The 48,110-nt window shown below is 68.6% G+C and carries 50 protein-coding genes and 1 tRNA gene; 12 read left to right on the top strand and 39 right to left on the bottom strand.

The window, feature by feature from the left end; all coding sequences use genetic code 11:
• Positions 1–52 precede the first annotated feature (52 nt).
• The 3 genes from AB0B40_RS32520 to AB0B40_RS32510 form a co-directional block, all read right to left on the bottom strand.
• The gene (locus AB0B40_RS32520) at positions 53–565 is read right to left on the bottom strand and encodes a hypothetical protein (protein WP_362267105.1); all 513 of its coding nucleotides are present in this window, start codon (positions 563–565) and stop codon (positions 53–55) included.
• A 66-nt stretch (positions 566–631) separates the two neighbouring features.
• Entirely contained in the window at positions 632–838 is a 207-nt protein-coding gene (locus tag AB0B40_RS32515) for a helix-turn-helix domain-containing protein (RefSeq protein WP_154821627.1), read from the bottom strand.
• Between the two features lie 218 nt (positions 839–1,056).
• Positions 1,057–1,674, bottom strand: a complete 618-nt coding sequence (locus AB0B40_RS32510; RefSeq protein ID WP_362267103.1) for a tyrosine-type recombinase/integrase — start codon at positions 1,672–1,674, stop codon at positions 1,057–1,059.
• Positions 1,675–1,939: 265 nt separating this feature from the next.
• On the opposite strand from AB0B40_RS32510, the gene AB0B40_RS32505 reads away from it, so the two are divergent.
• Positions 1,940–2,024: transfer RNA gene (locus tag AB0B40_RS32505), tRNA-Arg, on the top strand.
• 178 nt (positions 2,025–2,202) lie between these two features.
• On the opposite strand, the gene AB0B40_RS32500 is transcribed toward AB0B40_RS32505, so the two are convergent.
• From AB0B40_RS32500 to AB0B40_RS32445, 12 genes are all read right to left on the bottom strand, one after another.
• Positions 2,203–3,603, bottom strand: coding sequence for a site-specific integrase (locus AB0B40_RS32500; RefSeq protein WP_362267102.1), 1,401 nt, complete (start codon positions 3,601–3,603; stop codon positions 2,203–2,205).
• Complete coding sequence (locus AB0B40_RS32495; protein WP_362267099.1) at positions 3,603–3,803, bottom strand: helix-turn-helix domain-containing protein; 201 nt, start codon at positions 3,801–3,803, stop codon at positions 3,603–3,605. The genes AB0B40_RS32500 and AB0B40_RS32495 overlap by 1 nt, the downstream gene beginning before the upstream one ends.
• Entirely contained in the window at positions 3,800–5,167 is a 1,368-nt protein-coding gene (gene repSA / locus AB0B40_RS32490) for a replication initiator protein RepSA (RefSeq protein ID WP_362267098.1), read from the bottom strand. The genes AB0B40_RS32495 and repSA overlap by 4 nt, the downstream gene beginning before the upstream one ends.
• 127 nt (positions 5,168–5,294) lie before the next feature.
• Complete coding sequence (locus AB0B40_RS32485) at positions 5,295–5,612, bottom strand: SpdD-like protein (RefSeq protein WP_362267096.1); 318 nt, start codon at positions 5,610–5,612, stop codon at positions 5,295–5,297.
• A gap of 23 nt (positions 5,613–5,635) precedes the next feature.
• Positions 5,636–5,791: a hypothetical protein gene (locus AB0B40_RS32480; protein ID WP_107069211.1), complete on the bottom strand. Its 156-nt coding sequence runs from the start codon at positions 5,789–5,791 to the stop codon at positions 5,636–5,638.
• A 13-nt stretch (positions 5,792–5,804) separates the two neighbouring features.
• On the bottom strand, positions 5,805–5,996 hold the full coding sequence (locus AB0B40_RS32475; RefSeq protein WP_362267094.1) for a mobile element transfer protein: 192 nt from the start codon (positions 5,994–5,996) through the stop codon (positions 5,805–5,807).
• Position 5,997: 1 nt separating this feature from the next.
• The gene (locus tag AB0B40_RS32470) at positions 5,998–6,192 is read right to left on the bottom strand and encodes a hypothetical protein (protein ID WP_362267092.1); all 195 of its coding nucleotides are present in this window, start codon (positions 6,190–6,192) and stop codon (positions 5,998–6,000) included.
• A gap of 20 nt (positions 6,193–6,212) precedes the next feature.
• Positions 6,213–6,881, bottom strand: coding sequence for a DUF2637 domain-containing protein (locus tag AB0B40_RS32465; RefSeq protein ID WP_362267091.1), 669 nt, complete (start codon positions 6,879–6,881; stop codon positions 6,213–6,215).
• Complete coding sequence (locus AB0B40_RS32460) at positions 6,881–7,084, bottom strand: hypothetical protein (RefSeq protein WP_362267089.1); 204 nt, start codon at positions 7,082–7,084, stop codon at positions 6,881–6,883. Before AB0B40_RS32460 ends, AB0B40_RS32465 begins: the two co-directional genes overlap by 1 nt.
• Before the next feature lie 86 nt (positions 7,085–7,170).
• Positions 7,171–8,526, bottom strand: a complete 1,356-nt coding sequence (locus AB0B40_RS32455; protein WP_362267088.1) for an FtsK/SpoIIIE domain-containing protein — start codon at positions 8,524–8,526, stop codon at positions 7,171–7,173.
• A 2-nt stretch (positions 8,527–8,528) separates the two neighbouring features.
• Positions 8,529–8,885, bottom strand: coding sequence for a hypothetical protein (locus AB0B40_RS32450; RefSeq protein ID WP_361783559.1), 357 nt, complete (start codon positions 8,883–8,885; stop codon positions 8,529–8,531).
• 138 nt (positions 8,886–9,023) lie between these two features.
• On the bottom strand, positions 9,024–9,803 hold the full coding sequence (locus tag AB0B40_RS32445) for a GntR family transcriptional regulator (protein WP_362267085.1): 780 nt from the start codon (positions 9,801–9,803) through the stop codon (positions 9,024–9,026).
• 18 nt (positions 9,804–9,821) lie between these two features.
• On the opposite strand from AB0B40_RS32445, the gene AB0B40_RS32440 reads away from it, so the two are divergent.
• The 3 genes from AB0B40_RS32440 to AB0B40_RS32430 all read left to right on the top strand — a co-directional run bounded on the left by AB0B40_RS32440 (position 9,822) and on the right by AB0B40_RS32430 (position 13,622).
• The gene (locus AB0B40_RS32440) at positions 9,822–10,286 is read left to right on the top strand and encodes an NUDIX domain-containing protein (RefSeq protein ID WP_362267084.1); all 465 of its coding nucleotides are present in this window, start codon (positions 9,822–9,824) and stop codon (positions 10,284–10,286) included.
• Between the two features lie 441 nt (positions 10,287–10,727).
• Positions 10,728–11,843, top strand: a complete 1,116-nt coding sequence (locus AB0B40_RS32435) for a hypothetical protein (protein ID WP_362267082.1) — start codon at positions 10,728–10,730, stop codon at positions 11,841–11,843.
• Positions 11,844–12,359: 516 nt separating this feature from the next.
• Positions 12,360–13,622: a hypothetical protein gene (locus AB0B40_RS32430; RefSeq protein WP_362267080.1), complete on the top strand. Its 1,263-nt coding sequence runs from the start codon at positions 12,360–12,362 to the stop codon at positions 13,620–13,622.
• 240 nt (positions 13,623–13,862) lie between these two features.
• On the opposite strand, the gene AB0B40_RS32425 is transcribed toward AB0B40_RS32430, so the two are convergent.
• The 5 genes from AB0B40_RS32425 to AB0B40_RS32405 all read right to left on the bottom strand — a co-directional run bounded on the left by AB0B40_RS32425 (position 13,863) and on the right by AB0B40_RS32405 (position 17,225).
• Positions 13,863–14,447, bottom strand: a complete 585-nt coding sequence (locus AB0B40_RS32425; RefSeq protein ID WP_362267078.1) for a hypothetical protein — start codon at positions 14,445–14,447, stop codon at positions 13,863–13,865.
• Between the two features lie 715 nt (positions 14,448–15,162).
• Entirely contained in the window at positions 15,163–15,465 is a 303-nt protein-coding gene (locus AB0B40_RS32420) for a hypothetical protein (RefSeq protein ID WP_362267076.1), read from the bottom strand.
• Entirely contained in the window at positions 15,462–16,202 is a 741-nt protein-coding gene (locus tag AB0B40_RS32415; RefSeq protein ID WP_362267074.1) for a GntR family transcriptional regulator, read from the bottom strand. The genes AB0B40_RS32420 and AB0B40_RS32415 overlap by 4 nt, the downstream gene beginning before the upstream one ends.
• Positions 16,199–16,423, bottom strand: coding sequence for a hypothetical protein (locus AB0B40_RS32410; RefSeq protein ID WP_362267072.1), 225 nt, complete (start codon positions 16,421–16,423; stop codon positions 16,199–16,201). Before AB0B40_RS32410 ends, AB0B40_RS32415 begins: the two co-directional genes overlap by 4 nt.
• A gap of 523 nt (positions 16,424–16,946) precedes the next feature.
• A complete protein-coding gene (locus AB0B40_RS32405; RefSeq protein ID WP_362267071.1) occupies positions 16,947–17,225 on the bottom strand; it encodes a hypothetical protein in 279 nt (92 codons plus the stop codon).
• Positions 17,226–17,304: 79 nt separating this feature from the next.
• On the opposite strand from AB0B40_RS32405, the gene AB0B40_RS32400 reads away from it, so the two are divergent.
• On the top strand, positions 17,305–18,063 hold the full coding sequence (locus tag AB0B40_RS32400) for a GntR family transcriptional regulator (RefSeq protein ID WP_362267069.1): 759 nt from the start codon (positions 17,305–17,307) through the stop codon (positions 18,061–18,063).
• Positions 18,064–18,520: 457 nt separating this feature from the next.
• On the opposite strand, the gene AB0B40_RS32395 is transcribed toward AB0B40_RS32400, so the two are convergent.
• The 5 genes from AB0B40_RS32395 to AB0B40_RS32375 all read right to left on the bottom strand — a co-directional run bounded on the left by AB0B40_RS32395 (position 18,521) and on the right by AB0B40_RS32375 (position 27,442).
• Positions 18,521–20,158, bottom strand: a complete 1,638-nt coding sequence (locus AB0B40_RS32395; protein WP_362267067.1) for an ATP-dependent helicase — start codon at positions 20,156–20,158, stop codon at positions 18,521–18,523.
• Entirely contained in the window at positions 20,146–22,149 is a 2,004-nt protein-coding gene (locus AB0B40_RS32390; protein ID WP_362267066.1) for an ATP-dependent endonuclease, read from the bottom strand. Before AB0B40_RS32390 ends, AB0B40_RS32395 begins: the two co-directional genes overlap by 13 nt.
• Positions 22,150–22,866: 717 nt before the next feature.
• Entirely contained in the window at positions 22,867–23,124 is a 258-nt protein-coding gene (locus AB0B40_RS32385; RefSeq protein ID WP_362267064.1) for a hypothetical protein, read from the bottom strand.
• A gap of 823 nt (positions 23,125–23,947) precedes the next feature.
• Positions 23,948–25,276 carry a class I SAM-dependent RNA methyltransferase gene (locus AB0B40_RS32380; protein WP_362267062.1) on the bottom strand — a complete coding sequence of 443 codons (1,329 nt, stop codon included), beginning with the start codon at positions 25,274–25,276 and terminating at the stop codon, positions 23,948–23,950.
• 117 nt (positions 25,277–25,393) lie between these two features.
• Positions 25,394–27,442, bottom strand: a complete 2,049-nt coding sequence (locus tag AB0B40_RS32375; protein ID WP_345052103.1) for an APC family permease — start codon at positions 27,440–27,442, stop codon at positions 25,394–25,396.
• Positions 27,443–27,816: 374 nt separating this feature from the next.
• On the opposite strand from AB0B40_RS32375, the gene AB0B40_RS32370 reads away from it, so the two are divergent.
• Complete coding sequence (locus tag AB0B40_RS32370; protein WP_189305041.1) at positions 27,817–28,488, top strand: TrkA family potassium uptake protein; 672 nt, start codon at positions 27,817–27,819, stop codon at positions 28,486–28,488.
• Positions 28,488–29,159 carry a TrkA family potassium uptake protein gene (locus AB0B40_RS32365; protein ID WP_345052108.1) on the top strand — a complete coding sequence of 224 codons (672 nt, stop codon included), beginning with the start codon at positions 28,488–28,490 and terminating at the stop codon, positions 29,157–29,159. The genes AB0B40_RS32370 and AB0B40_RS32365 overlap by 1 nt, the downstream gene beginning before the upstream one ends.
• A gap of 180 nt (positions 29,160–29,339) precedes the next feature.
• Here the strand turns inward: AB0B40_RS32365 and AB0B40_RS32360 are convergent, their stop codons facing one another.
• The 7 genes from AB0B40_RS32360 to AB0B40_RS32330 form a co-directional block, all read right to left on the bottom strand.
• Positions 29,340–30,107, bottom strand: a complete 768-nt coding sequence (locus AB0B40_RS32360; RefSeq protein ID WP_345052111.1) for a DUF3159 domain-containing protein — start codon at positions 30,105–30,107, stop codon at positions 29,340–29,342.
• Positions 30,108–30,110: 3 nt separating this feature from the next.
• Entirely contained in the window at positions 30,111–30,509 is a 399-nt protein-coding gene (locus AB0B40_RS32355) for an OB-fold nucleic acid binding domain-containing protein (protein ID WP_345052114.1), read from the bottom strand.
• 43 nt (positions 30,510–30,552) lie between these two features.
• Positions 30,553–31,239, bottom strand: coding sequence for a response regulator (locus tag AB0B40_RS32350; RefSeq protein ID WP_345052116.1), 687 nt, complete (start codon positions 31,237–31,239; stop codon positions 30,553–30,555).
• Positions 31,236–33,845 carry a sensor histidine kinase KdpD gene (locus AB0B40_RS32345; protein WP_362267059.1) on the bottom strand — a complete coding sequence of 870 codons (2,610 nt, stop codon included), beginning with the start codon at positions 33,843–33,845 and terminating at the stop codon, positions 31,236–31,238. Before AB0B40_RS32345 ends, AB0B40_RS32350 begins: the two co-directional genes overlap by 4 nt.
• A 587-nt stretch (positions 33,846–34,432) precedes the next feature.
• On the bottom strand, positions 34,433–35,200 hold the full coding sequence (locus AB0B40_RS32340; RefSeq protein WP_345052122.1) for a DUF3710 domain-containing protein: 768 nt from the start codon (positions 35,198–35,200) through the stop codon (positions 34,433–34,435).
• Position 35,201: 1 nt separating this feature from the next.
• Positions 35,202–35,771, bottom strand: coding sequence for a dUTP diphosphatase (dut, locus tag AB0B40_RS32335; protein WP_362267056.1), 570 nt, complete (start codon positions 35,769–35,771; stop codon positions 35,202–35,204).
• Complete coding sequence (locus tag AB0B40_RS32330) at positions 35,768–36,352, bottom strand: PaaI family thioesterase (protein ID WP_345052127.1); 585 nt, start codon at positions 36,350–36,352, stop codon at positions 35,768–35,770. Before AB0B40_RS32330 ends, dut begins: the two co-directional genes overlap by 4 nt.
• A gap of 91 nt (positions 36,353–36,443) precedes the next feature.
• Between AB0B40_RS32330 and AB0B40_RS32325 the strand changes: the two genes are divergently transcribed.
• On the top strand, positions 36,444–36,908 hold the full coding sequence (locus AB0B40_RS32325; protein WP_345052130.1) for a DUF3093 domain-containing protein: 465 nt from the start codon (positions 36,444–36,446) through the stop codon (positions 36,906–36,908).
• Between the two features lie 5 nt (positions 36,909–36,913).
• On the opposite strand, the gene AB0B40_RS32320 is transcribed toward AB0B40_RS32325, so the two are convergent.
• The 4 genes from AB0B40_RS32320 to AB0B40_RS32305 all read right to left on the bottom strand — a co-directional run bounded on the left by AB0B40_RS32320 (position 36,914) and on the right by AB0B40_RS32305 (position 40,438).
• Entirely contained in the window at positions 36,914–37,828 is a 915-nt protein-coding gene (locus AB0B40_RS32320; protein WP_362267054.1) for a hypothetical protein, read from the bottom strand.
• 13 nt (positions 37,829–37,841) lie between these two features.
• Positions 37,842–38,138 (bottom strand): DUF4193 domain-containing protein, encoded by a 297-nt coding sequence (locus AB0B40_RS32315; RefSeq protein WP_005481602.1) that lies wholly within the window; start codon positions 38,136–38,138, stop codon positions 37,842–37,844.
• Positions 38,139–38,530: 392 nt separating this feature from the next.
• The gene (locus AB0B40_RS32310; protein ID WP_345052135.1) at positions 38,531–39,778 is read right to left on the bottom strand and encodes a HAMP domain-containing sensor histidine kinase; all 1,248 of its coding nucleotides are present in this window, start codon (positions 39,776–39,778) and stop codon (positions 38,531–38,533) included.
• A gap of 6 nt (positions 39,779–39,784) precedes the next feature.
• Positions 39,785–40,438 carry a response regulator transcription factor gene (locus AB0B40_RS32305; protein ID WP_003993508.1) on the bottom strand — a complete coding sequence of 218 codons (654 nt, stop codon included), beginning with the start codon at positions 40,436–40,438 and terminating at the stop codon, positions 39,785–39,787.
• A 412-nt stretch (positions 40,439–40,850) separates the two neighbouring features.
• Between AB0B40_RS32305 and AB0B40_RS32300 the strand changes: the two genes are divergently transcribed.
• Complete coding sequence (locus tag AB0B40_RS32300; RefSeq protein WP_173456694.1) at positions 40,851–41,024, top strand: hypothetical protein; 174 nt, start codon at positions 40,851–40,853, stop codon at positions 41,022–41,024.
• 104 nt (positions 41,025–41,128) lie between these two features.
• Here the strand turns inward: AB0B40_RS32300 and AB0B40_RS32295 are convergent, their stop codons facing one another.
• Together AB0B40_RS32295 and AB0B40_RS32290 are read right to left on the bottom strand one after the other, a co-directional pair.
• Complete coding sequence (locus AB0B40_RS32295; RefSeq protein WP_362267052.1) at positions 41,129–41,944, bottom strand: inositol monophosphatase family protein; 816 nt, start codon at positions 41,942–41,944, stop codon at positions 41,129–41,131.
• 8 nt (positions 41,945–41,952) lie between these two features.
• The gene (locus AB0B40_RS32290; protein ID WP_345052143.1) at positions 41,953–43,080 is read right to left on the bottom strand and encodes a ferrochelatase; all 1,128 of its coding nucleotides are present in this window, start codon (positions 43,078–43,080) and stop codon (positions 41,953–41,955) included.
• A gap of 183 nt (positions 43,081–43,263) precedes the next feature.
• Here AB0B40_RS32290 and AB0B40_RS32285 point away from each other — a divergent pair, with 183 nt between their 5' ends.
• Both AB0B40_RS32285 and AB0B40_RS32280 read left to right on the top strand, forming a co-directional pair.
• Positions 43,264–44,502, top strand: coding sequence for an MFS transporter (locus AB0B40_RS32285; protein ID WP_362267051.1), 1,239 nt, complete (start codon positions 43,264–43,266; stop codon positions 44,500–44,502).
• Entirely contained in the window at positions 44,462–45,781 is a 1,320-nt protein-coding gene (locus tag AB0B40_RS32280) for a D-arabinono-1,4-lactone oxidase (RefSeq protein ID WP_345052149.1), read from the top strand. Before AB0B40_RS32285 ends, AB0B40_RS32280 begins: the two co-directional genes overlap by 41 nt.
• Here the strand turns inward: AB0B40_RS32280 and AB0B40_RS32275 are convergent.
• A complete protein-coding gene (locus tag AB0B40_RS32275; RefSeq protein WP_345052152.1) occupies positions 45,705–46,463 on the bottom strand; it encodes a hypothetical protein in 759 nt (252 codons plus the stop codon). The two genes, AB0B40_RS32280 and AB0B40_RS32275, sit on opposite strands and share 77 nt — an antisense overlap.
• A gap of 479 nt (positions 46,464–46,942) precedes the next feature.
• On the opposite strand from AB0B40_RS32275, the gene sepH reads away from it, so the two are divergent.
• Positions 46,943–47,983, top strand: coding sequence for a septation protein SepH (gene sepH, locus AB0B40_RS32270; RefSeq protein ID WP_362267049.1), 1,041 nt, complete (start codon positions 46,943–46,945; stop codon positions 47,981–47,983).
• Positions 47,984–48,110 lie beyond the last annotated feature (127 nt).

Here is a 48,110-nt window from a genome sequence, read left to right as displayed (position 1 = left end):
GAAACCCCAGGTCACACCCAACAACTGAGATCTCTACCGAACCCGGAACGGTTCATAGTCCGTCGAGGATGCTCTGCGCCTGGTCGGGCGTGAACCACTGCGGCGGTTTGACCGCGATAGGCGGCAGGTCGATGCTGCGGCACGGACTCACCGCGATCACATCGTCATCGACCGCCGCACGCATGATGGACGACGTCAGGTTGTAGGCCCGCTTGATCGCGGCAGGGCCTGCGCCCTTCTCGACCAGGGAGCGTATCCAGCTCTGGACGTCCATGCGGGTGATGGCCCGCATCTCCCAGTCAGCCCAGTACGGCATGACGTGGTTCTTGATGCTGGACGCGTCGCCCCGAAGGGTGTGGGGTTCGACGATGCGGGCGTTCCACCACCGGTCGTGCCACTCCCGGAACGCGATCTCGCCGGCCCGCGGGTCGCGCATGCCTCCGCGGGCGAACTGGGTCTCCAGCTCGATGCCCCAGGCCCGCGCCTGGGCCTTGAGGGGGAAGGACTCGCTGAACCGGTCTCCGGCCCGGTTGCGTACGGTCGCCTGCCACTTGCCGGACTTCAATTTGCGCAGGTACGCGGTACTACTCCTTTGTTCGGAAGCGGTGAGGTCTGGGCTGGGGGCGAGAGTTCACCGACGGGGGCGCGGGGAACCAACCAATCTCCTGGCGATGAACTCCTCAAGCCCGGCAGCAGGGACACGGACGCGAGATCGTTCCGTCCCGGTGCGCAGGTCGACGACGGGGAGGTCGCCGGCGGCGATGAAGCGGTAGACGGTGCGGCGGTCGACGTCCAGGGCGGCGGCGACAGCGGGAATGGACAGCAAACGGGCAGGCATGCGCGAGTCCTCGGAAACAGAGGGGGAAAGGCCAAGCAGGTGAATTGATTCAGCCGGGCTGCCGGCAGTCCACGGCGCAGGTCAACCGGCCCTGTAGGGCGGTGGGAGCCAGATCGCTGGGGGTCGAGCCATGTGACACGGCCGCATGCGGCGTGGACCGCCGACGTTCGAAATGTGCTCGGCGGGTGGTCTTCGCGCTCGGAGCGCGAGAGGGGAGACTACCGCTCGGGAATGTCCGGAAGGCGCAGGATCTCTTCCAGGTACTCCCAGTCGATCTCGATGTCTTCCAGCCGGAAGCGGTGCGGGTACCGCAGCGCAATCCAGCTCGCACTCACGCCAGCCCACTCGGCGACACCCCACGCAGGAACGCCCGCCTCGAGCCAGCGGTCCAGACAGGAGTCACGCAGGCTGGAGACCTGCTCCCCCAAGCCCGCCTGTACCTCGTCCGGGCTCAACACCGCTTGGCGAGCGTGCCTCCACGCCCTCTTGTATTCGGAGGACGCCAACGGCCCACCCCGCTCGGCGGGGAACAGCAGATCTTCAGCTTCCAAACCCGCCTCGTCGATCCAGCGCCTCAGCACACCCACGACGTCCGGGGAGACAGGAACCTTCCGGCGCTCGCCGGCACGGACCAACACCTCCCCGAACTCCCCGTCCGGGAGCGTCACGTCCTGCACCCGGACCGAGGCTGCTTCACCCGGCGAAAGGGCGGTGCCCGCCATAGAGGCGAGGAAAGGAAAAACGGCTCCCGAAGATTCCTCCTGGATCCACTCCAGAAGGGCGCGAACATGGTCCGCAGAGAGCAAGGACGATTCACCTATTGCCAGCTTCGACAAGCTACATGACTCCTCACACGGGACATCGGGACGCGTCGGCATCCCCTGGTCATTCAATGGTCTGCAGAAGCGCCGGTTTGGCCAACCGGCGATCGTCGGCTATGTTGCGCCCGCGATGCACCTCTCGCGGTCCCGACTGATGCGCAGAGAGCAGGTTCTGTTTCTCAAGACCGCTCTAGGTTTGCTTCCTTCGCCGAGTTAATCCAGTCCGTATGGGACTCAATACGTCTGCTGTCGGCGAATCTGCCCGAACCCACCCACACCTGCCCCTCGATGGCCAGGAAAGGCGAGGATAGAGCAGGCGCCTTCTAAGCGCTTGGCCGCAGGTTCGAGTCCTGCCGGGGGCGCCATCCCTCAGCCCTCCTCTCGGGAGGGCTTTTTGCTGGTCAGGGGCGGTTTCACTCGACACGGGTCAGCCCCGGCCACCCCCTTGGTGATCAAGGGCGCGGTCCGGGGCTGTCCGGCTGTCACCGGGTTTTCGCGGGTGGCCGTGTCGAATACGTGTCGAAGTTCTCGACCCGAAGAGGATCAGCCAGCGCCCGGCACCTCCGCCTCCGGGAGGTCGCCTGCGGCCTCCAGCCGCCGTTTGAGGTCCGGCAGCTGCCCGTCGACGCACCGGGCGTAGGTCGCCAGGAGCACGGCGACGCTGTTCCCGGCCCACTCGGCCACCTGGGCGGGCGGGATGCCGTCGTTGAGCCACTTGGTCAGGCGGGTGTTCCGGTTGTCGTACACGCGGCGCCCGGTGGGCGAGTCGAAGACGTGTGGGGGCAGTACGGCCTTACGCGCGCTGCGCCACGCCCGCCGGATGACGGAGCCGACGAGGATGCCACCGTTCTCCCCCTGGAAGAGGAGATCACCCGGCTGGAGCTGTTCGTCCTCGATGTGTTGGCGCAGGATGCGCGTGAGGGCCGGATGTCCCGGCACCGTGCGTGTCTCGCCCTCAGCACGGCCCTTCAGGTCGCGTTGTTCGTGGATCTCCCCCGTGTCGGTCCACTGCTTTCCGATCTCCGGGGTCGCCGTATGGATCAGCAGCTCGCACCACTGGTCGTCGGCGTCGGGCGCGGGCAGGGTCACGTCGTCCACGCGCATGGCGACGGCTTCCTCGGGTCGAGGGCCGCAGTAGTACAGCGTGGCGAAGAAGGCGTGGAGCCGCTTGCCGCCGCGCGGCCGGCGCCGGATCCAGTCGAGGATCGCCGCGGCCTGCTCGGGGTTCAGCAAGGATCGCTTGTCCACGGCGTTCGTGGTCTTCGTGGCCGCCGTCGAGTCCTTGCCCTTGGGCAGGGGGTTGGTCCGCAGGATGCGCCGCCGGATCGCGTACTTCATGGCGACGTTGAGGATCCGGCGGTTGCGCTTCCGGGACCAGGCCGCCGCCTGCTTGCCGTCGAGGCGGGTGTCGATGGCCTGCAGGACCTGGTCGACCTTCTCGGGGTCCTCCCAGACCGAGACGGGCAGGGAGTTCCGCTCGACCCATTTGAGGATGGCCACCACGTCTCGGGGTGCGTCCGGGCGTCGGTTGGTGTTGAACGCCCATTCGCGGAGGGCCGTCCGCACGGCCGCAGGTGCGAACTGGGTGGGCTTGGCCCGCAGCAGCGCGATGGTGGTCGCGGTCATGGTCTTGGCGATGTTCTTGCGGCTGTTGCCGCCGAGTTGAGACCAACGGGCATCCACGTACTCGACGGCGAACTTGTACCAGCTCATGGCAGCCGACTTGGAGCGATGGGACACCGGGAGGCCCGTGGCGACGACGAAGGCCTCGCCCTTGCCCGTGGCCCGGATGAGTTCGGAACGGAAGCCCTCGGCGAGCGCGACGGTGTTGAAGGGCTCGCGCCAGCGTTTGTCAGCGACCGTCCAGCGCACGGTGTACGTGGTCTTCCGGGCGCCCTTGTAGGTGAGGATCTTGTAGATCTTCACGTCGTACGTCGTCTCCATCAGGCCACGTCCTCGCAGTCGTCGAGCCAGTGATCGAGGTCGCTCCGACGGATCCGGAGGTCGCCGTTCGGGAGCTTGATGCAGCGCGGCGCACGGCGCTTGGCCCGCCAGTCGTAGAAGGTCGAGCGGGAGATGGCCAGTTCCTCGCAGACCTCCGCGAGGGTGAGCATGGTGCGTCGTGACCGGATGGCCGTGGTCATTCCGTGCTCCCTTCGTTCAGGAGGGCGTCTCGGGCGGTCTCGCGGTTGGTCTGGAGGTCGCGGGCGATGGTCGCGGCGAGAGCGGCCTCACCCGGCGTGTGGCCGTGGCCGGCGTACTGCCAGTCCGCCAGGACGAGGACGGTGTCCGGCTCTCGGTCGTCGAGACCGAGGACGGATGCCTCTTGGGCGGCGCGGTAGTCAGCGCGTTCCTGGCGGAGGGCGCCGAGGGTGGTGGAGTAGGTGCGCGACTTGGACGAGAAGTGCCCGCGGAAGCCGAGCATGTGGGCCCAAGCCCAGAGGCGCCGGTCCGGGTAGAGGCTGTCCAGGTCGCGACACGCGGTGATGAGCCGTCGGGTGTGGTCCGGGATCTGGTGGCGATCGAGTTCGGCGAGTTCGCCGATGCGGCGGTCCAGGGTGCCGGTGTTCTCGGCGGCCTTGGTGGCGTACTTGGCCACGTAGGAGGCGACGGCCTGCTCGGTGATGTCGGAGCCGTCGCCGAAGGCCTTGACCGGGCGGACGTCGAGCTGTCGGCCCCAGCGGAAGGTACGGGCGGGCTCGTCACCGGCGGCCGGGACCGAGACGGACGTGTACGAGTGCGCTGCGGCGGCATGTACGGCGTCCGTGAGGAGGTCGACCGTGGCCCAGGCGGGCGGTGGCGTTCCCGGTCCCTCCGGGCCGTCGAGGCGTACGACGGCATGGAAGTGCAGAGCCCCGCGCTTCTGGAACTCGGCGACCTTGCCGTACGAGACCCGAAGGTGTTCGGCGAGTTCCCTGCGAGGCAGGCCAGCGCGGGCGGCGAGTTCGCGGCGGAGTCGCGTGGTGAAGCGCTGCCAGAGCTGACCGGCGTGGTTGTTGAACAGCACGGCGCCCGCGTAGTCGTAGCTGTCCGGGTCGAGGGCGTTGCCCAGCTCCTGAGCGTCGGGCGCGTGCGGGGTGCCGCAGCGGCAGGCGCCGCGATCGGGACGGTTGTGGACCGGGCCGAACGAGGGCGCCGTGAGGGTGGCGAAGACGCGCGGGTGATCGCGGACAGTAGCGGGGACGTCGCGGCGGTCGTCCCCGGCCAGTCCAGCGCGGATCAGGTGGTAGGTGTCGCCCGCGTAGGTCCAGGCGCAGGACGGGCAGCGGGAGGCGCGACGGTTGCCGCAGGCAAGGCGGAGGCGTCCGCCAGGCTCCATCTCGGTGGAGTAGTGGTGCAGGGTCTCGCCGCTGGTCTTGTCCTTGTGGAGTACCCAGCCGGTGAGGTGGATCGGGTCGGAGCAGCCGCCGGTGCGCCGGATCTGGTCCTCCCAGCGTGCGTAGTCGGAGGCCGAGGCCACCCGGAGCACGTCCCCGAGGGTGATCGGGTCGAGCAATGTGTCGGGCATGGGCGCACTCGGTGTCGCGGGTGAGGCGCGGTGGGCCATGCTTGGGGTTCCTTCCGGTTGCGAGATCGGACAGGGACGGCGCCCGGGCGGCGGATGCTTGGCGGTATCGAGGCCGCCCGGGTGCCGGTCAGCGACGCTTGGCGTCGGAGACGAGCAGGGAGCGCAGGACGACGGCGCAGACGGCGACCGAGGCGCCGGTGATGGCGACCGCCAGGAGCAGGGAGACCAGGACGGCGCCGAGGACCAGGACGACGGCCGTGCCGCCGCCGACGAGGGCGAGCGCAGTGCCGGGGGTGAGCTGGACCGTGGGCCGGGACGGCGCCTGAGTAGGCGTGGTGGCCGGCGGGGTGTCTGCGTGCCGGGTGACGGTGGTCGGCTCGATGACGGCGGGTGGGGTGGTGAGGCCCGTCGGCATCGGCATGGTGGGGATCTTCGGGCGGAACATGGTGGTCTCCTCTCGCGAGCGGGCTACTTGACGAGGGCGTTGATGGCCGGGGCGAGGACGCTGTCGGCGAGGAGGAAGCCGCCGAGCAGGAGTACGGCGATGAGCCAGGCGGGCGGGCGGATGAGCTTGACGCCGAGGTAGCCGACGACGAGCAGGGCGAACCAGAGCGGGACCTGCATGGCGGTGGGTCTCCTAGCGGACGCGGCAGCGGTGGGTGCGGGCGGCGAGCTGGGCCGCGGACTGGCTGGAGTAGTCGGAGGACCAGCCGCAGCTGTCGGAGCTGCACACGGCGGCGTGCTTGGTCTGGCCGTTGCGGTCGCGGTGCGTGCCGATCTGCACCGGGCCGATGCGCATCACGGAGTGGAAGTGGTCGCGGGCAGCCATGTCAGTCGGTCTCCTCTCGGGTCGTGGCCGGGGCGGGGTAGCTGGCGCGGATGCCGGCCGCGGTGGCCGGGTCGGCGGTGAGGCGGGCGGCTTCCTCGGCGAGCAGGTGGGCGAGGAAAGGCCGGTTGGCGGCGGCCATCTCGCGGGCGCCGTCGAGGTAGTCGGAGGCGGTCAGTTCGGCCGGGTCGCGGGTCACTGGTCTTCCTCTCTTGCTGATCAGGTGAGGTGGGCGGCGATGGCGTCGGCGAGGTGGGGCGGGACGCCGAGGCGGGAGCGCAGGGTGTCTGTGTCGATCGGGGCGCCGGTACGGGCGCGGTACTCGTCGGCGACCTTCCGGGCGTGGTCGACCAGGACGGCGGGGACCGGAGGAGCGGGAGCCGGGGCCGGAGATGCGGGGGCCGCGTCAGGCTCGGGCACCGGCTCAGTTGCCGATACGCGTTCGGCGTCCGGGACCGGCTGCTCGACCGGAGACACGACGTCCTCCACGTCCGCGACAGATGCCGGCGGCACCGGCTCCGCAGCCGACGAGTGCGCGAGGAGCGTTCCGCCGAGGAATGCGAGCGCGGGCCATCCGGCGATGCCGAGGCGGAGCAGGGCGGGCGGGTCGGCCAGGTCCAGGAACCCGGCCGTGGCGACGTTGGCGCCGAGCGAGGCGAACAGCGCGACGACGAACCAGCACCAGGCCAGCCGCGACGGGCCCTCACTGCGCAGGCGCCGCCAGGCGGCGACCAAGAGCAGGTCGACACTGACCGGGTAGGCCCAGGCCTTCCAGCCGTTCTGTCCGGCAGCGGAGGCCAGATCGTGCAGGTGGGCGAAGGACAGGGCTCCGGCGATGACGGCCTGAACGAGGACCGCGTCGACACGGAGCCCGTGACGGGCAGCCATCAGGAGTCACCGGGGTAGGCAGGGCCGCCGTCGGTGTCGTAGCCGTCCGGGAACGTGCCGGGCGGCGGCTCGGGCAGCGAGACGGCAAGGGACGCGCTGACGGCTTCCACGAAGTCGAGGTCGGCGCCAACCGTGTCGGCGTACAAGGCGAGTTGGCCGAGCAGGAGCACGGTCCGGGCGAAGTCCTCGCAGTTCGGGCACACGGCGGGGTCTCCCTTCTTTGGGCATGGCGGGGGTAGGGACTTGGCGCGAAGGCGGTCGCGCCGACCGGTTGGGGATCCGCGGGAGTTCAGACGGCGGCTGAGGAAGCCTTGGCCAGCGACACGGGAGCGGCAGCCGTGGCGGAGAGGACCGGTCGGAACGGGGCCAGCTCGGGCAGGTCCGGCGTACGGTCGGCGTGCCGGTTGCAGATGTTCACGGCCTGGCGGAGCGTGGTGTGCGGGGCGCGGATGCGGTGCCATCCTCCGGAGGAGTCGCCCGAGATGGCGAGTCCCCGCATTTCGGCCGGGATCTGGATGGCGGCGAGCACGGCGTCCGGGGCGATGTCGCCGAAGGCCATGTTGGCGGATGTCTCGTCGTTGACGCGGTGGGCGGTGCGGCCGGTGAGTTGGGCGCGGAGCATGGTGATGCCCTTGCCGAGTTCGGAGCCGAAGCGCTGGCCGCAGATTTCGAGGTAGATGCCGGCCGCGCGGCCGAGCTGGGCGAGGCGGACCAGGGCGGTGATGATGCGGTCCCGGCGCTTTTCCTCCTCCTTGTTGGCGTACAGGGCGAGTTCGGCGACCTCGTCGACCAGGACCACGACCGGGACCGGGCGCAGGTGATCGGGCAGGTCCCAGATGTCGGCGGCGATCTCCGCGTCCGGCACGTCGGCGGCGATGCGCTGCTGAGCCCGGATGGCCTGATAGGTGCGCTCCATCCGGACCACGAGCGCGTCAAGCACTTCGGCGGCGGTGTCGGGATCGTCGGCCAGCGCGGAGAACCGGCGGGCCAGCGGGAACAGTTCAACCCCTTGCTTGCAGTCGATGCCGACGAGGGCGACGTCCATCGGCGCGAGTCCGGCGACCAGGTTTCGCTGGTAGACGGACTTGCCGGACTCGGTGGCGCCGAGGGTGAGAGCGTGGGGTATCGCCCGGTAGTCGCGGTAGTGGACCGAGCCGTCCTGCCGCAGGGCGACCGGTACCCGCATCGGTCGGGTGTCGGTCTTGGCCGGCATCTGCACCCGCTTGAGCACGTCGTAGCCGGTCATCCGCACCTCTACAACGCCGGAGCGCAGCTCTCGCGAGGTCACGCCGTGCATCGAGAACGAGTGCCGGAGCCGGTCCGAGGCGGCGGCGATGTCGAAGGCGTCCTGTCCGGGACGGAGCTTGAGCCGCAGGATCAAGCCGGTGCGAGTGGGCCGCAGCCGCAGGATGCGCGGGGCACGGGGCGCCGGTATCGGCCGGTTGGTGGCACGGGCGAGAGCGAGCCGCCACCGCGCGGGCGGCACGGTTAACCCGCACGCGTCCATGACGGAGCCGTATCGGACCAGGACCCGCACCACGGCCAGCGTGACCCCGAAGGTCAACCAGTACCAGGCGGGGCGCCGCCACCGCAGAAGACCTACGGCAGCGGCGACCAGCACCAGGGTGACCGTGAAGCCGGTCATGATCAGGCCGCCTTGGGCCTTGCGGCGGCGTCGGCGAGCGAGGTGACCGCGACCGCGCGGAATGCGATGCCGTGCCGCTTCTGGCCGTTGAAGTCGTTCTCCCAGGGCCGGGCGATCAGGCCGGTGAGCGCGACCGGCGTGCCCATGGCCAGTTCGCCGGTGATGCCGGGCTCCGGGACGGTGATGGAGAGGATCTCCACCTCCTCGTTCGCCGCGAACATCACATCGACCGTCATCAGCTTGGCACCGGTCTCGGCGTCGGTGGCGATCTCACCGGTACGGCGGTCACGGACCTTGACCTGCGGGGACTTGGCGACCATCACGACGGCGCCGTTGGTGTCGACGGGAATCTGACGCACAGAGATCACTCCTTTATAGGTGCTGCACTCCGCCACTCATGTACATGAGTGACATGAAGAAGAGTGCCCGACTCCTGTACATGAGTCAACCCGCCACGAAGAAGAACTCGCGACGGGTTGCTTAGAGTTGAGTGCGCGTCAGTCGACGGCAGGAATCCTGTACTCGAAAACGAACTGGTCAGCGGCCATGAGGGTGTCGCACACCTCGACCACGAGACCCGCCGTTGTACGAGCCTCACGGATCAGATGAACCACGGGCGCACCCGGACTCAGCGCCAGCTCCGAGGCTTCCGCCTTGGAGGCCGGCCGCGCTTGCAACGTCTCGACGAACTCCGCGAATTCGTGTCCGTGGTCTTCGAGTCGGGCGTAGATGCCACCGCCGCCGGGGTTCTCGGCGAACAGCTCCGGGATGTCCTTCACGACGTCCCAGGGCAGGTACGACGTCGCGGTCTCGACCGGAATGCCGTTACGGAAGTACAGGCGCCGGCGAGCCAGCACCTGCGTACCGACCGGGACGCCTAGGCGCTGGGCGGCATCCTCGGGCGCCTCCATGGGCCCGATGTAGAGGACGCTGACCTTGGCGGTAGCGCCGGACTGGGCGGACTCCGCGAGGTAGGCCGCCTGCCCGCCCTGCCGGAGCGAGCGCCGGAAGCGATCGGAGGAGCGGTGCCGCACCGGAGGCCGGTTCTTCACGATCGAGCCCTTGCCGTGTCGGGTCTCGACCAGTCCACTCGCCCGCACCTCGACCATGGCCTTACGGATGGTCCCGCCGGAGACGCCGTAGCGATCCACCAGCTCAGACTCACTCGGCACCATGTCGCCAGGCTTGAGAACTCCAGCCCGGATCTGCTGCACGATCTCGTCCGCGATCTGCACGTACCGAGGTCCGGACCCGACCCCTCCAGCCGCAGTTCCCATAGTCCTTCTCTGCCTCCTATGCTCCTCTACATGAGTCAAGCACAGGAAGCGACGCCGTCTCCCCTGCACTCCGTATCCGTGGCCGGAGTGGTGGTGCGCGAGGACGGCCGCCTCCTGGCGATCCGCCGAGCCGACAACGGCACCTGGGAACTCCCCGGCGGCATCCTCGAACTCAACGAGACCCCCGAGGCCGGCGTAGCCCGCGAGGTCCTGGAGGAGACCGGCATCCACGTCGAGGTCGACGAACTGACGGGCGTCTACAAGAACCTCACCCGCGGCATCGTGGCCTTGGTCTTCCGCTGCAAGCCCTCCGGCGGCATCGAGCGCACCTCAAGCGAGTCGACGGCCGTCTCCTGGCTCACACCCGACGAGGTCAGCGAGCGCATGGCCGAGGTCTTCGCAGTCAGGCTCCTGGACGCCTTGGACGGCAACGGCCCGCACGTACGCAGCCACGACGGCAAGCGCCTCATCCCAGCGGGATAAAACCTTCTCTCCTTCATCAAGCGCCTCATCCCAGCGGGATAAAACCTTCTCTCCTTCATCAAGGCCCGCGCACGGCGCGGGCGCGCGCCGCCTTGCCGGCGGGGCCGCCGCTCTGTCTTCGCCAGCGGCGCCCCCGCCCGGCGGCGCGCTGGGTGCATGCGGGCAGAGTAGTGAAAACCCTCTGTGGCTGAGGCCGGTCGGCTCCACGGCTTTAGGCAGCCACTTTGGCGCGAGCCTCGAAGATCATGGCCCCAACGTCGTGCTTTACCGGGCAGGTCCACAGACTGCCCGACGCGCCGGAAGCTTACGGGACCATGATCACTCGCGCCAATGCAGCTCCAGCCCAAAGCCGTTCCGCCGACCTTCTGCAATCGGCGGTCCCAGATGGGGGGCTGATGCCATAATTCTGGGACAACCCCACTTAGGGAAGGATGGGTAGAAGTGCTCGGGTTTGCGATCGGCAGCTTGTTTCCTCAGCTGAAGAACCCCGAGGCGTATGCCTCATGGGTTGACGAGGTGGAACGAGTATTCAATTTGATTCCCTCGATCAAGAATTTGCAGGTCAAAGGAGCGAGATCCGGCTACGCCCTATTCGACACGGAAGGCGTCGAGGAGCCTGGCAGCCTGATTTACCATCCGATTCCGATAAATGGAACCGTCTCATTCACGATCAACATTCCCTCAAGAGTGCAGAATCGCTTGAACCCTTTGTGGTCAACCTCGATCGACAACAAAGTCGAAGAATTCCTGGTTTTCATCGAACTCGACTCGGATTACCCGTACGTCTGGGTTGCGGTTTCAGGTGACGATGTCATAAGGCCGTCCGGTGCCGTAGTGGCCGTTCGTGAGTTTCTCCGTGAAGAAATCGAGAAACTTGCCGATAATTCAACGCTGACGTTGACAACATTGGGCCCGAGTCCATTTCACGCCGATTTCTTTGTTGAAGAGGCAGGACCAGGCCAAGAGGAAGGGGAAGTTGTAGCACCTGGCCTGAGAGTGGCTCTGCAGCGAGGCCGCAACAGTTATAGCAAATGCACTTTCTACTATGACGGAGCAGAGTTCAGTAGTCCCGCACATGCAATGGAGGCCATCAGGCAAAAGATCGGTCCCGAGTTTGCAGTTTTTTACTGGCTGACGGCAGAAAAGACAGTTAAGCGGCTGAGTATGGACACCCTCACAGTACAGGTCGATGAGAGTGTGGCCATGTACAGGAATAAGGGAGTAGTGAACTGGCTTCGCCGAGTCATTACGTCTCGATCTGCGCTGCGAAACATCAGCCTTGAGTTGCTCAAGATTCAGATGAGTATGGCCAAGACCCAGCAATCTAACAGTAAGGAGATCGAAGAGCTTGGGTCAAATCGAGGAACGCTCCTATTCGATGATGAACTCAAGAAAGCGTCATCGCTGAATTATGGCAGTGATCTGGAAAATCTTGGCGCCATGTTGAAAGTGCTCGAATCTCAACACACGCAGACCGTTCAGCGTCTTACGGCATTCGCCGTATCCCTCCTAGGTGTCGTAGTTGGTGCATTCCTGACCGCAGCGCTAAGGAAGTAGGAAACGAATCTCTCGCAACAACGGCAGAAGCCCGCGGTCATGTCCTGACCGTCGAGGTAGCTCGGCAGTGACGGCAACGACGCCGTACGTCAGCGCACTGGACAACCCGGCGTGGTAGCACCAGGGTGCCGTCGGCCCGGCCCGTCAAGGCGCGCACACATCTCTTAAGCGCCGGGCCGCACTGCGGGCAACCAAGGGGCGCGTGCCCCCTCCGTGCCCGTTCGAGCGGGAAACGACGGGGAACCACGGAGACGAGCGGGCACAGCACAACGCAACAGCCCCTGACCGTATCGCCTGGTCAGGGGCCGTCAACCTGCGCGGTGGGTGTGGGATTTGAACCCACGGTGACTCGCGCCACGACGGTTTTCAAGATCGTTCAAGACGACCGTAGTTGACCTACCAAAGTGTCGCCGACATGGAGACTGACCCAAGAGGCTCAAATTTCCATCAAGTCCACCATCGCCTCGACGTGCCTCTATATCCTAATCCGCAGTAGAGGCGACGGGAGGCTCTCTAATGGATGAGTTCTGGGTTTATCAGTGGCTGGACGAGTATGAAGTGCGTGACGTCGCCGACGCAAAGAATCTACTAAATTCAGACAGGCGCGCCGTTGCTCGGCTGAGGGAAATTTCCCTCGAATCATCACCTCCTCGAATTCCGGTAGTCGAATCCCGGAATCCGGGATCTTCTTTCGTGGCTGGTCGTGGAATCGACCTGTCTGGCGACTTGGACTGCAGTGCGCCATCATGTCAAATGCGTCAGGTGGACACGCTCTTCAGTAAAGCCCTCCTCTACTTTGACGAAGTCGTAGTGGCTGGCCCCTCTCCTTACGATTTCGTGCGACCCCTGGAAAATCCGAGCGATCAAACGAAAAATAACCTTTTGGGGCACATGGAGACGCTTATCTATCTGCGGGATATTGGCGTCCGCGATATGTTGATCTTTAACGTAAAGCCCCCGGCCTGTGAAGTGCACTTGACGCGCGATGCCGAGGCGGCGGGAGTCGCAGAGGTAATTGAGCAATCTAAAGTGTGGGTTCAGCGCCTCGAATCTGAAGGGAACCTGCAGAGCGTCGAGATCCATGACGATCACAGTCACTACGCCTTCAGTCACCAAGACCTTGAGCACACCATCTGGGGTGCCACGCCAAGTGTCAACCCTACAAAACGTGAGGTCGCCGAGTCGGTGTTCTCGCGCTATGCCGCCCATCTTGTGTCGGATATTCGGCTCGCGCGGAGGATGGGGCTTCCTCTAGCGGCGCAGGTTCAATTGCATGAGGACGCACTCAGTGGAGGTCACGCAAAAGGTAGCGAGCTTGACGTTGCGCTTTCGCTTCAGCTTCCCGTTTTTTCCCAATTGCCTGTTCGGGATGTCGTTCGGATGCGGCAAGATGAGTGGGACGCGTTTGAACGATTCCGTAATGCTCTCAAAGTTTCTATTCGGGAGCGAGTAAGTCGGGGGATGTCCACGCTAGAGGCATCGGAAGAAATCCTTGACGACGTGATCACGCCTGCCCTGAATGATATCTCTCAGAAGCTCCGCGTTACGGGGAAAAAATTGGAGCGGAAGCTCGGTGCAGCTTCATTGTTTGGCACTGTCGGGATGACTGTCGGCTTGCTTGGCGGGATGCCGCTGGTGGTTGGCGGGGCGGTGGCGGCAACGATTACATCACTGCCGGCCCTCCAGCGGTATTTTGACGACAAAGGAGAGGTGGAGCTGTCCGACATGTATTTTCTATGGAAGTTGGAACAGCGCCATCGGGGGCACGGTCACAAGTGACTTATTCTCCATCCGTGAACTTCCGAGCCCCCATGGCCAGGCCATGGGCGAGTCGAGGTTCTCGGGCCGTCCGAAGCCCATCAACGGTGACCAACGGCGAACCGACCGGTTGACAGGCGCCCAGGACGGCGACCCCAGGTCACGCCCGTTCGTCTGCGACCTTGGATGCATCATGCCCAAGCCCGGAGAACTAGCGCCATGAGCCGTTGACGCTTGCATCCGCCCGTTCACTGCTCCGGATCAACCTGCGATGGGCAGCGGCTCGTGACGGTGCCAGATCAGGTACCGGTCCTCGCGGCGCAGCTCCGCGGAACCCCACTCAATGCGCATGACGCCCCTCTCCATGGAACAGGCGTAGGCAACGAGGACGAGCCGCACGTCTTCGGGAAGCAGCTCCAGGTCCGGATGCACCTCGGAGTCCTCAAGTTCCCCCCAGTCCAGGTCGAATGCCTGCTGCAGCGACGGCGGGCCGTGGCGTCGGATCAGGTCTGCGCGGAAGCCTGTGGCCCGTCGGAGACGTGCAGCCGTGACGGGTACGTCCTTCTTCGCGTACCGGAGGGGATAGATCAGGTGGCCGCGGACGAGCATCATCGTGCGTCCTTGCAGGCGCACCGGCTCCCCGAGCCCGGAGATGCCGGCGGCCAGTTCCTCGTATTGCACAGCGTAGAGGCCATGTCCGTAGGCTTCGAGCGTCTGGGTATGGACGCCCTCCTGCCCAGTGCGTGCTCGATCATGAGCCCGAACGAGCGAGGCTGGGATGATATCGGCCAGTTCGCTGGCTATGTCCCCGAAGGTCTCACGTGCCCACTGACTGGCTGAACCCACAACGTACCGCCCTTCCCTGGTGGTCTTGCAGGCACCGAGCAGCGTCCACCTAAACCGTGCTGCGCCCAGGCGAGACACACAAGGTCGCAACCAGCGCACAAAGGGAGCGCACATCACCTGAACAGGGTTCACCGCGCGCGTGCCGCAACAGCGGAGCCCTCCCGGCCCGATCGCTCGCGGTGACGGCAATCCTGAAGGCAACGACGGCGGACGGCAGCGACCACCAGCAGTGCAGCACGGTGCTGGCGCAGGCCGATCGGGTCGAATCACCAAGGTCTGCCCGCATCTTCTAAGCGCCGGGCCGCGCCGCGGGCGCGTGTTTGACGGCGTGAGCACGGGGATCAGGGGCGCGTTGCTGGCGGTAGGTTGTCCGAGGGCGTTCAAGACGCGCTATGCGACTGGGGGCAAGCACGTGGACGAAGACAAAATCAGGCGCGCGGTGGCACCGGGGATGCAGGACTACGAGAGATCTCGGCCAAATCCCAAAGGGATCATTGCTGAGGCGGAGAGTGCCGTAGGCGGCTGCTTAGCGATGTTCCTGATCGCTCCCCTCATTGGGGGCGTCGTTACTGCCTGCTGCAATAGGTGACGTCCGAGCCGTCTCTCGGCCGTGCGAGACCGCCCGACGCCAATCAACAACGACAGAAGCCCACGGCGTCTGAGCTGGTCAGAGGCCGTGGGCTTCGTCAGTCTCGCTGGTCAGCGAGAACGCTGGTCAGTAGACCGGCAAATCGCTTGCTGCCAGGAGGTGACCGCGGCTGGTGGCAACACGGAGCACGTCTCGCAACGCCCCGGTCAGTTCCTCGGCCAGCCGTCGAAGGTCCTCCGCGTCCTGGTCGTTGCCATCGAGGGTGTGCGAGGCATGCTCCAGCAGCTCGGCTGCCGTTCCCAGTTGCACGGCTTCGATGTTGTCCGCCAGGCGGGACATGTACCCACCCTTGTCATCGGTGTTCAGGTAGCAGGGCTTGCCTTCCGGCCCCGACCACGGGAGGAGTCGTAGTTCGTTCGGTGCCGTCATCCTTGCGTCTGCCTCTCATCCGTCACGTGGGTGGTGAAGACCGCGTCGACGCGATCCCCTGGGAACGTCAGAAGGGCGGCCTCAATGACTCGCCCGGTGGTGTCGGTCGCGACGCGCGTGATCGCCAGGACTGCCATGGAGGAGCTAGTCCGGAGGGCCGATGCTTCGTCCGGTGTTGGTGGGCGGGCGCATACCGTCTCCCGGACGGTTGCCAGCGGCGAGCCCAGAATGGCGAGTCGTAGGGCGGTCTCCTGCCATGAGGGTTCGTCGTCCAGCACTCCGGCCGGGACAAGGTCGCGCGGGATGTAGATGCGGGCCAGTGCGCGCGGTGACTCTTCCTCGTGACTGACGCAGAAGAACTCAGCGAGTGGACTGCCCGTCGGCACCTTGAGCAACGTCGTCAGGTGACTGTCTGCCGGAACCATGGTGGTGCGCACGGTGACACGCAGCGCCGCTTCAGCAGCGGTCCACGGGTCCAGCGTCCCCCATCCGCCGACGTACACGATCTTGCGGGGCGGGCGGCGGACGAAGTTGCCTTTGCCATGGATCTTCTCGACCAGGCCTTCGCCCTGGAGGACCGCGAGGGCGCTTCGCAGTGTCACCGTGCTGACCTTGTATCGGTCGGCGAGGTCAGCCTCAGACGGAAGACGTTCGCCCGGCTTCATGCGGCCGGTCGTGATCTGCTGCCGGAGATCGTCGGCGATGTCGTGATGGCGTGGAGACACAGGCCGGGTCACCGCCTTCTCAGTACGCGAACTGCGGCAAGCCGGGTTCGCGCATGTATGGTCAGCAGCTCGCCCGACTCGAAGAGGAGTTGCTTAGCTCCCTGAGGGAGTTGGAAGAGGTCGCTCACCCGGCACGCTTGACCGCCGAGTTGAATGACGTCGCCACGCTGCACGGTGGCGGCGGTGATCTCGACGTTCGACACCAGCACGCCGCGGGGTGTCCAGGCGCTCACTGCTCCACCTCCGCGGGCGTCGAGTGGTGGGGCACCGAGTGACATGGGCAGGCACACGTCTCGTAGACGACCGGCAGGTCGATCGGTGCAGAGACCGGCGAGGACTCCGTGCAGGCACGGTGCGTGCCGACACGGCAGGCAGTCGACCGATAGGGGACGGCCGGGGCATCAGCGATCTGGGGTTGCTGGCGAGGAGGCATCAGCCGACTCCCGCGAGTCGCGACAAGGCTTCAGCGGGCGGCTGAGAAGCCGCTACCACCGCGCGCGGTCGCACTCGTTCCTCCCAAGCCAGCACGTACGGGCGGACGAGTGCGTTGTCCTCCCCCACGAGCGGGTGCCGGTGGTTCGCGCTGTCGCAAGCCCGGCCCAGGATGACCGTCGACGCGTCAGCGGATGCAGGGAAGGCGGGGACGGCCGGCGGCCTGGAGGGCGTTAAGGGCCGGCGGTGCCTGCCCTTGGGGGCGTACCGCGCTCTGGTGAGCGCGACGGCGCGGCGGATACGGTTGAGCACGCTGCTCAGCTCCTATCGCTGATGGCTCGGTCCCCCGACATCGCCCGTCGTGGGGACCGCTTTGCGTACGACCGCCCACAAGGTGCGGCCGTTCAGGCTGGTGGCGACGAGCCCGAACCGATTGGCCTCGGCCACCACTTCCAGGGCCTCCCGCCATGACTCGGCGGAGAGCGATTCCGGTAACTCCGCTTCGACCGACGTGTACCGGTCGTGCTCCTCCACGCGCGCGGAGAGCCCGACGGCGGACAGCCGGGCAGCGATGGCCGCCGCGCTAACTCCCGAAGCGGGCACAGGGCAGCCTCCGTCAACCGGCGATCACTTTCAGTGAAGCTAGTTAACTAGATTAGAGCTAGTGGACTAGATTTTCCATATGTCTGAGCAGCCGCCCTATCTCCGCATCGCCGACGAACTCCGGCGACGGATCGCGGAGCACGTATGGGAGCCCGGGGACCGTCTGCCGTCCCGCGCCCAGATCGGCCAGGAGTGCGGGGTGGGCGAGAACGTGGTCCGCCGGGCTCAGGAACTGCTGATTTCCCAGGGTGTGCTGGAGGGGCGTGCCGGGTCCGGAACGTACGTCGCCGAGCCCCGACAGCGGGTGCGAGTGGTCCGTTCGTCCGCGCGTGAGCGGCCCGACGGGTCGCCGTTTCGGGCGGACATGAAGGCCGTGGGCAGGCAAGGGGACTGGGAGAGCCGGACCGAGGCCAAGGTGCCGGCTCCGGCGGACATCGCGACGCGGCTCGGCATCGCCGAGGGTGACCTGTGTGTCCGGACCACGTATGAGTTCCTGGCCGACGGCAGGCCGGTGCAGCTGTCCACGAGTTGGGAGCCGTACGACCTCACCGGCGGCACTCTCGTCGTCCTCCCCGAGGGAGGCCCGCACGCCGGGGCCGGTGTCGTGAACCGCATGGCCGCGATCGGCGTCACCGTCAGCCACGCCGTGGAGCAACCGGAGCCCAGGCAGGCGACCGCCGAGGAGGCGTCACTCCTGGGCGTCCAGAAGGCCGCCCTCGTCACTCACATCCGGCGGACGTACTACAGCGACGAAGGGCGGCCCGTAGAGACAGCCGACATCGTGGTGCCCGCCGCTCACTGCGAGATCGTCTACGAGATCCCGATCAACCGTCACTAGCCCAGCGTCTGCCGCCAGTCGAATGCGTGTCGAAGGTCGGTCGATGAGGTGCCCAGCGCGAAAAGAGAAGCAGGTCAGCAGGGGTGCGCCACCCGTCCCGCCAAGCGCCTTCTAAGCGCCTGCTCCATCATTAGTGCTCGCCACGCGTAGCATGCTGTCGTCCGAACCACGTACTGATCTACCGCACGGCCGCCAGAGTCTGCCGCCACGCCCTCCACCCCTTACTGGGGGTGGAACCAAGCACACCATTAACCAGGAACTGCGAGCATCGTTTGATCACCGGAGGGAGGATGAACCCGCGCTCAGCCATGCACAGTGGCAATCAAGTCACAGGCTGCGGCGAAAGCAATCCTCAGGGTCGGCAAGGGGCTCGCACACCTAAATGATCTACGTAGCCATCAGTATCTTCTAACTAAGGCGACAGAACCCGGCGTACAGCCCGGCGTCGCGTCCTGTCTCACGGATGAATGGTGCCTGAAGCGAACCAATCGTGGAGCGTGGACTCTGCCTGTTCCGGGAGATCGTTTACGAACACCACGGCCAGACCGCGCTGGGCTCGCGAGCAGCACACGTAGAACAGGTTACGTGAGCGTTCGGTCCGTTCGGGTTTGTCGATGCCGGCGAGCATCTTGCCGATGTTGTACCGGTTCCAGGCACTGTCGTCGACCACCACGACGACGTTCTCGAATTCGTCGCCCTTGACACCGTGCTGGGTGGAGAACGGGGTGAGTTCGTCGATGAAGTTAGTGACGCTGACGACTTCCCGGTAGGACACGGTACGGAGGTTGTTTGAGAAATCCGCTCGTCGCTGGTCGCGCTCGTCCAGGTCCGTTGCGGTTCTGCGGCGTTCGAAATCTTTAAGTTTTCCTGGCATGGCGAGGAGGTGACCGTCGGCCATCAGGTCGAGTACGTCACCGATGGTGCCGGTCCTGCGTATGCCGTCGAGTGCACGGATGGCGTCACTGATGGCGCGTTTGTGGGCGTGGCGGGTGATCCGGGTCCGTCCCTCGTCCAGCAGGCTGGTCAGCTCAGCGAAGTCGTTGCTGCGGAAGGCTGTGCTCACGGCCTCGATGCGGGTGAGGTACTGGATGTAGGGCTCGTTGCGTGCCATGAGGTCGTCGGGGCCGTAGCGGCTCAGTTGTCTGTACTGTTCGAGGAGGTTGGCGTATTCGAGGGTGCCGGCGATCCTGCGGTGGGTGAGCAGGAGGTATTTAGTGTTCTCGCGCGTCCAGCCGTTCTGAGCGAGTTTTGCTTGGGCGGCCGTCAGTCGCTCGGGGCCGGCCGGGATGCCGGTGTTGAGGAACAGGTGGACTTCACCGGCCTGCTGCTCGCCAACGGCGTCCTGGATGAGCTCGGGACGCATCCGGTTGAGCACCTCAACGACGGAAGGGGAGCATCGGTAGTTCTCGTGCTTGGTGATCTCGGTGAGGAGGCCGGGGCGTTTCACCGCTCCGACGCCGGACTCGTAGATCTTCTGCATGGAGTCGCCGAAGAGGCCGACTACGCATTTCTCGTGGCCGACGCCCGCCAGGTGATCCAGCAGGAGCTGGATCGTCTTGGGTGAGGTGTCCTGGTACTCGTCGACGAAGATGACCGGGTACTTGCTGGCGATGATGCGTATGAGCTTGGGGTGGGCTGTGACGAGTCGGAGCGACAGCGCGATGACGTCGTCGTGCGAGATGCGCCCCTCGCTCAGTCTGCGTCCGCGGTCGGAGTACTCGATGACCGGGGGAGCGGTGACGTCGTCGAGGTCTTCGGGCCTGGTGAGACCCAGGTTGTAGTCGAGAATCTGCTGCCAGAGCTCACGCTGGTACGGCTGGATGGCACTCCAGAGGAATTCGTGGATGGTGCCGACGTCGACGAGCGGGTCCGCGGAGATGCGTTCGAGGATCTTCTTCTTGGCGACGTTCGTGTACGTGATGCAGGCGATCCGCCGACTGTGTGCTTCCAAGTCTGCACGGCGGCAGTTGAGGAGGTGCTGCAGGGCGCGGACCAGGGTGGTCGTCTTGCCGGCGCCGGCCCCGGCTTCGACGAGGAAGCTGCGCCGGGCTTCCAGCTCCGTGGCGACGGCTTCGAGGGTGTCTACGCGAGCCACTGCAGTCCTTCGGCGATGTAGCGGGGAACGGCCCAGTCCTCCAGGAGCATGACATCGAAGGCGAAGTCGGTCTTGTGGTCGCTGAGTTGCTCTGCGATGTCATAGGCTTTGGCTTCGATATCGTCGGCGGTGGGATCGGCCCCGACCTCCTTGACGAATGCCGCCTTCAGGGCGAGCTGTCGGAAGTCACGTGCTAGGGGCCCCGCGTTGGCGATAATGAAGGCGTCCTCGAAGCTCCGCGCGCAGGCTCCCGAATCTCTCTCCGGGATCTGGTAGGCGACGCGGACGCGACCCTGCTCCTTGTCGGCCGGGTAGGTGGCGAGCAGCTCAGCGATGCTGGCCCTTGCGGGCAGCCAGTTCTTTAGCGTTTGATTCGAGGTGACCGTCTGTCCCTGGCCCGGTGGGCAAGCCTTGCGGTGTTTGGGGCACACGGAGTCGATGTCGGTGATTACGAGGGTTTTGACGTTCAGGAAGGCGAGCAGTTCCCGGAAGCGGACGGCGTAGGCGTCACCGACCTCGATGACCGATACATATTGGTGCAGCAGCTCCTTGGCGCAGCGTCGGACCATCTCGGGCAGCAGCAAGCGTTCCGCGGTGCCCTCGATCAGGATCACCTTGTCGGCGAAGAACATGTCGCACCGGTGCAGGACCATGTACTGGCGCAGAAAACGTAGGGTCTCGTCTCCCTGGGGGGTGGCCTTGACGTTTGCCTGGAAGGTCGAGAGGTCCTTGACGGTGAGCTGCGGCTCGGAACGGTCGAAGTAGCGCACGGTGTGGAAGCCGCTGCTTGCGACGATGTGGGAGGAGTGCGTGGTGATAACCACCTGCACCTTCCAGCCCGTTTTGCGGTCAATGAAGTCCTGGATGTTCTTGATAAACGTCTCCTGCATCTGGGGATGCAGATGGGCTTCGGGCTCCTCGATGAACAGCACCTGCAGTGCCGGTTTGGGCGTAGTGCGTTCGTAGGTCTGGTGGAAGCTGATGACCTGCAGGATCGTGAAGATCAGCTTGCTGTAGCCCAGCCCGTTGTGGCCTTCAGGAAGGTGGAAGTCGGCGTCCCCGGAAGGATATTGAATGCGGGTACTTCCCCGCAAGATACCTGAAGCCTCGATAAGGGACACGATGCGCGGCTTCTGGACAGGGGTGATGGTGCCCACTCCGAAAGTGCGCAGGTCCTCGAAAATCGGGTCGAACAGCGTGGCGTAGTTGTCGTCGAGCTGCTGCGAAGCGGACGCCAGAGCGGTCTCGATCTGCTCGATGCTCTGATGACGGTCCTCGTGCCCGCTGTTGACCTTGTAATAGGCCTCGAACGTCTTCGACAACGTGCGGGCCTTGTCGCTCGGGGTGTCGTCCACCTTGGTCTGCGCATAGACGAGCTTGACCGACAGGATGGATTCGGCGGCACCGCGCTTGATCTCTTTGCGGACGTTCTCATCCAAGGGACTGACCGCTCGATAGACCGGGGCAAAGTAGTCCGAGAAGTTCTTGCGCAGCCACTTGATCCGATCGAACGACTCTCGTCGGCTGGCCAACCAGAACTCCTTGAGGAAGTCGTGCGGGCGGGCGGCCTCCAGCGCCGCCTCGATCTTGACCTCGAGGCAAGCGTCGTCCAGGTCGAGGATCACACCAGTGAGCGGCGCGAGGTCGTCGTCTTCCGTGTACTCGATTGTGAGGACCAACTGGATGGCCGGGACGAGGTCGCGCGCCTTGACCAGCAGGTCCTCGCTCGTCTCGCTGTCGCCCCGGTCAGCGTGCGCCTGCGCCTCGCCGAAGATTTGCCGCGCCTGCTCGATGTCGGCGATACGGCAGGTGGAGAAGTCCTCAAGAACGAACCTCGTGTCTTCCTCACCGAAGAACTTCTCGAAGAGATTAACGAATGATGTCTTGCCGCTGTTGTTGCGACCGACGATGAGCGTGGCCTTCGGATCAACCCGGACGTCCACCCTCTCCAGGGCTCGATAGTTGATCACTTCGGCATGGGTCAGCTGCATCGCACTCCCAAGATCGTCTCCAACCCAGCTCCCGGGGCGACATACGCTCTGCAACTGCCGAGAGTCAGAGCAGTATCCGATACCGAAGGAGCAAGGGGTGCCACTTGGCTCAAAGTTGTCATTGATGCGACAGATTACGTCCACTTCAATCTTCCTCGATCGATGACGGTCATTGATCCGCGACAGGCATCAGTGCGCCTGGTGAAGGAGTCGCCGGGACAGAACCGCGCTTCCAGTCCCGTGGGTGGCGTCTGAGCGCAAGGAGTCGCTGCGGCTGCCGCACACTGCCGGTAGGGAGCAGCACGGTCGCCGCTCCCCGCGGTAGCCGGGCCAGGGACATGCCCGCAGGTGCGGAAGCAGCCGCAATCAAGGTGCTTCTCGCCCTCCCGACAAGGACCATCCCCGCGTGTGCAGGGAACAGCCAGTCGCCCCGCTCGGAGCGGGCCGTCCGGCCTGCTCCCGCGCAGCGCGGCCAGCAGCGGACCGCAGTCGGCCAGCAACAGTGCGGGCAGGACCGGTGACCAGCCCATACCCGCTGCCAAGACGCCGACGGCTTCACGGCCCCATCGGCCCGGCCGACCTGCTCGTCCTGATCGGGACTGGGCGGTAGCAGCCGGCCGTCCGCCGCGGCGGACGACGCCTAACCGAGCGCCGCCCGCACCCGCTGCCACAGGCCGACGGCACGCGAGAGCGGGCAAGTGTCCAGCATCAGGGCGATCAGCCGGGCGCCTTGCAGCGCCGGGTGGCCAGCCGACAGACGCTGGTCATCTCGGAACTCGCTACGTTGCGATCCTCGGTCCCTCCGAAAGGCAACCGCCAGGCGACGACCTCGGCGTGGTGCACCGCCGCCAGGACGGCGCCGCGCACGGTGGCCGCGTCGTTGGTGAAGGAGTCTTCAAGGAGGATCAGCCCGCACTGGCGTGGGCAGTAGGAGTAGTGCTCCAGGGCGGAGAGGGGGCCCGGGACGTCAGCCACAACGCCACCGGTGAGCAGACGCCCGCGGCCCCGGGACTGAACGAGGACGCCGCGCAGGACCTGCTGGCCCGCTTCGGCCGCCTGAGCCGTTACCACTAGGCACCCGAACTCGTCCTGGGCAAGCGCCTGGCGCACGCCACCGGTTCGAGCTCGACGGTCGCCCGCCAGGAGGTCCAGGCTCCAACTCCCGGTCGGCATCACAGGACCTCAACCGCTTGTGTATCCGGTCGACGGGCCTGCTCCTGTCGCCCTACTCTCGCGCGGTGACGGACAACAGGGAGATGGTCGAGGACTTTTGCGTATTGAAGCGGTGCTTCAACAGGTACCTGGAGGGCCTGGCGCCGACGCACCAGCGATAGACGTCCTGTTTCTCTAGGCTGGCGCCCTTCCGGTCCCGGGTCTGGAGCCGGGCTGGCCGGGCCTGGCCGAGCAGTTGCAAGATGCGCTGGAGGCGCCGTCGGCCGGATCCGCCCAGCCCCCCCCTGGGCGGCCCACGGTCGGTCACGTCACCCGGACAACTGCGTACTTTGCTGGAGGCACGGGTGGCTGACTTCGCCAGGGACCCCCTCTGGACAGCAGACAGGCGGGCTCGGGGGCTGTGGGCCGGTGATGGTGGTGGCTAGGCGAGCGGCTCGATGTCCGCGACAGCCCGCCACACCTACGAACCCAGGAGACCGCCTGAACAGCATCGAGAGGCACCTGATACCCCATCAGAACGAGCGTCAAATGAGCGTCAAGATACCTTGCAGAGCGTCATTTGAGCGTCAAGATATCGCCCGTAACGCCCATAGGGCACATCATGCGCACCCACCGAAACCGCAGGTCAGGACCCCTTCACGGCCGGTTCCAGGATGGCAACGCACTCCACATGGTGCGTCATCGGAAACAGATCGAACGCCCGCAGCGTCCGCACCCGGTAGCCGCCGTCCCGGAAGTACCCCAGATCCCGGGCCAGCGCCGCGGGGTCGCAGGCGACGTAGGCGATGCGGCGGGCGCCGAGGGTGGTGAGGTGGTCGACCGTCTTGCGGCCCGCGCCGGCGCGGGGCGGGTCGAGGACGATCAGGTCGACCTCCGTGATGCCGGTGCGCGGCAGGACCGACTCGACCTTGCCCTGCTCGACGCGGACCCGCGGGAAGCCGGCCAGGTTGTGCCGCGCGTCCTCCACCGCCCGCTTGCCGGACTCGATGCCGAGCACCGCGCCCTTCTCGCCGAGGCGGTCGGCGAGGGCGCCGGCGAACAGGCCGACGCCGCAGTAGAGGTCCAGGGCCATCTCGCCCTTGCGGGGCAGCAGGCCCTGCATGACGGCCTTCACCAGGGTGTCGGCGGCCTTCGGGTGGACCTGCCAGAAGCCGCCGCTGCCGACGCGGTAGGTGTGGTCGTCGGCCCGCTCGCGCACGAACGCGCGGCCGTGGACACGGTGGATACCGCCGTCCCGCTCGTCGACCCGCATGACGGAGACGGGCCGGTCGAGCTCGACGAGCGGCAGCCGGGCGCCGGGGCGCGGCTCCAGGATCACCATGCGGTCCTGGGAACCCGTCGCGGCGATCACCTCGACGGAGGCCATGCCGGACCAGTCCCGCTCCTCGATGCCCAGTTCGCTGACACCGGCCGCGGCGATCATGCAGTGGTCGATCGGTTCGACCTCGTGCGAGCGGTGGCGGCGCAGGCCGGCGTTGCCGTCGGCGTCGACGGCGTACTGGACGCGGGTGCGCCACTGGGGGACCTGCCCGGCCGGCAGCTTGTCGCCCTCGGCCGGCAGCACGGTGCCGTCCCAGCCGGCTTCCTCGGGGGTGAGCCCGGCGAGCCGCTGGAGCTGCTCGGCGATGACGTCGGCCTTCAGCCGGCGCTGGGCTCCCGGCTTGGCGTGCTGCCAGTCGCAGCCGCCGCAGCGGCCGGGGCCGGCGAAGGGGCAGGGCGCCTCGATGCGGTCCTTGGACGCCTGGAGGATCTCCACGGCGTCGGCGCGCAGGAAGCGGGCCCCCTCCTCGCCCTCGGTCACCCGGGCCACCACCCGCTCTCCGGGCAGCGCGTGCCGGACGAACAGCACCTGGCCCTCGGAGGTACGGGCGATGCAGTGGCCGCCGTGGGCGACGGGGCCGATCTCGACGTCGTACTCCTGGCCCACCAGAGACTGGGTCGGTTCTGTCTGCATGGTGGGGTGACTCCAGATCGAAGAGGTGTCGGAGAAGGGCGAAGAGGGGGGACGGGAGGTCGGCACGACCGGTGGGCCGGACAACAGCCCACCAGTCTACGGCCTTCGCGCCCCGCCTCAGTCCCTGGCGGACGGCTCCTTGGGCCGCTCCACCGCGGGACCCCGCCGGACCGCTCCGGGCGCGTTCCACTCCTGCCGCTTGCGGGCCCGCAGCTTGGCCGCCTCGGAGGACTGCAGCTGGTACGGCACCGAGGTCACCATGACCCCGGGGGTGAAGAGCAGGCGGCCCTTGAGGCGCAGGGCGCTCTGGTTGTGCAGCAGGTGCTCGTACCAGTGGCCGACCACGTACTCGGGGATGATCACGGAGACCGCGTCGCGCGGCGACTCCTTGCGCAGGCTCTTGACGTACTCGATCACCGGGCGGGTGACCTCGCGGTACGGGGAGTCGAGGACCTTCAGCGGTACGTCGATACCGCGCCGCTCCCACTCCTCGCGCAGCGCCTTCGTCTCGGCCGGGTCGACGTTGACGGTCAGCGCCTCCAGGGTGTCGGAGCGCATCAGCTTGGCGTAGGCCAGGGCGCGCAGCGTGGGGCGGTGGATCTTGGAGATCAGGACCACCGAGTGCACGCGGGACGGGCGGACCAGGTCGTCGCTGGGCCCCTCGGGCGCGGCGATCTCCTCGGCGACCCGGTCGTAGTGCTTCCGGATCGCGGTCATGGTCGCGTAGAAGATGCACATGCCGAGCAGGGCCACCCAGGCGCCGTGCGTGAACTTGGTGACCAGGACGACGACGAGCACCAGGCCGGTGAAGAAGGCGCCGAACGCGTTGATCGCGCGGGAGCGGATCATGTGGCTGCGCTTGGCCTGGTCCTTCTCGGCCGCCAGGTGGCGGTTCCAGTGCCGGACCATGCCGGTCTGGCTGAGCGTGAAGGACACGAACACGCCGACGATGTACAGCTGGATCAGGCGGGTGGAGTCCGCGCCGTAGATGAACACCAGCAGTGTCGCGGTGCCGGCGAGCAGCACGATGCCGTTGGAGAAGGCGAGCCGGTCGCCGCGGGTGTGCAGCTGGCGCGGCAGGTAGCGGTCCTGGGCGAGGATCGAGCCGAGCAGCGGGAAGCCGTTGTACGCCGTGTTCGCGGCCAGGAACAGCACCAGCGCGGTGGCGGCGGCCAGGACGACGAACAGGAAGCTGCCCTTGCCGAAGACCGCCTCGGCGACCTGGGAGATCACCGGGTTCTGGACGTAGCCGGAGCCGAGCGGGTGGCCGTTGTGGAGCAGGTCGGTGGCCGGGTTCTCGGCCATGCGGACCTTGGTGGACATGGCGAGGGCGATGATGCCGCAGAACATGGTGACGGCGAGCAGGCCCATCATCGCGAGCGTGGTCGCCGCGTTCTTCGACTTGGGCTTGCGGAAGGCCGGCACGCCGTTGGAGATGGCCTCGACACCGGTCAGGGCCGCACAGCCGGAGGAGAAGGCGCGCAGCAGCAGGAAGACGAGCGCGAAGCCCGCGAGGCCCTGGTGCTCGGCCTTGATGTGGTAGTCGGCGGTCGGGGCGCGCATGGTGTCGCCGAGGACCAGGCCCCGGAAGGCACCCCACGCGACCATGATGAAGACGCCGCCGACGAAGACGTACGTCGGGATGGCGAAGAGTTTGCCGGACTCCTTCACGCCGCGCAGGTTCATGAGCGTCAGCAGGACGATCACCGCGGTCGCGCACAGCACCTTGTGCTCGACCACGAAGGGGATCGCGGAGCCGAGGTTCTCGATGCCGGAGGAGATGGACACGGCGACGGTCAGGACGTAGTCCACGAGCAGGGCGCTGGCGACGGTCAGGCCGGCCTTGGGCCCCAGGTTGGTGGTGGCGACCTCGTAGTCGCCGCCGCCGCTCGGGTACGCGTGCACGTTCTGCCGGTAGGAGGCGACCACGGTGAACATCAGCACCACGACCGCGACGGCGATCCAGGGGCTGAAGTGGTACGCCGACACGCCCGCGATGGACAGGACCAGCAAGACCTCCCCCGGCGCGTAGGCGACGGAGGACAGCGGGTCGGAGGCGAAGACGGGGAGTGCGATGCGCTTCGGCAGGAGGGTCTCGCCCAGCCGGTCACTGCGCAGGGCCCGCCCGATCAGGATCCGTTTGGGCACGTCGGTCAGTTTGGACACGAGAGAGGATCGTAGGCCTTCGAACAGGCAGCCGCCCACCCGGTGGGCCGGATATGCCTCCCGAGTGAAAACGGGGACGCGCGGAACTGCGGAATCCGTGGTTGGTGTGCCCTTCGTGACTAGATGGCAAACCCCGCCTGTCATCGCACTTCGGAGGTTCCATGCCCGCGACCGCGGAGCTGATCGGAGCGGTGCTCGCCCTGGCCTGCCTCGGAATCCTGACCCTGTGCAGCGTGCGCAGCATCACTCGCCGGAGGCTCCCGCCGCCGCCCCGGGCACAGGGGTGCCCGCCGCCCGGCGTCCGTGTGTAGCTTTGGGCGTCGGTCTGAGACCCTGATGCTGAGCAGTAACTTTTGGACACCGGAAGGACGGTCGTGCACATCGTCATCATGGGCTGCGGAAGAGTAGGTTCCGCTCTTGCCCAGACCCTGGAGCAACAGGGCCACACGGTCGCCGTGATCGACCAGGACCCCACCGCCTTCCGCCGGCTGGGCCCGGGATTCGGGGGACGCCGGGTCACCGGGGTGGGCTTCGACCAGGACACCCTGCGCGAGGCGGGGATCGAGGAGGCCGGTGCCTTCGCCGCCGTCTCCAGCGGTGACAACTCCAACATCATCTCCGCGCGCGTGGCCCGTGAGATGTTCGGCGTGGAGAACGTGGCCGCCCGCATCTACGACCCCCGTCGCGCCGAGGTCTACCAGCGTCTGGGCATCCCCACCGTGGCCACGGTCCGCTGGACCGCCGACCAGATGCTGCGCCGCCTGCTGCCGTCCGGGGCCGAGCCGCTGTGGCGCGATCCCACCGGCGGGGTGCAACTCGCCGAGGTGCACGCCTCCGCGAAGTGGGTCGGCCACAAGATCAGCAAGCTGCAGGAGGAGACGGGCGTCCGGGTGGCGTTCCTGACCCGCCTGGGCGAGGCGATCCTGCCCACCTCCCAGACGGTGCTGCAGGAGGGCGACCTCGTGCACGTGATGATGCGGACGGACGACGTGGAGAAGGTCGAGGCGGCGTTCGCCGGTGGCCCGGAAGAGGAGGGCGGTCACTGATGAGGGTCGCCATTGCCGGAGCCGGCGCCGTCGGCCGCTCGATCGCGGGCGAGCTGCTGGAGAACGGCCATGAGGTTCTGCTGATCGACAAGGCGCCGACCGCGATCTCGGTCGAGCGCGTCCCGCAGGCGGAGTGGCTGCTCGCCGACGCCTGCGAGATCACCTCCCTGGACGAGGCGGCGCTGCAGCGCTGCAACGTCGTGATCGCCGCGACCGGCGACGACAAGGTGAACCTGGTCGTCTCGCTGCTCGCCAAGACGGAGTACGGCGTTCCGCGCGTCGTCGCCCGCGTGAACAACCCCAAGAACGAGTGGCTCTTCAACGAGGCATGGGGCGTCGACGTGGCTGTCTCCACGCCGCGTCTGATGTCCGCCCTGGTCGAGGAGGCGGTGAGCGTCGGCGACCTGGTCCGGCTGCTGCGCTTCAGCCACGGCGACGCCAACCTCGTCGAGCTGACCCTGCCCGAGGAGTCGGCCCTGGCCGGCACCCAGGTCGGGGACGTGGAGTGGCCGCAGGACACCTCCCTGGTCACGATCATCCGCGGCACCCGCGTACTGACCCCCTCCAAGGAGGACTCCCTGGAGGCGGGCGACGAGCTGCTGTTCGTGGCCGCGCAGGCCCGGGAGGAACAGCTGGAGGAACTGCTGTCGGTGCGCCGCGACGGGGCCTGAGGCCTTCCGGCGGTACGACGGTGAAGGGCGCCCTTGCCGCCAAGGGCGCCCTTCTCGTCGTAGAACCGTAGAACCGCAGAACCGTGGAACCTGTGCGGCCTCAGGACTCGTGCGACACCAGGGGCTGCGGCCCCAGGAGCTGTGCGGCCCCAGGAGCCGCCGTGCGGTCCTGAAGGCGGCTCACGCCTCCCGGCGGTGCCGGGGGCCCGTCGCCTCGCCGCCCTCCGCGACCAGGGCCGCCTTGCGCTCCTCCTCGGCCTTCTCCTCCGCCTCCATCTCGGCGAAGACGTCGATGGGGGCCGGAGCCTTGGCCAGGAAGACCCAGGTCAGCCAGACGGCGAGCAGGAACGGGGGGATCTTCAGGGCGACCAGCACCCAGCCGAGCTGGGTGGTGTCGGCCCACCAGTACAGCGGGAAGAGGATCGCGCACTTCGCCAGCAGGATCAGGCCCCAGGCCCAGCTGGCCTTGGCGTACGCCTTCTTGCGGCCCGGGTTACGGGTGCGCCAGGAGAGGTTCTCCTTGAAGACCGGACCCAGGATGAGGCCGATCAGGGGCACCCCGGCGAGAGTCGTGACGATGTACGCCAGCGCCAGACCCAGGGTGTAGAGCATGCCGGGGAGGTAGAAGTCCTTGGCGTTGCCGGTGAACATCGCGAACACCACGCCGAAGGCCACGCCGAACACGCCGCTGAAGGCGTGCTTGACGGTGTCCTTCATGGCCAGCCGGACCACGACCAGGACGAGGGACACCGCGAGCGCGGCGATCGCCGAGAGGTGCAGGTCCTTGTTGATCGTGAAGATCGTGACGAAGAGGAGGCCCGGCACGACCGTCTCGACCATGCCGCGGACCCCGCCGAACGCCTCGAACAGCGCCGCCTCGGTCACCGCGCGGGCATCGTGAGGCTGAGCATGGTCGGTGTCTTCGGTCGGCTTGTCGAGGGACGTCACCGGCTACTCCCGTCCGAGGGGTCGCAGTTCGTATTTCGGGTTGAACAGCACCCGGCGGCCTCGGCTCATCGAGATCCGGCCCGATGCGAGCAGCTTGCGCCCCGGTTCTATGCCCACGATGGAGCGCCTGCCGAGCCACACCACGTCCAGCGCGGCCGAGCCGTCGAACAGCTCCGCCTCCAGGGCCGGGACTCCGGCGCGTGGACGCAGGGTGACCGTGCGCAAGGTACCAGTTACGGTGACGATCTGCCGGTCGTGGCAGTCGCCGATCCTGGTGCAGCCCACCGTCTCGGCGTCCTCGCGCAGCTCCTCGGACTCCAGGTCCTCCTGCGACGAGGAGAGCCGGTCGAGCATGCGCCGGAACCGGCCGGCCGGCTTTTCGGAACGAGGAACAGCAGTCATATCTGAAGCGTACCGGGGAGAGCCGACAGGGCTGTAAGCCTGCTCACTTCTCGAACCGGTAACCCATTCCCGGCTCGGTGATGAAGTGCTCGGGGTGCGAGGGGTCCGACTCCAGTTTCCGGCGGAGCTGGGCCATGTACACCCGCAGATAGTTGGTCTCGGTCCCGTACGACGGCCCCCACACCTCCTGGAGCAGCTGTTTCTGGCTGACCAGGCGGCCGGTGTTGCGGACCAGCACCTCCAGCAGGTGCCACTCGGTCGGGGTGAGCCGGACGTCCTTGCCGCCGCGGTTGACCTTCTTGGCGGCGAGGTCGACGGTGAAGCCCGCGGTCTCCACGGTCGTCAGGTCGTCCTCGCCGGGCCCGACCGGCTCCGCCCGGCGGACGGCGGCCCGCAGCCGGGCCAGCAGCTCGTCCATGCCGAACGGCTTGGTCACGTAGTCGTCGGCGCCCGCGTCCAGTGCCTCGACCTTCTCGTCGGAGGAGTGGCGGGCGGAGAGGACCAGGATCGGCACCCGGGTCCAGCCGCGCAGGCCCTTGATCACCTCGACGCCGTCCATGTCGGGCAGCCCCAGGTCGAGGACGACCACGTCGGGGTGGCGGGAGGCGGCGAGTTCGAGCGCGGCCCTGCCGTCGGCGGCCGCGTCGACCTCGTACTTGCGCGCCTTGAGGTTGATGACTAGGGCGCGCACGATCTGCGGCTCGTCGTCGACCACGAGCACCCGGGTCATAGGGCCTGCCTCTCCGGTTCTGCGATGTCTGCCCCGTCCGGGGGTTCCGCGCCGGCCGCCCCGCCGGGGGGCTCCGCGATGTCCGCCGCCGGAGGAACGGTCTCGGCACGAGCTCCCGCCGCGCGCAGGCTGAGCACCATGGTGAGCCCACCGCCCGGCGTGTCCTCGGCGTTCAGGGTGCCGCCCATGGCCTCGGCGAAGCCCCGGGCGACCGCGAGGCCCAGCCCCACGCCGGCGCCGCGCGGAGCGTCACCGTACCGCTGGAAGGGCTCGAAGATCCGGTCCTTGGCCTCGTCCGGCACGCCCGGGCCGCGGTCCACCACGCGCACCTCCACGCGGTCGGAGATGGCGCTCGCGGAGACCAGGACACGCCGCCCGCGCGGGCTGTACTTGACGGCGTTCTCCACCAGGTTGGCCACGGACCGCTCCAGCAGCCCGGGGTCGACGGCGACCATCGGCAGCGTCTCGGGCACGTCCAGGCCGACGCTGTCCTCGGGTACGCCGCCGAGCGCCATCGGCACGACCTCGTCCACGTCGATCTCGCGGATCAGCGGCGTGACCGTACCGGTCTGCAGCCGGGACATGTCCAGCAGGTTGCCCACGAGGTGGTCGAGCCGGTCCGCGCCCTCCTCGATGCCCTCCAGCAGCTCCGCCTGGTCCTCCTCCGACCAGGCCACGTCGTCGGAGCGCAGGGAGGACACGGCGGCCTTGATGCCGGCCAGCGGGGTGCGCAGATCATGACTGACGGCGGCCAGCAGGGCGGTGCGGATGCGGTTGCCCTCGGCGAGCGTGCGGGCCCGGTCGGCCTCCTCCTGCAGCCTCCTGCGGTCGAGCACGACGGCCGCCTGGGCGGCGAACGCGGCGAGCACCCGGCGGTCCGCGGCGGGCAGCACCCGTCCGGTGAGCGCGAGCGCCATGTGGTCGCCGACCGGCATGTCGACGTCCGCGTCCTCGGGGCGCTCCAGCGGCGGGCCGAAGCCCGCGCGGCCGGCGCAGGACCAGGGCGCGACGTCGCTCTCGCGCTCCAGCAGGGCGGCCGACTCCATGGCGAAGGTCTCGCGGACCCGCTCCAGCAGCTCCTCCAGGCTGGTCTCGCCGCGCAGCACGTTGCCGGCGAGGAAGGAGAGGATCTCGGACTCGGCGCGCAGCCGGGCGGCCTGCTCGGTGCGCCGGGCGGCCAGGTCGACGACCGAGGCGACCGACATGCCGACCCCGAAGAAGATCGCGATGGCGACGATGTTCTTCGGGTCGGCGATGGTCAGCCGGTGCAGCGGCGGGGTGTAGAAGTAGTTCAGCAGCAGCGAGCCGAAGGCCGCCGAGGCCAGTGCGGGCAGCAGGCCGCCGAGCAGGGCGGCGGCGACGGTGACGGCCAGGAACAGCAGCATGTCGTTGGCCAGGCCGAGGTCGACGGTGTTCAGCAGCACCGCGAGGACCGCGGGGCCGGCGAGACCGACCAGCCAGCCCCAGATGCGCCGGGCCCGGCCGAGCCGGCCGCCGCGGGCCACCGGCAGTCCCCGGCCCTTGGCCGCCTCCTCGTGGGTGACGATGTGCACGTCCAGGTCGGGACCGGAGTCCCGGGCGACGGTCGCGCCGACGCCGGGCCCGAAGACGTACTGCCAGGCCTTGCGGCGGGAGGAGCCCAGCACGATCTGGGTGGCGTTGACACCGCGTGCGAAGTCGAGCAGGGCCGCGGGAATGTCGTCGCCGACCACGTGGTGGAAGGTGCCGCCGAGGTCCTCCACCAGGGTGCGCTGGACGGCCAGCTCCTTGGGGGAGGCCGAGGTCAGCCCGTCGCTGCGGGCGATGTAGACGGCCATGACCTCGCCGCCGGCGCCCTTCTCGGCGAGCCGGGCGGCCCGGCGGATCAGCGTGCGCCCCTCGGGGCCGCCGGTGAGGCCCACCACGATCCGCTCGCGCGAGCCCCATATCCGCGAGACGCGGTGTTCGCTGCGGTACTCGTTCAGGTACTCGTCGACCCGGTCGGCCACCCACAGCAGGGCCAGCTCGCGCAGGGCGGTGAGGTTGCCGGGCCGGAAGTAGTTGGACAGGGCCGCGTCGACCTTGTCCGGCTGGTAGATGTTGCCGTGGGCCATGCGGCGGCGCAGCGCCTGCGGGGACATGTCGACCAGCTCGATCTGGTCGGCCCGGCGTACCACCTCGTCGGGGACGGTCTCGCGCTGACGCACCCCGGTGATCGACTCCACCACGTCACCGAGTGACTCCAGGTGCTGGATGTTGACGGTGGAGACGACGTCGATGCCGGCCGCCAGCAGTTCCTCGACGTCCTGCCAGCGCTTGGCGTTGCGGGAACCGGGGACGTTGGTGTGGGCCAGCTCGTCCACGAGGGCGACGGCGGGCGCCCGGCGCAGGACGGCGTCGACGTCCATCTCGCCGAAGGTGGTGTCCCGGTACTCCAGTCGCCGGCGCGGCACCTGTTCCAGGCCGTGCAGCATCACCTCGGTGCGCGGCCTGCCGTGGTGCTCCACGAACGCGACCACGCAGTCCGTGCCCCGCTCGATCCGGCGGTGCGCCTCGGCGAGCATGGCGTAGGTCTTGCCCACACCCGGTGCCGCACCGAGATAGATCCGAAGCTTGCCGCGTGCCATGGCCCTATTGTCTTCCCGTACCCGTTGCCTACGCAGCGTCGACCTTACGGCCAACGATGTGGACAAATAGGGCGATGCCCCGGCCAGGCAGGGGCTTTGACGCAACTCTGACGGGTCGGACACCCTCAGCGCCCGACAATCCCCCGCCCCGCGACCGGTGCGCACCGACCAGGCCACGCACCCGCTCACCGCGAACGACGACCCCCGGCAGCCCGGCGACGGCACACCCGACCCCGACGCCGAACCGGCCGGCGACCTCCTCGGCAACGAGCGCGGCCAGGCGCCCGGGAGGAGCCGGCGGCAGCGACCCGCCGCTACCGACCGCCGAACGGCCCGCCGGGCTGCGTGCCCGGCGGGTCCCCGTGACGGAGCAGCTCGCCTTCGCGCGCGGCGGCGCGGCGCACGCGCGAAGGGGACGCGGGGAAGACTGCCTGAAAGGGGCGCGGGAGAATGCGCGAGCGGCCACTACGGACCCATGAGGGCGCGCACCCGCACAAAGCGGACCCACGAGGGTGCGCACCCGCACAAAGCGGGGCCGCGCCCGGCACAGGCGCGGCCCGAATACTTCGGCTGGACGAGCGGAGCGCCTAGCGGACCTCGGTGATCTCCGGGCCGCGCTGCAGCTGCCCCATGCCACCGGAGAAGCGCGAGCCCTCCTCCTCCTGCTGGACGCCCTCGGGGACCATCTGGGCGTCGTTGGGGAGCTTGAGGACGATCGGGTCGCGGGGTGCCATCGGCCCCTCGCCGCGGACCACGACCGTGTCACGGAAGATCTGCTCCAGCAGCCCGGCGGCCTGCGGCTGCACCGCGCCCTGGCCGGAGATCACACCGCGCAGGAACCAGCGCGGGCCGTCCACGCCGACGAACCGGACGACCTGGAAGCCACCGGTGCCGTCCGGCAGCTGCACCGGCACCTGGGCGCGCAGCTCCCAGCCGAGCGGGCCCTCGACCTCGTCGACGATGCCACCCTGCTGGGTGATGCCGGCGCCGATCTCCTCGCGGACCTCGCCCCAGATGCCCTCGCGCTTGGGCGCGGCGAACGCCTGGAGCTGGATGGCGCTGTCGCGCAGCACGACGGTCGCGGCGACGATGGCGTCACCGGCGACCTCGACCCGCAGCTCCATGCCGTCGACGCCCGGGATGAACAGTCCGCCGAGGTCCACGCGGCCCTCTGCCGGGTCGCGCACCTCCTCGCTGTCCCACGGCCCGTCGGGCCGGGGCCCGGGCTCCAGCCGGACGCGCTCGCGCCCGGCCTCCACTTCCTCGTCCGCCTCGGTGTCGACGCTGTCGACGACCTGCTCGGCCTCGCCGGCCGCGCCCTCGGCGGCACCCTTCTTGTTGCGACGTCCGAACACGTCACTGTCCTTCCCGGTCGGATACGACCGAAGCGTATCGATTCCCACCCGTCGGAGCGCCATCGGCGACCCGACCGCTTGCGCCGCTCTCGTCGCCCACCGCGGCATGGCCACCGGTGGACCCGAAGCCCCCTTCGGCCCGCGCCGAGTCGGGAAGCTCCGCGACCTCCTGGAAGCGGACCCTCTCGACCTGCTGGACGACCAGTTGGGCAATCCGGTCGAAGCGCTCGAACCGCACGCTCTCGCGCGGGTCGAGGTTCACCACGATCACCTTGATCTCCCCACGGTACCCGGCATCAACCGTCCCCGGGGCATTCACCAGGGCGACACCGCAGCGGGCGGCGAGGCCGGAACGCGGATGCACGAAGGCCGCGTACCCCTCGGGCAGGGCGATCGACACTCCCGTGGGCAGAACGGCCCGTTCACCGGGGCCCAGCTCGCACGTCTCGGTGGTACACAGATCGGCCCCGGCGTCCCCGGGGTGCTCGTAGGCCGGAAGCGGTACGTCCGGATCAACGCGCCGGATGAGCACGTCCAGGGGGCCACGGGCGGCGGGGCTTGCTGCGGTCACGGGTTCACCTCGAAGGCACGGGCACGCCGGATCTGGTCCGGGTCGTTCATGGCGGCCTGGATCTCTTCCCTGCGGCCGTGGTCGATGAAGTGGTCCACCTTGACCTCGACGAAAAGGGCGTCGGCGCGGACGGCGACCGGCCCGTCGGGGCCGCCTATGCGTCCGGTGGCGGTGGAGTAGATCTTGCGCCCGGCGACGGCGGTGACCTCGGCCTCCAGGTGCAGCGTGGTGCCGACGGGCACCGGCCGCACGAAGTCCGTCTCCAGCCGTCCGGTGACGGCGATGGTGCGCAGCAGCCAGTTCAGCGAGCCGAGCGTCTCGTCCAGGGCCGCGGCGAGCACTCCGCCGTGCGCGAGGCCCGGGGCGCCCTGGTGGGCGGCCTGCACGGTGAACTCGGCGGTCAGCGTGACGCCGTCACCGGCGCGGGCCTCCAGGTGCAGCCCGTGCGGCTGCCCCGGGCCGCACCCGAAACAGTGTTCGTAGTGGGCACCGAGAAGTTCCCCGGGCGCGGGCGCATCGGGGTGCCGTACCGGTTTCCCCGCGTCGGCGGGGGGCTGAAGTGCTGCGGAACTACCACTCACAGGCGCAGACCTTACCCGCCCTGCCGGACAGCGCCCCGCCCTTGGTGCCCCGCATAGCAGCCCGCCGCGCACCCCGTGCCAAGCTTGCTTCATGCAGCTCTCCGCCACCCCCTACGAAGAACGTCTCACCGCCCCCCGGTCGTGGTGGTTGATCAGCTTCCTCGTGGGCGTCTCCCTCGCCCTGATCCTGCTCCCGTTCGGCACCCTGCCGCTGCTGGGCGGCCTGGTCGGCGGTACGGCCGCGGCGGCTGTGGTGGCCAGTGCCTACGGCTCCCCGCGCATCCGGGTCGTGGGCGGCTCCCTGCTCGCGGGCGAGGCGAAGATCCCGGTGTCGGCGCTCGGCGCCGCGCACGTGCTGGACGCGGAGGAGGCCCGCGCCTGGCGGACGTACAAGGCCGACACCCGCGCCTTCCTGCTGCTGCGCGCGTACATCCCGGGTGCGCTGCGCGTGGAGGTCACCGACCCGCAGGACCCGACGCCGTACCTGTACCTGTCGACGCGGGAGCCGGAGAAGCTGGCGGCGGCGATCGAGGCGGCCCGCGAGGCGCACGCCTAGGACGCTCAGAGCTCCTTCGGCAGGTCGCGCATCTTCAGCGGCTGCGCCGGTCTCTCCAGCGGCGGCAGTTCGGGGAGCTCGCCCCACGGCACCTGGATCTTGCGCAGATCGGCGCGGATGCGGGCCGCGAGTCTCTTGGTGTCCCGGCGGTTCATGACCGCCCCGACCGCGGCGCCGACCATGAACGGCATCAGATTGGGCAGGTCGCGGACCATCCGCTTCATGATCTGCTGGCGCAGTTCGCGCTTCATCCGGCCGCCGAGGGCCGTGTCGTACGACGACGGTTTCATCACGTCGATACCGCGCTCCCCCGACCAGGAGGACAGATACGCGGCGGAGCGGGTCTTGAGGTTGCCCGGCGGGCGTACGCCGTAGACCTCGTGCAGTTCGGCGATCAGCTTCAGCTCGATCGCGGCGACCCCGGTGATCTCCGCGGCCAGCTCGGTCGGCATGGCCGGCGGCACCGGCAGCATGGCCGCCGCGCCGATTCCGGCTCCGACCGTCGAGGTGCCGGCCGCCGCGCCCGCCACCAGCTTGTCGGCCAGCTCCTCGGGTCCGAGCCCGGGGAACTGCCTGCGCAGGCTCGCGAGGTCGCGTACGGGGACACGCGGGGCGATGTCGATGATCCGGTCCGCGAGGTACGCCAGCCCGGCGCGAGCCCGGCTGCCGCCCCTGCGGGCGCCTTCCCGGGCCAGATCCCGCGTCTTCTCACGCATCACCGCCGCCCGGCGCCGCGCGACGGGTGCCGTGCGCCGCGCCGGTGCCGACGGATCCTCTCCGTCGGCCGCCGGTACGAGCGAGGCTCCCGTTTCGGGTGAGCCCCGCCCGTCACCACGCGCGCCGTGCGAGCCGTCGGACGGCCCATGGTCCGCTTTCCGGAGGGAGAAGCGGCGCTTCCGGGGAGGGGTCGAGCCAGACACGGCCGACCCGTCCTCAGTCGCAGTCGCGGCAGATCGGCTGACCGTTCTTCTCCCTGGCCAGCTGGCTGCGGTGGTGCACCAGGAAGCAGCTCATGCAGGTGAACTCGTCCTGCTGCTTGGGCAGCACCCGGACGGCCAGCTCCTCGTTCGAGAGGTCGGCGCCGGGCAGTTCGAGGCCCTCGGCGGCCTCGAACTCGTCGACGTCCACCGCCGAGGTGGACTTGTCGTTCCGCCTGGCCTTCAGCTCTTCAAGGCTGTCCGAGTCGACGTCGTCGTCGGTCTTGCGTGGAGTGTCGTAATCGGTTGCCATATCGCTCTCCCCCTCTGGGTGTCTGCGGTGTCTCCAGCGCACGTAACGCGTGAGAGGCCGGACTTGTGCCCGACCTGAGGCGGAGATTTTGCCTCACATCAAGGTCTGTTACTCAATCGACACCCAACCCGACCCCTCAAGAGTGATCGGCTTGGATGGCGGTGAGGACCGTACACGGTTCGAATGCCGCACCTCAAAGGCGCCTCACCGTGTACTTCCCGTGATCAAGAGCCCTGAAAACCAGGACTTTCCCGGCTTTCCACCTTCTGTCATGATCACCGTGCGTACATGGCCGGAATTCCGTCCATGTGATCGATCACACAGAAAGAACCCCGTCCGGCGGTCAAAAAATTCCGCGTGAAGCGAACAGCCGCCGCGGGTGGCGGTCCCGATCACAGCGGCAGCGTGACGCGCATCTCCAGGCCACCGCCTTCCCGGGGCCGTGCCAGGATGTGCCCGCCGTGCGCCCGGGCCACGGACCGGACGATGGACAGCCCGAGGCCGACACCCTTGTCGCTGCCCGTCCGCTCGGTGCGCAACCGCCGGAAGGGCTCGAAGAGGTTGTCGATCTCGTACGCCGGCACCACCGGCCCGGTGTTGGACACGGTCAGCACGGCCTGCCCGTGCTGGACGTCCGTGTTCACCTCGACCCAGCCATTCTCGGACACGTTGTAGCGCACCGCGTTCTGAACGAGGTTCAGCGCGATCCGCTCCAGCAGCACACCGTTGCCCTGCACCACGGCCGGTTTGCGCTCGCCGCGGATCTTCACGCCCTTGGCCTCCGCCTCGGCGTGCACCTGGTCGACGGCCTGCGTGGCGACCTCGGCCAGGTCGACCGGTTTGCGCTCGACGATCTGGTTGTCACTGCGGGCGAGCAGCAGCAACCCCTCGACCAGTTGTTCGCTGCGCTCGTTGGTGGCCAGCAGCGTCCTGCCGAGCTGCTGCAGCTCCACCGGCGCGCCCGGATCCGACAGGTGCACCTCGAGCAGCGTGCGGTTGATCGCGAGCGGCGTGCGCAGCTCGTGCGAGGCGTTGCCGACGAAGCGCTGCTGGGCCGTGAAGGCCCGCTGCAACCGCTCCAGCATGTCGTCGAAGGTGTCCGCCAGCTCCTTCAGCTCGTCGTCCGGGCCGTCCAGCTCGATCCGGCGGGACAGGTCGGAGCCGGCCACCTGGCGTGCGGTGCGCGTGATCCGGCCGAGCGGGGACAGCACGCGGCCGGCCATCGCGTACCCGAACGCGAAGGCGATCACGGCGAGCCCCAGCAGGGCCAGCAGGGAGCGGCTCAGCAGGTTGTCCAGGGCCGCCTGGCGCTGCTGGTCGACACAGTGGGCGATCGAGTCGTTGAAGTCCTGCAGCGACAGGCTGGTGGTGTTGATCGCGGGGCAGTTGCTGCTGGAGACCTTCAGCTCCTGATAGGCGACGATCTTGAACAGCGGCTGGTTGCCGGTGCTGATCGCCTGCGCGGCCAGCAGATACATGATCGACAGCAGCAGGATGCCGGCGATCAGGAACATGCCGCCGTACAGCAGGGTGAGGCGTATGCGGATGGTGGGGCGCAGCCACGGGAAGGGGGGCTGCGGTCGCCGGGGGTCCCAGGTGGGCTTCGGTGGCGCCTGCGGGGGCGCTGGGGTGGCCGCCACGGCGGATCAGATCCGGTAGCCGGAGCCGGGCACCGTCACGATGACGGGCGGTTCGCCCAGCTTGCGGCGCAGGGTCATCACGGTGACGCGCACCACGTTGGTGAACGGGTCGGTGTTCTCGTCCCAGGCCTTCTCCAGCAGCTGCTCGGCCGAGACGACCGCGCCCTCGCTGCGCATGAGCACCTCCAGCACCGCGAACTCCTTGGGTGCCAGCTGGACCTCCTTGCCGTCCCGGAAGACCTCGCGGCGGTTGGGGTCGAGCTTGATGCCGGCGCGTTCCAGGACCGGCGGGAGGGGCACGCTGGTGCGTCGGCCGAGGGCGCGCACGCGCGCGATCAGCTCGCTGAACGCGAACGGCTTGGGCAGATAGTCGTCGGCGCCGATCTCGAGGCCCTCGACACGGTCGCTGACGTCTCCGGACGCGGTGAGCATCAGCACGCGCGTGGGCATGCCCAGCTCGACGATCTTGCGGCAGACGTCGTCGCCGTGCACGAGCGGGAGATCGCGGTCGAGGACGACCACGTCGTAGTCGTTGACGCCGATGCGCTCCAGGGCGGCCGCACCGTCGTACACGACGTCGACGGCCATGGCCTCCCGGCGCAGTCCGGTGGCCACCGCATCGGCGAGCAGTTGCTCGTCCTCGACGACGAGTACGCGCACGTCGCTTGTCCTTCCTGTGTCCACCCGCGCAGCGCGCCGTGGGCGCGTGCGGGCAGGGGTCTTCCGTAGGGTGTGGCCCCCATCCTGCCCTTTTCGGCCATAAGTCGGCTGTAAGGCGGAGTCGGGGCCGCAGGGACGGGGGTAACGGGGCGGGAATACGAGATTTTCTCCGCCCGTCGAGGTTTCCCCGAAGGGGAGCGGGGGGAGGACGGCTTTACACCCCGCGATCACGCTCTGCATGTGCCGCAGCACCATGCGGTACTTCGCCCTCCGCTTGGCAGAGCGGGCGCGGGTGTCCGGCACCGCCGCCGCCCAGCCGGGCAGCGCTGGGCACCCGCGAGAGCCGTGATCGCCCCTTCCCTAGGCACACCCCCGTGCCATCGACCCACGACCCAGGACGAGGGGGCGCAGCATGGACGCTTTCACCGCTGGACTTCTGCAGCGCATAAAGGCGACCGAGTCCGATCTGTCGCGGGCTCGTGACGAGGGCGACGACTTCCTCGCCGAGGTGGAGCAGGCCGAGCTCGACGACCTGCGACGCCTCGCCGCCGAACACGGTGTGGAGGTCGGCGCGTCACGCGTCTGATCGGCTCGACAGCGCAAGACCCGAAAGCGCAAGAGGGGACCCCGGCGAATCCAGCGCCGGGGTCCCCTTGCGTATGCGGGGACGCCCGTGCGCCCGCGCCCCGGTCAGTCGTGCCACGCCCCGAAGTCCTCCAGCAGGCCCTGGAGCGCCTCGAAGACCCCCGGAGCAGCCGCCACCGTCAGATCCCCTGACGGCCGCTCTCCGGGCCGTCCACCGGTCAGCGCGCCCGCTTCCCGGGCGATCAGGTCCCCGGCGGCGTAGTCCCACGCGTGCAGACCCCGCTCGTAGTACCCGTCGAGCCGGCCGCAGGCCACGTCGCACAGGTCGATCGCCGCCGAGCCGCCGCGCCGGATGTCCCGCAGCATGGGGATGAGCCGGCCGGCGATCTCGGCCTGGTGGGCACGCACCCCGGTGACGTAGTTGAAGCCTGTGGAGACCAGTGCCTGGTCCAGCGGGGGCGCGGGACGGCAGGCGAGCGCCCGTTCGCCCTCCCACGCGCCCGTGGCCCAGGCGCCGCCGCCGCGGACGGCGTGGTACGTCTCGCCGCACATCGGAGCCGCGACGACCCCGGCGACGGTCTCGCCGTCCCGCTGGGCCGCGATGGACACCGCCCAGGTCGGCAGCCCGTAGAGGTAGTTGACGGTGCCGTCCAGCGGGTCGATCACCCAGCGGATGCCGCTGGTGCCGTCGACGGAGGCCCCCTCCTCGCCGAGGAAGCCGTCGTCGGGACGCCGGCCGGAGATCAGATCGGTGATCAGTTTCTCGGCCGCGATGTCCATCTCGGTGACGACATCGATGGGGCTGGACTTGGTCTTCGCCACGGCCAGGTCGGCGGGACGGCCGTCCCGCAGCAGCTCGCCGGCGCGGCGGGCGGCCTCCTGGGCCAGGGCGAGCAGGTCCCGGTGCAGGGCGTCGGTCACGGGGCTCCTCACGCGTAGGGGCTGTCGGCGCCCGCGGCGGCCGGGCGGGGGGCGCGGGCCGGGCAGCAGCCGGCCGGGCAGAGCCGGTGGCTGGGGCCGAGCGCGCCCAGGGCGCAGGGGGTGACCTCCTGGCCGCGTTCCACGGCGGCCCTTTCCAGGATCAGCTCGCGGACGGCCGCGGCGAACCGCGGGTCCGCGCCGACGGTGGCCGAGCGGCGCACCGGCAGGCCCAGCTCGCCGGCCTTGGCCGTCGCCTCGGTGTCGAGGTCGTAGAGGACCTCCATGTGGTCGGAGACGAAGCCGATGGGGGCCATGACCACGGCCGGGACGCCGGCGGCGTGCCGCTCCTCCAGGTGGTCGCAGATGTCGGGCTCGAGCCACGGGATGTGCGGGGCGCCGGAGCGGGACTGGTAGACGAGCCGCCAGGGGTGGTCGACGCCGGTCCGCTCGCGGACGGCGTCGGCGATCAGCTGCGCGACGTCCAGGTGCTGTTCGACGTAGGCACCACCCTCGCCGTGGGCCTCGACGGGGCCGGAGGTGTCGGCGGCGGAGGTCGGGATGGAGTGGGTGGTGAAGGCGATGTGGGCCCCGGCACGGACGTCCTCGGGCAGGTCCGCGAGGGAGCGCAGCACACCGTCGATCATGGGCTCGACGAAGCCGGGGTGGTTGAAGTAGTGCCGCAGCTTGTCGATCTTCGGCAGTTCCAGGCCCTCGTCCGCCAGGGCGGCCAGCGCGTCGGCGAGGTTCTCGCGGTACTGGCGGCAGCCCGAGTAGGAGGCGTACGCGCTGGTGGCCAGGACCAGGATGCGGCGCCGGCCGTCGGCGACCATCTCGCGCAGGGTGTCCGTCAGATACGGCGCCCAGTTGCGGTTGCCCCAGTAGACCGGCAGGTCCAGGCCGTGTCCGGCGAAGTCCTTGCGCAGGGCGTCCAGCAGGGCGCGGTTCTGGTCGTTGATGGGGCTGACCCCGCCGAACAGGAAGTAGTGCTGCCCGACTTCCTTGAGGCGTTCCTTCGGGATGCCGCGCCCGCGCGTGACGTTCTCCAGGAACGGGACCACGTCGTCCGGGCCTTCGGGACCGCCGAAGGAGAGCAGGAGCAGGGCGTCGTACGGGGTGGCATCGAGCGCGTCTGGCATGAGTCGATCCTGCCACCCGGTACCGACAGGGGGGAAACAGTGGGGTGAAGAGTCGCGCTCCAGATGGTTTAGGGGGATTTCACCGGACGATTCGCCGGTCGCACGACCAGTGCCATTAGGGTCGCCTCACTCGTAATCTGTAGCGCCAGCGTTCGCGCCTTACCGACCTTTGCGGAGTCCCCCGTGCCGAGCCCCTACAGAGCCCTGTTCGCCGCGCCCGGCGCCACGGCCTTCTCCGCCGCGGGATTCCTCGGCCGGCTGCCGCTGTCGATGATGGGCATCGGCGTGGTCACGATGGTCTCCCAGCTCACCGGGCGCTACGGGCTCGCGGGCGCCCTGTCGGCCACCATCGCGCTCTCCGCCGCCGCGGTGGGACCGCGGATCTCCCGGCTGGTGGACCGGCACGGGCAGCGCCGGGTGCTGCGCCCCGCGACCCTGGTGGCCCTGACCGCGGCGGCCGGACTGCTGCTCGCCGCGCACTACCGGTGGCCGGACTGGGTGCTGTTCGTGTGCGCGGCCGGGATCGGGGCGGTGCCGAGCCTGGGCGCGATGGTCCGGGCCCGCTGGGCGGCGCTGTACCGGGGGACGCCCGAGCTGCACACCGCCTACTCGTTCGAGTCGGTCGTGGACGAGGTCTGCTTCATCTTCGGGCCGATCACCTCCATCGGCCTGTCCACCGCCTGGTTCCCGGAGGCGGGCCCGCTGCTGGCCGCCTGCTTCCTCGCGGCCGGCGTCTTCTGGCTGACCGCCCAGCAGGCCACCGAGCCGGAGCCGCACCCGCGCGAAGAGCACGGCGGCGGCAGCGCCCTGCGCTCGGTGGCGCTGCGGGTACTGGTGGCCACCTTCGTGGCGACCGGGGCGATCTTCGGGGCCGTGGACGTGGTCACCGTCGCCTTCGCCGACGAGCGCGGCCACAAGGGCGCCGCGAGCGTGGTCCTGGCGCTGTACGCGGCCGGTTCCTGCGCCGCGGGCGTGGTCTACGGGCTGCTGCGCCTCAGCGGTGCGCCGGAACGCCGCTGGCTCCTGGGCGTGGCGGCGATGGCCGTGAGTATGATCCCCCTCCTACTGGTCGGAAACCTGCCGCTTCTGGCCGTGGCGCTGTTCGTTGCGGGTCTGTCCATCGCACCGACGATGATCACGACGATGTCCCTCATCGAAGAGCACGTACCTCGCGCGCGGCTCACCGAAGGCATGACCTGGGTGAGCACCGGCCTCGCGGTCGGCGTCGCGCTCGGCTCGTCCGCGGCCGGCTGGGTGATCGACGCGGCCGGGGCGCGGGCCGGGTACGGGGTTCCGGCCGTGTCCGGGGCCGTCGCGGTCGTGGTCGGTTTCCTCGGGTACCGCCGGCTGCGCAGGCCGGCCGCGGGTCGGGGAGGCACCGTTGAGCAGCACAGCGAACGGGAAGAACGGCACCTGGCGTAACTGGGGCGGCAACGTCTCCGCCCGGCCCGCCCGGCAGGTCGCGCCGGCCTCGGTGGAGGAGCTGGCCGCGGCGGTGTGCCGGGCCCGGGAGGACGGCCTGACGGTGAAGGCGGTCGGGACCGGGCACTCCTTCACCTCGATCGCCGCAACCGACGGCGTCTTGATACGCCCTCAACTGTTGACCGGCATACGCAACATCGACCGGGAGTCCATGACGGTCACGGTGGAGGCGGGCACCCCGCTCAAGAGGCTCAACGCCGCTCTCGCGCGCGAGGGCCTCTCGCTCACCAACATGGGCGACATCATGGAGCAGACCGTCTCCGGAGCCGTCAGCACCGGCACGCACGGCACGGGCCGCGAGTCCGCCTCCATCGCCGCGCAGATCAAGGCGCTCGAACTCGTCACGGCCGACGGCTCGGTGCTCACCTGCTCCGAGAAGGAGAACCCCGAGGTCTTCGCCGCCGCCCGCACAGGCCTGGGCGCCCTGGGCATCGTCACCGCGATCACGTTCGCCGTGGAGCCCCTCTTCCTGCTCACCGCGCGCGAGGAACCGATGCCCCTGGACCGGGTCCTCGCCGAGTTCGACCAACTGTGGGCCGAGAACGAGCACTTCGAGTTCTACTGGTTCCCGCACACCGGCAGCACCAACACCAAGCGCAACAACCGCAGTGCCGGTCCCGAGCGGCCGGTGGGGCGGCTGGCCGGCTGGTTCGAGGACGAGTTCCTCTCCAACGGGGTGTTCCAGGCGGTCCAGTGGGTCGGCCGCGCCGCTCCGGCCACGGTCCCCGGGATCGCGCGCCTCTCCAGCAGGGCGCTGTCCGCGCGGACGTACACGGACATCCCCTACAAGGTCTTCACCTCGCCGCGCCGGGTGCGCTTCGTGGAGATGGAGTACGCCGTCCCGCGCGCGGCGCTGGTGGAGACACTGCGTGAGCTGCGGGCCATGGTCGACCGTTCGGGTCTGCGGGTCAGCTTCCCGGTGGAGGTGCGCACCGCCCCGGCCGACGACATCACGCTGTCCACCGCCTCCGGCCGGGACAGCGCCTACATCGCCGTACACATGTTCCGCGGTACGCCCTACCACGCGTACTTCACCGCTGCCGAGCGCATCTTCACCGCGCATGAGGGACGTCCGCACTGGGGCAAAGTGCACACCCGGGACGCGGAGTACTTCGCCCGGGCCTACCCGCGCTTCGGCGAGTTCACTGCCCTGCGGGACCGTCTGGACCCGGAACGCCTGTTCCAGAACGACTACTTGCGGAGGGTGCTGGGGGCGTAGGCGTCGTGGCGGAGGAGCTGGGCGCGCCGGGCGTGGGAGCCGGGTCGCCGCTCGGCTTCCCGCCCGGAGCCTGGCTCGGGCCGCCGCTCGGGGAGTCGCCGGGCCCCGGGGTCGCGCTGGGTGACGTACCGGACGACGTGCCGTGGGACGGCGTGTCACCACCGCTGGACGGGGTGTGTTCCGGGGACGGAGTGTCCGAAGGGGCGGGTGTGTCATCGGACCCGCGGCCGGACGGGCCGTGGCCGGTGACCGCGTCACTGACCGTCGTGCCCCCGCCGCCGCTGAAGCTGCTGCCGGACACCAGTTCGTAGGTGGTGATGCCGGCGAGGGTGATCCCGAAGACCAGGGCGGCGGCGAGCAGCGGGCGGCGCCGGTTCTTCACCCGCGCGCGGTAGACGGTGCCCCTGGTGAACTCCCCGGGGGCCGGTGACGCTTGTTCCCTGGGCCGGGCCGCCACCGTGGCCTTCTCCCGGAACTGCTCGCCCGTCCGCTTGAAGAAGTGCTGGAACAGCGAGCCTCCACAGGTGGCGACGACACTGACCACACCGGCGCCGATGATCGTGCCGTACACCCCGAAGTACGAAGCCAGCTTGGCCGCCACGACCGCCGCCAGGGCGCTGCCCGCGACCTGAGGGACGTTCAGATCGATCCGTTTCCGACCCGTATCGGGTGTCTCACGCATACCCGGAACTTGCCTGCCTTTCCCGTACTTGATCGACATTGCTCGACCGACTGCACGAGAAGGGGACGTACGGACGAAACCATTAGTTCCGTTTCTGGCGATTGCGTGAAGTTCGCCACGTTGGTGATCCACAAAACCGGTTGCGGACGGCAACTCCCGTCCCTTGCCAGAAGTTGGGCAGCGCGCCGACCCACGCACGTGGTCCGAATGGAGTACTGTTGCGAGCCCTGGGTCCGGCCTCCCACCAGGGTGCCCGCGGCCTTGCAGGACCGCCGGGAGGGGGCTAGTTGCACAGGGTGACGGTTTTGGTCACTTAGCGTTGCGAACAGGTAACCGTGCCATAACGGCGGTCCCGGGCCCGTGCCCGACACGCCGGGCAACTCGGCAAGGTTGTGGCAGGCTGCACCCGGGCAGGCCACACTCGACTAGCGGAAGCAGCGACGCACGTGACGTCGGCAGGCACCACCCGGGAGGTCCCCATGCCCGAACTGCGTGTCGTGGCCGTCTCGAATGACGGCACACGGCTGGTGCTGAAGGCTGCCGACTCCACGGAGTACACACTTCCGATCGACGAACGGCTGCGCGCCGCCGTGCGCGGCGACCGGCCCCGCCTCGGCCAGATCGAGATCGAGGTCGAGAGCCATCTGCGCCCCCGCGACATCCAGGCGCGGATACGTGCCGGTGCCACCGCGGAAGAGGTGGCCCAGCTCGCCGGCATCCCCGTCGACCGGGTACGGCGCTTCGAGGGGCCCGTGCTGGCCGAGCGTGCCTTCATGGCCGAGCGGGCCCGCAAGACCCCGGTCCGCCGCCCCGGCGAGAACTCCGGGCCGCTGCTCGGCGAGACGGTGCAGGAACGGCTGCTGCTGCGCGGCGCCGAGAAGGACACCGTGCAGTGGGACTCCTGGCGCCGCGACGACGGCACCTGGGAGGTGCTCCTCGTCTACCGGGTCGCGGGCGAACCGCACTCGGCGAGCTGGACGTACGACCCGCCCCGGCGGCTCGTCCAGGCCGTCGACGACGAGGCGCGCTCGCTGATCGGCGAGTCCGACGACCTCGCCGTGCCGGAGCCGAGCTTCCCGTTCGTCCCGCGGATCGCCCGGCTGCCGCGCGAGCGTTCGATGGACCGCGCGCTCGACCGGGGCGACCGGGAACGGCCCGCTCTGCCCGCGCAGTCGTCGGAGCCGGACGAGGAGAGCGCGGGCGAGCGCGACTCGCTGACCAGCTTGCTGGAGGCCGTGCCGAGCTTCCGGGGCGACCTGGTGGTCCCGGAGCGCCCGGCCGAGCCGTCGGAGGACGCCGAGGACGAGCCCGCCGCCGAGGAACCGCCGGCGCCCGCCGCGTCGGCCGGCTCCGCCTACGCGGACGTCCTCATGCCGCGCTCCGTCGGCAGCCACCGCGACCGGCTCATCGGCGCCACCGACCGCCAGGCCGAGGCCGACGGCGTCCGCCCCGGCCGCCGTGCGGCCGTGCCGAGCTGGGACGAGATCGTGTTCGGCACCCGCCGCAAGAAGCAGGAGTAGGCCGGTGACGGGAAGCGGGGGCACGCGCGCGTGCCCCCGCTTCCCGTCGCGCCAGTGGCCGACGCACTGGGGCACGCGCTGGAAGCGGCCACGCAGGGACACGCCAACGACGATCCCGCGCCCACCC

Origin of the sequence: Streptomyces sp. NPDC042638 (assembly GCF_040647235.1) — a bacterium.
In the GTDB taxonomy this organism is placed as follows: Bacteria; Actinomycetota; Actinomycetes; order Streptomycetales; family Streptomycetaceae; genus Streptomyces; species Streptomyces rameus.
Note: the sequence above shows the minus strand (reverse complement) of the source record. Positions and strands in the feature narration are given on the sequence as shown.

Bases quoted from the DNA above. Each gene is read 5' to 3' on its own strand.
- AB0B40_RS32515 (WP_154821627.1), bottom strand. From the start codon at position 838: ATGCCTGCCCGTTTGCTGTCCATTCCCGCTGTCGCCGCCGCCCTGGAC.
- AB0B40_RS32500 (WP_362267102.1), bottom strand. From the start codon at position 3,603: ATGGAGACGACGTACGACGTGAAGATCTACAAGATCCTCACCTACAAG.
- AB0B40_RS32495 (WP_362267099.1), bottom strand. From the start codon at position 3,803: ATGACCACGGCCATCCGGTCACGACGCACCATGCTCACCCTCGCGGAG.
- repSA (WP_362267098.1), bottom strand. From the start codon at position 5,167: ATGCCCGACACATTGCTCGACCCGATCACCCTCGGGGACGTGCTCCGG.
- AB0B40_RS32485 (WP_362267096.1), bottom strand. From the start codon at position 5,612: ATGTTCCGCCCGAAGATCCCCACCATGCCGATGCCGACGGGCCTCACC.
- AB0B40_RS32480 (WP_107069211.1), bottom strand. From the start codon at position 5,791: ATGCAGGTCCCGCTCTGGTTCGCCCTGCTCGTCGTCGGCTACCTCGGC.
- AB0B40_RS32475 (WP_362267094.1), bottom strand. From the start codon at position 5,996: ATGGCTGCCCGCGACCACTTCCACTCCGTGATGCGCATCGGCCCGGTG.
- AB0B40_RS32465 (WP_362267091.1), bottom strand. From the start codon at position 6,881: ATGGCTGCCCGTCACGGGCTCCGTGTCGACGCGGTCCTCGTTCAGGCC.
- AB0B40_RS32455 (WP_362267088.1), bottom strand. From the start codon at position 8,526: ATGACCGGCTTCACGGTCACCCTGGTGCTGGTCGCCGCTGCCGTAGGT.
- AB0B40_RS32445 (WP_362267085.1), bottom strand. From the start codon at position 9,803: ATGGGAACTGCGGCTGGAGGGGTCGGGTCCGGACCTCGGTACGTGCAG.
- AB0B40_RS32440 (WP_362267084.1), top strand. From the start codon at position 9,822: ATGCTCCTCTACATGAGTCAAGCACAGGAAGCGACGCCGTCTCCCCTG.
- AB0B40_RS32430 (WP_362267080.1), top strand. From the start codon at position 12,360: ATGGATGAGTTCTGGGTTTATCAGTGGCTGGACGAGTATGAAGTGCGT.
- AB0B40_RS32420 (WP_362267076.1), bottom strand. From the start codon at position 15,465: ATGACGGCACCGAACGAACTACGACTCCTCCCGTGGTCGGGGCCGGAA.
- AB0B40_RS32400 (WP_362267069.1), top strand. From the start codon at position 17,305: ATGTCTGAGCAGCCGCCCTATCTCCGCATCGCCGACGAACTCCGGCGA.
- AB0B40_RS32390 (WP_362267066.1), bottom strand. From the start codon at position 22,149: ATGCAGCTGACCCATGCCGAAGTGATCAACTATCGAGCCCTGGAGAGG.
- AB0B40_RS32380 (WP_362267062.1), bottom strand. From the start codon at position 25,276: ATGCAGACAGAACCGACCCAGTCTCTGGTGGGCCAGGAGTACGACGTC.
- AB0B40_RS32365 (WP_345052108.1), top strand. From the start codon at position 28,488: ATGAGGGTCGCCATTGCCGGAGCCGGCGCCGTCGGCCGCTCGATCGCG.
- AB0B40_RS32355 (WP_345052114.1), bottom strand. From the start codon at position 30,509: ATGACTGCTGTTCCTCGTTCCGAAAAGCCGGCCGGCCGGTTCCGGCGC.
- AB0B40_RS32350 (WP_345052116.1), bottom strand. From the start codon at position 31,239: ATGACCCGGGTGCTCGTGGTCGACGACGAGCCGCAGATCGTGCGCGCC.
- AB0B40_RS32345 (WP_362267059.1), bottom strand. From the start codon at position 33,845: ATGGCACGCGGCAAGCTTCGGATCTATCTCGGTGCGGCACCGGGTGTG.
- AB0B40_RS32325 (WP_345052130.1), top strand. From the start codon at position 36,444: ATGCAGCTCTCCGCCACCCCCTACGAAGAACGTCTCACCGCCCCCCGG.
- AB0B40_RS32315 (WP_005481602.1), bottom strand. From the start codon at position 38,138: ATGGCAACCGATTACGACACTCCACGCAAGACCGACGACGACGTCGAC.
- AB0B40_RS32300 (WP_173456694.1), top strand. From the start codon at position 40,851: ATGGACGCTTTCACCGCTGGACTTCTGCAGCGCATAAAGGCGACCGAG.
- AB0B40_RS32290 (WP_345052143.1), bottom strand. From the start codon at position 43,080: ATGCCAGACGCGCTCGATGCCACCCCGTACGACGCCCTGCTCCTGCTC.
- AB0B40_RS32275 (WP_345052152.1), bottom strand. From the start codon at position 46,463: ATGCGTGAGACACCCGATACGGGTCGGAAACGGATCGATCTGAACGTC.
- sepH (WP_362267049.1), top strand. From the start codon at position 46,943: ATGCCCGAACTGCGTGTCGTGGCCGTCTCGAATGACGGCACACGGCTG.